Genomic DNA, 53,955 nt, shown 5'->3' on the forward strand with positions numbered 1-53,955 from the left:
GATTGGGCTTCCACACAATCATCGCCAGCGTCTGCAGCAGCAGCGACATGCCCATCGCCGTGATCAGCGGTGCCAGGCGCGGCGCGTTGCGCAGCGGGCGGTACGCGATTTTCTCGATGGTGAAGTTCAGGAAGGTGCACACGGCCACCGCGCACATCAGCGCGATCACCATCAGCGCCCAGCCCGGCAGGCCAGCATCAGCCAGCAGCGTGACGACCGTCCAGCTGGTGAGCGCACCGGCCATCAGGATCTCGCCGTGGGCGAAATTGATGAGGTTGATGATGCCGTAGACCATCGTGTAGCCCAGTGCCACGAGCGCATACATGCTCCCGAGCACCAGGCCATTGATGATCTGTTGCAGAAAAGTCTCCATAACAGGTCTTCCTTTGCTTTTTTGCCGGGCGAAACGGCCGCCCCACTGGGCACAGTTACTGCACGAGCCGTGCCACCTCTTACGGATCACGGGTAAACACCAGGATTCAAGCGTCTGAAATCCTAGTGTTTACCCTCTGTTTCGAAGACCAGTCGCAGTCCGGTGCCGCTTTGTCGGGGGTCAAGTCTTGCCCGTATAGAAAGGTGTCGTTCGTCACCCCCTCGTAACAGGGCGGAATTCCGCCCAGCGCACTGAGCCCCTGTGCGGAAATCCACACGCGGGGCGCCAGGCAGGCCTGCCTCGGCCAGAAGCGGGGGCGGCACGACGCGGGCCGCCGGCGCGACACCCCGCCAGCGATTGGGCACACTACGGCACCTGATGAGCGCGCCCACTGCCCTGTTGCAAGCCCTGCCACCTCCCGATACCCGCCCCTGGTGGCGGCGCTGGGCCGCACGCCTGCGCAAGCCCAATGCCCATGTCTGGCTGACCCTGGGCCTGGTGGCCCTGGGCATGCTGCTGGGACAGCGCCTGAGCGAGAACGCCGGCATGGCCCAACTGGCCGCCGTGGCCAGCGAACGGTTGGAGCTCTACACCGCCGCGCTGGATGCCGAGCTGGCACGCCACGACTATCTGCCCAACCTGATCGCCATCGACGAGGAGGTGCAGGCCCTCATCGCCCAGCCCCAAGACAGCACGCTGCGGCGGCGGGCCGACCTGAAGCTGGCCCGCATCACGGTGCGCGCCGGGGCCAGCGCCTCCTATCTGGTGGACGCCCAGGGCAATGTGCTGGCCAGCAGCCAGGCCAGCGACACCGGCAACAACCCCCTGAGCACCAGCGAGCAGGGCCGACTGCGCGATGCCCTTCAGGCCCAGGCCCAGCACTTCTTCGCCGTCAACGAGAGCAATGGCAGCACCGAGTACTTCATGCTGCACCTGGTTCGCCGCCAGCGGCAGCTGCAGGCGGCCGTGGTCGTGCGCCTCAACCTGGCCCCCCTGGAGGCCACCTGGGTGGACTTGGGCCTGCGCTCGCATGGCGAGAAGCTGCTGGTGGTGGACGACAACGACGTGCTGATCATGTCCTCGGTGCCCGAGTGGAAGTACCGCATCCTGGGCCATGTGACGCCGGAGGTGCGTGCTGCGCTGCAGTCCTCGGGCCGCTATCCCGGGGCCGAGCTGCAGGGCATGGGCATGGACACCGAGGGCATGGAGAAGCAGGACGCTCTGCTCGTGGCCGTGCCCGCCGCCCGGGGCCTGCGCGAGGGCGGCCTGCTGCTGGCCCAGCAGCGCGTGGCGGCGCCGCTGGGCGTGCGCCTGGTGACGTTGTCCGATCCGGCCGAGGTCTGGCGCCAGGCGCATTACGCCACCTGGGGCGGCGGCGCCTTCGGGGCCAGCGTGGGCCTGATGAGCCTGTACCTGGCCTCGCGTCGCCGCGCCCTGCGCCAGGTCTTCCAGGCGCAGACGGCCCTGCAGAAGGCCCATGGGGAGCTGGAGCGCCTGGTGGACCACAGAACCCGCGAATTGCGCGCCACCAACGAGGAGCTGAAGCGCCAGATCGCCCAGACGCTGCAAGCTGAGACCGAATTGGTGCAGGCCGGCAAGCTGGCCGTGCTGGGGCAGATGTCCGCCGGCATCTCGCATGAACTCAACCAGCCCCTGACCGCCTTGCGTGCGCTGTCAGCCAACACCCTGCGCTTCCTGGAGGCCGGCCGCACCCAGACCGTGGCCGAGAACCTCAAGGCCATCGACAGCGTGGTGGAGCGCATGGCCGCCATCACCCGCCAGCTCAAGAGCTTTGCCCGCAAGGCCGAAAACGCCGCTGAGCCGGCCGTGCTACAGACTGCCATCGCCAATGTGCTGCTGCTGCTGGAACACCGGCTGCGCAGCGCGCAGGTCGAAGTCAGGCAAGACCTGACCCTGCCCGAGCACCTGCGCGACAACCTGCGGGTCAAGGCCGACGCCAACCGGCTTGAGCAGGTGCTGGTGAACCTGGTGGGCAATGCCATCGACGCGATGGACGAGGTCTCCCCCCGCCGCCTGTTGATCAGCGCCCGCCTCGACGGCGAGCGGGTGCGCGTGCAGGTGCGCGACAACGGCAAGGGCCTGGACCCCGCCCTGGTACCTCGCCTCTTCGAGCCCTTCTTCACCACCAAGCCTGCGGGCCAGGGCCTGGGCCTGGGGCTGGTGATCTCGTCGAAGATCGTCCATGAATTCGGCGGTACGCTCAGGGCTGTACCGCCCGAGGACTTGCTGCACGCAGAGGCCGGCGGCATGTGCTTCGAGTTTGATCTGGCCTGGGAATGACATGTTTGAGGGATACAAGGTTCTCTTCGTCGAGGACGACCCGCCGGTCCGGCTGAGTCTGTCGCAATCGCTGGAGCTGGCTGGGCTGGAAGTGCAGGCCTGCTGCACGGCCGAAGAGGCGTTGCAGGAGATCGTGCCCGGCGCGCAGATCGTGGTGATGAGCGACGTCCGCCTGCCCGGCATGGACGGCATGCGCCTGCTGGAGCACGTGATGAACGTGGACCCCAGCATCCCCGTGGTGCTGATCACCGCGCACGGGGACGTGGCCATGGCGGTGCAGGCCATGCGCATCGGCGCCTATGACTTTATCGAGAAGCCCTTCGCGCCCGAGCGTTTCGTCGAAACGGCCCTGCGCGCGCTGGACAAGCGCATGCTGCGCAATGCCGTGGACGAGCTGCGCTCCCAGCTGCAGCGCGCCAACGGCATCGAGGCCGTGCTGCTGGGGCAGTCCGTCGCCATGCAGCAGGTGCGCAAGCAGATCCTTAACCTGGCCGACACTTCGGCCGACGTGATGATTCTGGGCGAGACCGGCACCGGCAAGGAGCTGGTGGCGCGCTGCCTGCACGACCAGAGCAAGCGCCGCGACCGCCATTTCGTGGCCATCAACTGCGGCGGCCTGCCCGAGAACCTTTTCGAGAGCGAGCTCTTCGGCCATGAGCCCGGCGCCTTCACCTCGGCAGCCAAGCGCCGCGTGGGCAAGCTGGAGTTCGCCAACGGCGGCACCCTGCTGCTCGACGAGATCGAGACCATGCCCGTGCCCCTGCAGATCAAGCTGCTGCGGGTGCTGCAGGAGCGCCGGCTGGAGCGGCTGGGTTCCAACGAGGAGGTGCCCATCAACGTGCGCGTGATCGCTGCCACCAAGGCCGACCTCAAGGCCATGAGCGAGGCCCAGCAGTTCCGCGGCGACCTCTACTACCGGCTCAACGTGGCGACGCTGACCCTGCCGCCCCTGCGCGAACGCCGCGAAGACATCCCCCTGCTCTTCCAGCACTTCATCGCCCAGGCCGCGGCCCGCTACGAGCGCCCCGCGCCGGAGTTGGACCCGCAGCGCCTGCGCGAGCTGATGTCACACGACTGGCCCGGCAACGTGCGCGAGATCCGCAACGCCGCCGACCGCTTCGTGCTGGGCCTGGCCGGTGGCAACGAGGCCCAGCTGATCGAGCCCGTTCCACTGACCCTGGCAAAGCAGATGGATCTGATCGAGAAAACACTCATCGAGCAGGCTCTGCGCCGTTGCAACGGCAAGATTCCTGCGGTGATGGAGCTGCTGGGCACGCCGAAGAAGACGCTCTACGACAAGCTGCACCGGCATGGCATTGATCTGGAGAAGTTTCGCAGCGGCATATGAGCCAGCCCTCCCTCCCAGGAAGCCGGCCGGTCGGTAGAGCAGCAGGACGTCCCGGCCGCGCCCTCGGCCTCAGAGCATGGCGATCACGGCTGTGCCAGTGCCCATCAGGCCGCTGAGCACGCCGAGCAGCACCACATCGCGCCTCTCGTTGCCCATGCGCCAGGCCTGGAAAGTGACCCAGACAAGGCAGGCGGTCAGGGAGCTGAAAAGGAGCGTGCTGGTGTCCATGGCGATGTCAGTCAGGGTTGTGCGAGAAATGAGGCGGTGTGGGTTACGGTGGTGGGGGACTGGCCCCTCGGACGGGCAAATCAGGCCGGCAAGTCGCGGCGATGCCACCGCGCGATGCACAGATGCAGTCCGGCGCCCAGCAGCAGGAGCATCGCGCTGCCAAGCCCCCAGAGGACCCAGGCCGCCACCGTCAGGCCGCTTGCCAGTGCCGGGGCCGCTTGAAGCAGTCCCTCAACGAACGGCCCTGGCTCGGCCAACAGGCTACCCAGCCATTGGGCAAGGTCCGTGGACACCCAGGGCTCCAGCCAGTCCGGCAGCGGCCGGGCGCTCGCAGCGGCGCCGGTGAGAGCCGCTGCATTCGAGAGCGCCCATTCAGCGACGGCATGCAGCGCCCAGGCGACCAGGGACCACAACGCGATGAGCGATGTCACAAGGAGCCAGCCTAGGACATAGAACATGAGCGAACCTTCCGAATGGCAGCGAATGCCCCGAGTGTGGGGATTCGTTCGCTTCGAACAAACCAGCTTCATACGCATCTAGACTTCGGTTTTCCCGCATAGGAGGACGCATGCTGAACTACCGCCATCTCCACTATTTCTGGGTCGTCACCAAGGAAGGCGGGTTCGCCCGCGCCGCCGAGCGGCTGGACATGGCGGTGCAGACCATCAGTGCGCAGGTGCGTGAGCTCGAGAAGTCCCTCGGGCACCAGTTGCTCAAGCCGGCAGGCCGCGGGGTGGCCCTCACTGAGGCGGGCCAGGCGGCCTTTGCTCGCGCCGAGGAGATCTTCCAGCTCGGCCAGAGCATTCCGGACGAGGTGCACGAAGCGGCCAGCGGCAAGGTGTCCCGATTGGCAGTCGGCCTTTCTGACGGAATCTCCAAGCTCGCAGCCCATGCGCTGCTGGAGCCCTTGTTGAGCATCCCCAACCTCCGTCTGGTGTGCCATGAGGGCGAAGTTGAGCAACTGCTCAGCGAATTGGCGCTGCATCAGCTGGACTTGGTGCTGGCCGGACAGGCGCCGCCGCGCAATGCGAACCTGCGCCTGACCAGCGAACGGCTCGTCGTTTCGCCGGTCGATTGGTACGGCCCGACCCGGTGGGTTGGCAAGACCGAGCGCGCTCGCTTTCCGCAATGCCTGGACGACCTACCGGTGTTGCTGCCCACGGGCCACTCGGCCCTGCGTCAGACCCTGGACCACTGGTTCGAGACGCAAGCGCTGCGCCCCCGCATCGTCGGCGAGTTCGAGGACAGTGCGCTGATGGCCGTCTTCGCCGCGCGCGGACTGGGCGTATTCCCGGTCAGCCGGCTCGGCGCCGACGATGTCGGCCTGATGCGGGGGCTGCGCCTGCTCGGCAGCAGTGACAGCGTGAAGGAGGAGATTCACGCCATCCGGTCGCGCCGCGGTCAGCATCACCCACTTGTGGCGCAGGTGCTCGCCGCCGCTCGCGCCTGATCAGCGGCTGGCCGGCCCCGGTCAGTTCGTGCAGCAGTGTGTCGCCATCGAGGAGACAGCCTCCTGGCCGTCGGACAAGCGCCAGTGACGCCGCGCGGCGTCCAGGACGATGACCTCACCATCGGCCAGGTGCCCATCCGCCTGCGCCGCGCCCAAGGACAGATGCAGGACCTTCCCTTGCAGCACTGGGTCCGATATCTCGGACATCAGTGCAGCCAGGATGCTGTCATCGACGCTGATCATGAGCGCCCCTGTGCCCGAGCCGGTGGCCAGGAGTTCTTCGCACAACGTGTGAACGACGTGCGGCAGAAGGTGCGGCTCCAGCCCGAGTTCGCGCTCCGCGCCCAACTGCTTGAGCGTGTCGAGCTCTGAGCTGCTCACATGCCCATCGGAGATGAGCATCAAGGCCACGATACGGGCCGCAGCCTCGGGGCTGTTGTGGGGGTAGCTTCGCATGACAGGAGTCCTTTGACATCTAAAGGCTGGGAACTCAGGCAGACGGCCGCATGGCTCAGCCACCATGACCCGGGCGCCGGCCCGGCTGCCTGCTCACACGGTGATCTGCCTGGATCCGGACAGGTACGAGTGCCGGAGCGCTCGGAAACGCCGGGCCTTCAAATGAGCCCCGCAGCGTCTGCAAGTGCTGCCACATTCGCACAAGCATGAGGGAAACGAGACGGAAGAGGTGCTTCATGACTGCTTGCTCCGGGTGTGTCGGGACACCGCAATGTTCCCCCTGATCCGCTTCGAACAAAGCGATTTCTGTGAGATGACAACTCAGAAAAATACGAACTGAGCACAAGCAATCTCCAGCCGGGCGCGGGAGACCCGCGGACTCGCTCACTGGACCGTCGGTTTGGAAGCAGCGCCAACCGCCAGGTGGGTGGCGTTCGGGCAGAGGCTGGCTCCGAGGGCCCTGGGCGAACTCCCTAGTCTGCGGCCTGTGCAGCGCGAAACGTTCAGGTTTTTTCGATGCTTTCATCATCGAAATGCTGCTTTTGCAGATGCAGCACCAGTCCCATATTCCGCTTGAACATCAAGCCATGGAGATCCGTCATGCAAGTGCTCTTCAAGTCCCGCCACCCCCTGGCCACCGAGCTGCGCGAGCTGGCCGAGCGCCGCGTGAGATTCGTGCTGCGGCGCGTGGGTTGGCTGGTGCCGCGCGCTGAGGTCCAGATGTCGGACGTCAACGGGCCGCGCGGCGGCATAGACAAGCGCTGCCAGGTGGAACTGCGGACCGATGGAGCCGGGCCGGTGGTCGTCGCCTGCATGGCCAGCGACTGGCGCACCGCGCTGGACAAGGCGCTGGCCCGGGCCGCGCGCTTCCTCATGCGCCTGTGGCGACGCAGCAGCGACTCACGCCGCCTGCGCCAGCGCCTCATCGGCCTCGAACGCTGAACCCCGAACGACGAAGGACTCAACACCATGAACTCCCTGACGCCCCACTCCTCGACCCCGCGCCCGGAAACCACGGATGCGCCGCGGGACTTCGCAACGGCCGATGCCGCGGGCCACTCGGCCCCTACCGAGGCCACAGCTGCGCACCGGGTGCTTCGCAACACCTACGCCCTGCTGTCGATGACGCTGCTGTTCAGTGCCGCCGTCGCCGCGGCCAGCGTGGCGTTCCAGCTGCCGGCACCCGGGCTTCTGCTGACGCTGGGGGGCTACTTCGGCCTGCTCGTGGCAATCCACAAACTCAGAAACAGTGGCTGGGCGCTGCCAGCGGTATTCGCCTTGACCGGGTTCATGGGCTACTCGCTGGGCCCTGTGCTGGCCAAGTCCCTGGCTCTGCCCGGCGGCGCGCAGGTGGTGACCATGGCACTGGCCGCCACGGGCGCCACCTTCCTGATCCTGTCGGCCTGGGTGTTGAAGAGCCGACGCGACTTCAGCTTCATGGGCGGTTTCCTGTTCGCCGGCATGGTGATCGCGCTGATCGCCGGCCTGGGCGCCGTGTTCCTTGAGCTGCCGGCGTTGGGCCTTGCCGTGGCCGCCATGGTGGCACTGCTGTCGGCCGGGCTGATCCTCTTCGAGACCAGCCGCATCGTCAACGGCGGCGAGACCAACTACGTGCTGGCCACGGTCGGTCTCTATGTCTCAGTATTCAACCTCTTCACGAGCCTGCTGAGCCTTTTCGGCTTCGGCAGTTCGGACGAGTGAGCCCGCTACCGGAGCCCATCATGAAATGCCCAGCCTGCCCCGATACCGTGCTCGTGATGAGCGAGCGCCAGGGCGTCGAGATCGACTACTGCCCGCAATGCCGCGGCGTGTGGCTCGACCGCGGCGAACTCGACAAGCTCCTCGAGCGCTCGGCCTCAATGCCGCCGGCAGCGGCACCTTCACAGCCGCATTTCGCAGACGCGGGGCGCGAGTATGCCCGGGGTCGGCACAGCGGCCGCAAGGAATCCTGGCTTGACGAGATATTCGACTGATCCGCTTCCTTCTGACACCCAAGGGGAATCCTCATGCGCAGCTATCCCGTGAACAGCCCGCAGGCCGCCGCCCGCATCGTCGCGCTGACGGTGCTCGCCGATGGCGACATCGCAGACACCGAGCTCGATCTGCTCGACCGTGTGGCCGCACACGAGCAGCTCGGCCTTGGCCGGCAGGAGCTGCATGCGCTGCTGAGCAGCCTCTGTGAAGACTTGCTGTCCAGCGGCCAGCAGCAGGGGGGCGATGCATGCCCGGTGGATGAACGCACGCTTGGGTACCTGATGAGCGAGATCCAGGATCCAGCCTTGCGGCGCAGGGTGCTGCGGCTGTGCGTACAGCTGGCGGAAGTCGATGCCCAGGTCCACGACGGCGAGTCCATCGTGCTGAGCACCGCCGTACAGCACTGGGGCCTGGCCCACGAGATGTTCCGGCCCTCCCCGCCAAACTGAGCGCTGGCCTCGTTCGCCCGCTCGGAAGTTCAGCGATAGGCCGCCGGATCCGAGGAGTCCGTCGGTTTCGCGATCACGCGCTTGAAGGCCTCCCCCATGGGCAGCTGCAGATTCAGGTTGCGTGGCGGGATTGGGCTCTGGAACCAGCGCTGGTAGATGGCATTGATTTCGCCGCTACGGTAGAGGCTGGTGATGACGCCATCGACCAGGCGCTTGAACTGCGGGTCATGGGCGGGCAGTCCGATGGCATAGGGCTCCACCGACAGCGCCTGTTCAGCAATGTAGTACTCCTGCGGATCGCGCACCTGGGCGATGAGGCTGCGCAGCAGCACATCGTCCATGGCATAGGCCACCGCACGGCCGGTCTGCAACAGGCGGAAGGATTCCTGGTCGTCCTGGCCCACGAGGATGCGGAAACCCAGGCCCTTCTGCACATTGAGCTGGTGCATGTACTGCAGGCTGGTCGTGCCAATGGTCGAGGCCACGGTCAGCCCGCGCAGGTCCTCGACAGTCCGCATCATCTGGCTGCGACGCGAGAGCAGGCGACTCTCCGCCACATAGGTGGTCGTGGAGAAGGACTGGCTGCGCGCGCGCTCCGCGGTGTGGGTGGTGATGCCGCATTCCAGGTCCAGGGTGCCGTTGGCGACCAGTGGCATGCGGGTGGCCGAGTTGACGGCGATCTGCTTGACCTCCAGGTCCGGCAACTGCAGCTGCTCACGAATGGCGTCGATCACCCGCTCGCACAACTCCACCGAGTAGCCCACGGGCTTGAGCCGCCCGTCGAGATAGGAGAACGGCAGGGATGCGGCCCGGTAGCCCATCACGATTACGCCTGTGTCGCGGATGCGGGTGAGCGTGCGCGAGGTCTCGCTGCGGGTCGAGCCGGAAGGTGCGAGCGCCGGGGATGCAGGCGTTGCCAATGGGGCAGCGCCACCGCCCGCACCCTGCGGCAAAGCCCAGGCAGAAGGCAGCCCCAGGGCCAACAGGCCGGCTGCGCCCAGCAGGCGGCGGCGGTTCGGGGCGGTATGGGAACCAGGAAGACGGAGCATGCGGCGCAGGAGAGAAACTGCCCTCCCGGCCAGCGCTGCGCTGACCTCGACGGGGACCGGCCGCATTGTGCGCGATGCGGCCTGCGCCGCAAGCGTGCAAGCCCCAGTATCTGCGGGGCTTGCCAACTTCCCTGCCCCCCTCCCAGGGCCTGGCACGCAGTGGCAGGCCGGGGGGCAGGTGAAACGCTCGCCTTCAGTGACCGGCTTCGGCCGACGCGGCCCGCATGCCGGCGTCGATGCCCTCATCGTCCAGAAAGTCTTCCGGTGCGACGCGGCTGGTATCGACCAGGCGGTCAAAGGCAGCCTGCTCGGCGCTGACGGCCTTGGGGATCAGGGGCTTGTCCAGGGGCCGGTAGATGCGGCTGCGCAGGCGATTCAGGCGGTCGGAGTGGGCAGCTTCACGAGCGTACTGCTCGGGATCCAGCAGCATGGCGAAGGGATTGGCACTGAAAGGGGTCGGGCGGGTGGACATCGGGGTCTCCTGCAGGCATGGCGCCTTGTGATGGGTCCACTGTAGGCAACGCCGCCGGGCCAGCCCAGTCGGGCGCAAGACAAAGCGTGTGTCGGAAAAAACCTGACGTGGCTGTCAGACGCCCGGCGTTTGCATGCCAGAGGCCGAGGGTTTCAGTAGGGGTAAGGCCCGCGCTGGGCAGCCAGGAGGCGCTTCACCAGCTCCGGGCGTCCGGCCTGGCGGGCGAAGTCGATGGCACTGAGGCCCTTGTCGTTGCGCAGACTGGCGTCGGCCCCGGCCTGCAGCAGGATATCCGCGCTGTCGGGCGAGCCGTAGCCGGCAGCCATCATCAGGGGCGTGCTGCCATTGGGCGAACGGGCATCAAGCTCCGCGCCTTGCGAGACCAGCCAAGCGGTGACGCCGTTGTCCGGCCCGCTGCAGGCATAGTGCAGGGCCGTGAAGCCGGCCTCGTTGATCAGCGCCCCGCGCTGCACCAGGGCCTGCACCCAGCGCAGGCGGCCGCGCAGGGCGGCAAGCATCACGGGCGTCTCACCGGCCTGATTGAGGGCATTGACGTCGGCATGGGGATGCTCGATGAGCAGCTTCACCACCCGTTCGGACTCCTCCATGATGGCCTTGTGCAGGGGCGTATTGCCCAGCGCGTCCGCTTGGTTGGGGTCCACGCCGGCCAGCAGCAGATTCATCACGAAGCTGGGCTGATCACGGGATGCGGCCAGCATCAGGTCCCGGAACTCTTCCTCGGTCGCGGCGCGGAAGATGGACACGCGCGGCGATGGCGCGGGTGGCTCGGCAGCCGCGGCAGGCCCTTGGCCAGCGACTACGGCGACCAGAGCGACCGTGAGCAGAAGGCGCCCTGCCCTGCTCATGCCGGCATGCGGAAGAGGCGGCGCGTGTTGGCCGTCGTGGCTTCGGCCACGGCCTCGACGCTCAGCCCTTTGATGGCAGCCAGCTGCGCGGCCACGTGAGGCACGTAGGCGGGGCTGTTGGTCTTGCCTCGATAGGGCACGGGCGCCAGGTAGGGGCTGTCGGTCTCGATCAGCAGATGGTCCAGCGGCAGGGCCGCGGCCACCTCGCGCAGATCGGCGGCGTTCTTGAAGGTGAGGATGCCGGAGAAGGAGATGTAGTAGCCCCTGTCCACCGCGGCCTTGGCCACGTCCAGGCTTTCGGTGAAGCAGTGGAAGACGCCGCCGGCCTGCTCGCCGCCTTCCTCGTTGAGGAGTCGAAGGGTGTCGGCTGCGCTGGAACGGGTGTGGATCACCATGGGCTTGCCCGCCCGGCGTGCCGCGCGGATATGGGTGCGAAAGCGCTCGCGCTGCCAATGCATGTCGTCCAGGCTGCGACCGTTGAGGCGGTAGTAGTCCAGGCCGGTTTCGCCGATGGCCAGCACCTTCTCGTGCTGGCTGGCGGCCACGAGCTCGTCTTCACTGGGTTCGTGGATGTCCTCATTGTCAGGGTGCACGCCCACGCTGGCGAAGAGCTGGGCATGGGTCTGCGCCAAGGCGAGCACGCTGGGGAACTCCTCCATGGTCGTGCAGATGGTCAGGGCCTGGCGGACCTGCGCCGCCTGCATGGCCGCGAGGATTTCCGGCAACTGGGCGCTGAGCTCGGGAAAGCTCAGATGGCAGTGGGAATCAATGAACATGGCATTGCGATAAATGGAGCCCGGCGCCGCGCCAGGGCCCTGCACGCCTCAGGGCGCAACGGCAAGGGGCGCGCCTTGCTGCGAGGCCGGCTCAGAGCGTCTGCGTGGGCTTGGTGGAGGAGATGGCCGTGCCCAGGATCTCCTCGATCTTCAGGCGGATCAGGCGGGTCTTCTCGTCGCTGGGGAACTTGACGCCAACCCCCTGCGTGCGGCCGCCCGAGGCATTGGCCGGCGTAATCCAGGCCACCTTGCCGGCGATGGGATAGCGCTGCGGGTCGTCGGGCAGCGTGAGGATCAGGTAGATGTCTTCGCCCAGCTTGTATTCGCGTGGTGTGGGCACGAAAAGCCCGCCGTCGGCGAAGGCAGGGATATAGGCCGCATACAGAGCGCCCTTCTCCTTGAAGACCAGCTGCATCATGCTGGGGCGGGCGCCCCCACCGGGCTGCGCTGCAGCCAGGGCCGCGGCCTGGGACTTGGCGGGGATGTCACTCATACGGACAAGTGTAACGAATGCCTCAAGCGCGGTGGCGGACCGCAGTCGATGGATCTGTGAGCAATTGAAGGGACACTGTGGTGGACACGAGGTCAGGCCAGAGGCTCAGCGGTGCGAACAGCGCCCTCAGGCCTCCTTGCGCACGGACACCCGCATCAGGCGCTGCCCCTGCCCCACCAGCGATTCCAGCAACAGCGGGGCATTGAGCGGATGCTCGGCATGACGGGCTGCGTCCTTGAGCACGCGCGCCCACTCCTGCATGGCCTCTGGGTTGCGCGGCGCCGGCAGGCTCTCGCGGGGGAAGTAGGCCGGCGGCGCGCCATGGGCCGTACGGATCAGATCGGTGGCCAGGCGCTGCATGGCCTCGATGGCGCGCGGCACCGGCCAGTCCGTCAGCGCGGCAGCCTCGTTGCGTGCGATGCGTCGTGGCAGCTCCAGCCAGCTCCTGGCCGCCACGCCATCCTCGGACCACTGCAGCGCCTGCTGCGGCCGGCCACCACAGGCGTCAAGCAGGACCTCGGGCGAGGCCACGCCGCGCTCGGCCAGCCAGGCCAAGGCCTGCTCGCGCGGAGGCAGGCCCAGCGGCACGGGCTGGCAGCGGCTGCGGATGGTGGGCAGCAGACTCTCAGGCGCCGTGCTGGCCAGCACGAATCGCAGCAGGCCAGCGGGCTCCTCCAGCGTCTTCAGCAGGGCATTGGCGGCCACGGTATTGAGGCTTTCGGCGGGGAACAGCACCACCACTTTGGCTCGCCCGCGGGCCGCCGTGACCTGGGCGAATCCGAGCATGGTACGCACGGCATCGACCTTGATCTCACGGCTGGGCTTGCTCTTGCTGGCTTTGCCTTCGCCGTCCTTGGCGCCCTCGGCCTCGTCGGCCTCCAGGCCCAGGGCATCGCGCCAGGCATCCGGCACCAACAGCATGAAGTCCGGGTGCGAGCGCGACTGGAACAGGTGGCAGCTGGCGCAGCGCCCGCAGGCGAGGCCCGTCGCGTGCGGCGACTCACACAGCCAAGACTGCGCCAGCGCCAGGGCCATCTCCAGCTGCCCCACGCCCTCAGGGCCCTGGACCAACAGAGCATGCGATCGAGCCTGCTGCAGGGCATGGCTCAGTGGGGCGCCCAGCCAGGGCAGGGGCAAGGCGCCGTCTTCCTTGACGCTCACCATCCGCGCTGCTCCAGCACGGCCACGATCTGCGTCGCCACGCTGGCCACATCGCCGCTGGCGTCGATCTGGGCAAAGCGCTGCGGCGCGTCGGCGGCGCGTGCGGCATAGGCGGCGCGCACGCGCTCGAAGAAGTCCAGATCCTGCTGCTCGAAGCGGTCGGCCTCACGGGCCGCAGCACGGCGTGCAGCGGCCATGGCAGGCGGGAGGTCGAACCAGATCGTCAGGTCGGGCTGGCGGCCGTCGGTGACCCAGGCTTCAAGCTGCGTCAGCACGGAAAGAGGCAAGCCATTGCCGCCCCCCTGGTAGGCGAAGCTGGCGTCGGTGAAGCGGTCGCAGACCACGGTGCAGCCGGCGGCCAGGGCGGGCTCGATGACCTTGCGCACGTGGTCGCGGCGCCCCGCGAAGACCAGCAGGGCCTCGGTAAGAGCGTCCATGGGCTCGTGCAGGACCAGCTCGCGCAAGCGCTCGGCCAGCGGCGTGCCACCCGGCTCACGGGTGTTGAGCACCTCGGCGCCGGCCCGGCGCAGGCGCTCGCTGACAGCAGCGATGTGGGTGGACTTGCCCGCACCGTCGATGCCTTCGAAGGAAATGAATCGGCCGCTCACGCTTGTTGGATCCTGGAGGTTGCGGGCTCAGCGGCCACGCTGGTATTGGTTGACGGCGCGATTATGCGCGGCCAGGTCGTCGGAGAAGACACTGCTGCCGTCGCCGCGCGCGACGAAATACAGGGCCTTGCTGGGTGCCGGATGCAGCGCTGCCTGCAGCGAAGCCCCACCGGGCATGGCGATGGGCGTGGGCGGCAGGCCGCTGCGGGTGTAGGTGTTGTAGGGCGTGTCGGTGAGCAGGTCGCGCTTGCGCAGATTGCCGTCGAAGGCCGCGCCGAGGCCATAGATCACCGTCGGGTCCGTCTGCAGCGGCATGCCGATGCGCAGGCGATTGACAAAAACAGAGGCCACCAAGGGACGGTCCGCCGCGGCGCCCGTTTCCTTTTCGACGATGGACGCCAGGATCAGGGCCTCCTCTGCGCTCTTGAGCGGCAGGCCCTGGGCGCGCGCGGCCCAGGCGGCCTCCAGCCGTCGCTGCATGGCCTGATGGGCACGCTTGAGCACGGTGAGGTCGCTGACGCCGCGGCTGTAGGCATAGGTATCGGGGTAGAAGCGGCCTTCGGGCGATACACCGGGCAGGCCCAGGCGGCTCATCACGGTGGCGTCGTCCTGGTCTTGCATTGTCTGTTTGAGCGCGGGAGCCCGGACCAGGGCGGCGCGGAACTGGCGCCAGGTCCAGCCCTCGATCAGGCGCACCTGCTCCAGCACTTCCTCGCCGCGAACCATCTTGTCCAGCAGGCCGCGGGGTGTGATGCCCTGGTGGATCTCATAGCTGCCGGCACGGATCTGGCGTGCCTGACCGGACCAGCGGAACCAGTGGTACAGAAGGCGCGCGTCTTCCTGCACGCCGGCCAGCACCCAGGCCCCGGCCACCTCGCGCGGCGAGGCGCCGGGCTCGATGGACAGCTCGACCGTGGGGGCATTGAGCGTCATGGGGCGCTGCAGCCACCACCAGGCGGCACCCGCCAGCGCGAGCGCCGCGAGCAGGAGCAGCAGGAACACAGTGCGAAGGAACTTGAACATGCAGGGAACAGTACCGGGCGACAGGACAATGAAGACGGCCTTGGCAAGGCTCAACCTTGCTGCGCCCAGGGGCAGGCCGGGCAAATCATAATTCGGCCATGAGCCAAGCATCGCCCAGCACCGACACCGCCCCCCTGCCCCATCCCGCACTGAACGGCCCGCTCGAAGGCGCCGTTCGCCTCGAAGACTGGGGCGTCATCGCCGCACAGGGCGAGGAATCCGCCAAGTTTCTGCACAGCCAGCTGACGCAAGACCTGGCCCTGCAGACGCCGCAGCAGGCGCGCTTGGCGGGCTACTGCTCGCCCAAGGGACGCCTGCTGGCCACGATGGTGGCCTTCAAGCCGGCGGCCGATGCCGTGCTGTTGGCCCTGCCTGCCGAGTTGCTGCCGCAGACGCAGAAGCGCCTCTCCATGTTCGTGATGCGTGCCAAGTGCAAGCTGGCCGATGCCAGCGCCAGCCAGGCCGGCGGCTGGGCCGTGTGGGGCCTGGCCGGCCACGCTGCGCAGCAATGGCTGGGTGCCGATGGCAGCGAAGCGCCCTGGTCCGCCTTCGGCAAGGCCCTGCCGGATGGTAGGCAGGCCTGGGGCACCCGCCTGCCGCAGGCCGGCACCCAGGGCGGCACCGTGGCGCGCTATCTGCTGCTGGTTCCGGCCGATGCCGCCGCACCGACGCTTCCCACCATCAGCCCCTCGGACTGGGCCGCGCTGGACATCGCCTCCGGCCTGGCCTGGGTGCGCAGCGCCACCGTCGAGCAGTTCGTGCCCCAGATGCTGAACCTGGAATTGCTGGGGGGCGTCAGTTTCCAGAAGGGCTGCTATCCAGGCCAGGAGATCGTGGCCCGAAGCCAATACCGCGGCACCATCAAGCGCCGCACCTTCGCCTTTGCCGTCGAGACTGCGGCACAGGTCGGCCAGGAGGTCTTCCACAGTGAAGACCCCGAGCAGCCGGCCGGCCTGGTCGCCAGCGTGGCGGCCCAGGGCGCGGGCAGCCTGCTGCTGGTCGAGACTAAGCTGGCGGCCCTGCAGTCAGGTAGCCTGCACTTGGGATCGGCCCAGGGCCCGGCGCTGACCCAGCAGGCCCTGCCCTATGTGATCGCGGAGCCACAATGAGCCTCAGCAGCCCAGGCGTCGAGCGCTTCGTCTACTACCGCATCCACGAGTCGGACGCCGAAGCCGCGCTGCTGGTCTTCCAGGAGGCGGTGCCCGCAGGCAGCGTTCGCCTGATGCGCCGCCTGGACGCCGGCGCGGGCGCTCTCCAGACCTGGATGGAGATCCACGCCGCCGACACCGGCGCGCAGACGGAGCCCGCCCTCGCTGCGGCCCTCGCCCCCTTCATCCAGGGGCCACGGCACCTGGAGCAGTTCGTGCCGGCCTGAGGGTCCGACCCCGGCGCGGGCTCAGAGCGCCCGCACCATCTCTACGTGCTGGATGCCCGCTTCCTCGAACAGCGGCCCGCGCTGCAGGAAGGCGGCGCGCATGTAGAAGCTGGCCGCCGAAAGCTGTGCGTGCAGCAGAACCTCGCGCTCGCCGCGCTCGCGTGCTGCCTGCATAAGGGCCTCCAGCACCTCGCGCCCGATGCGGGCGCCGCGCATGCTGCGCATCACCGCCATGCGGCCGATCTTGGCCACGCCCGGCACATGCTCCAGCAAACGGCCGGTGGCCAGGGGCACGCCCAGGCGGTTGTAGGCCACCGCATGCACGCAGCTGGCATCGGCGGCATCCCACTCCATTTCGGCCGGGATCTTTTGCTCCTGCACGAAGACCGCCTGGCGAATGGCGCCGGCATGCGGGCCGAGCTGAGCCCAATCCCCCACGCGGACGCTGACCATGGGCTCGCCGGCCTCGAACCCCAGCAGCGTGTCGCGCAGGGCCTGGGGCACGGGCAACGGGCGCTGGGTGCCGGTATCGGCAAAGACGTAGACCAGCTCTCCATGCACCAGCAGCTCGTCACCGCGGAAGACGGCACATTGCACGGTCAGCGAGGTGGTGCCCACGCGGGCGCAGCGCACGCCGACGTCCAGCAGGTCGTCGTAATGAGCCGAGCCCAGGTACTCGACAGTGGACTTGCGCACGAAGAGGTCACCGCCCAGCGCCTTCATGGTGTCGGCATAGGGCAAGGCCAGCGCTCGCCAATAGGCGCCCACGGCGGTGTCGAAGTAGCCCAGGTAGTGGGCGTTGAAGACGATCTGCTGGGCGTCGATCTCCGCCCAGCGCACGCGCAGGCGCTCGAGGCAGCGGAAATCCCGTCGGGTCATGGTCATGGCTTCAGGGCCTCCTTGAGAGCCACGGCACAGGCATCCAGGGCCTGCAGGGCTTCGGGGATGGTACGGCCCATCTTGATGAAATCGTGGGTGACGCCGCGGAACAGCTCCAGTTGCACCGCCACGCCCTGGCTGCGCAGCAGGTCGCCATAGGCCAAGCCTTCATCGACCAGGGGGTCGCACTCAGCCAGGATCAGGGCGGCGGGCGCGAGGTCGGCATGGTCTGGCGCCTCCAGGGGCGCGAAGCGCCAGTCCTTGCGGTGATGGTGCTCGATGTAATGATCGAAGAACCACTGGATAGAGGAGGCATCGAGCAGGAAGCCCTGGGAGAAGAACTTGTGCGAGGCCGTGTCCGCATGGGCCGTGGTGCCCGGCGTGATCAGCAGCTGCAGGGCCAGCGGCTGGCCCTGGTCCCGCGCGTGCAGGGCACAGACAGCAGCCAGGGTGCCGCCCGCGCTGTCGCCGCCCACCGCCAGCCGGCTGCCGTCCAGGCCGAGGGCCGAGGCCGCGCCGGGCAGCCACTGCATCACGGCCCAACAGTCGTCCACCGCCGCAGGAAACTTGTGCTCGGGTGCCAGGCGGTAGTCCAGCGCGATCACGGCACAACCACTGCGCAGGGCCAGCTGGCGGCACAGGCTGTCATGGGTCTCGAGGCTGCCGATGGTGAAGCCGCCGCCATGGAAATACAGCAATACGGGCAGGACGGCATCACTGGGCGCATAGAGCCGTGCCTGCAAGGGGCCTTGGGCACCGGGCACGGTCAGGTTCTCGACGCGGGCCAGGGGCGCACGCGGCAGGTCCAGGATCTCGGCGCCCATCAGGTAGCCGATGCGCGCCTGCTTGGGCGTCAGGCTGTGGAAGGCCGGGCGGTTGGCGCGGTGGATGCGTTCCAGCACCGCGGCCATCCGCGGTGTCAACAAGGTGCTACTCAAAGAGGACTCCTGGGCTTAGGCTGCAGCGCATCGCGCGGCGGCCAGGGCGGGCATTTTCGCAGACCGGCCGCTGCGCCCGTGATGGGACCGGAAATGAGGAAAGGCTGCCCATGGCATTGATCCGCTTCGTCAATCCCGTCTACCTTGACGCTGGCGCGCGGCTGCGCCTGGGCGAGGAGGCGCGTGCGCTGGGCTTTCGCAAGCCCCTGGTCATCACGGATCGAGGCGTGCGGGCCGCGGGCGTGCTGGACCTCGCGCTGGAAGGCCTCTGGGGCTGGCCGATGGCCATCTACGACGGCACCCCTGGCAACCCGACCGAGGCAGCGGTTCGCGAGGCCTGGCGGTGCTGGCGCGACGAGGCCTGCGATGGCTTGATAGCCATCGGCGGCGGCTCCAGCATCGACCTGGCCAAGGGCCTGGCCCTGAGGGCCACGCACGAGGGGCCGCTGCACCACTACGCCACCATCGAGGGCGGCAGCGAGCGCATCGGCCCGCAGGCCCTGGCGTTGATCGCCGTCCCGACGACGGCAGGCACAGGCAGCGAGGTGGCGCGCGGCTCCCTGCTGATCACGGACGATGGCCGCAAACTGGGCTTCCACTCCTGGCACCTGCTGCCGCGCCTGGCCTTGTGCGACCCCATGCTCACCCAGGCCCTGCCACCAGGCCTGACGGCCGCGACGGGCATGGACGCCCTCGCCCATTGCCTGGAGACCTTCATGTCGGCGGCCTTCAACCCGGTGGCTGACGGCATCGCGCTGGAGGGTCTGCGTCGGGGCTGGGCGACCATCGAGCGGGCGGTCCACGAGGGCAGCGATCTTGACGCGCGCCTGCAGATGATGTGCGCCAGCGCCATGGGCGCCATGGCCTTCCAGAAGGGGCTGGGCTGCGTTCATTCGCTGAGCCATGCCATCGGCGGGCTGCATCCGAAGGCGCACCATGGCACCCTCAACGCGATCTTCCTGCCAGCGGTGCTGCGCTTCAATGCCGGCCATCCGAGCCTGCTGGCCGACGAAAAGCTGTCACGCCTGGCCCAGGCCATGGGTTTGCCGAACGCGGCCCCCGATGCCCTGGCCGAGGCCTTGCGCCAGCGCACGCAGGACCTGGCCCTGCCCACGCGGCTGTCCGACATGGGCTTGGACTTGGCGGATGCCGATCTCATCATCGAACGGGCATTGAAGGATCACTGCCATGGGACCAATCCGAGAGCAGCAAGTGCCGAAGATTACGCGGGCCTGTTGGAAGCCTGTGCCTGACGGCGAGCCGGCGGTGTGATCGCCGGCAGTTGGCCCACGCGAGCCCCCCTGACGGCAGACCGAGCGCCCGCCTGGCCGCGGGCGAGCACGCAAGGGGTCCCCCGGCACGCGGCTCCGTCTGCTCTCGGGAAATTGAAAAGGCCTGACACCTCGCGGGGTCAGGCCTTGCCTGCTGGCGATGAAACGCCCGGGCTCGAGCCGGGCATTCCAGATCAGCCGTGCTTCTTGTCGAAGAACTGCTCGTCTTCCGTAGAGCCCTTCAGCGCGGCGGTGGAGGCTTCGGCTTCGATGGTGGTGGTCACGGCATCGAAGTAACCGGTGCCCACCTCACGCTGGTGCTTGACGGCGGTGAAGCCACGGTCGGCGGCGGCGAACTCCTTCTCCTGCAGCTCGACGAAGGCGCTCATGTTGTTGCGAGCGTAGCCATAGGCCAGGTCGAACATCGAGTAGTTCAGGCTGTGGAAGCCGGCCAGCGTGATGAACTGGAACTTGTAGCCCATAGCGCCCAGTTCGCGCTGGAACTTAGCGATGGTGGCGTCATCCAGGTTCTTCTTCCAGTTGAAGGAAGGCGAGCAGTTGTACGCCAGCAGCTTGCCGGGGAACTTGGCATGAATGGCGTCCGCGAAGGCCTTGGCGAAGGCCAGGTCGGGCTTGCCGGTCTCGCACCAGATCATGTCGGCATAGGGCGCATAGGCCAGGCCGCGGCTGATGGCCTGGTCCAGGCCGTTGCGGGTGCGGAAAAAGCCTTCCACGGTGCGCTCGCCAGTGCAGAAGGGCTTGTCGTTGTCGTCCACGTCGGTGGTGACCAGGTCACCGGCTTCGGCGTCGGTTCGGGCCAGCAGCACGGTGGGCACGCCCATGACGTCAGCGGCCAGACGGGCGGCGACCAGCTTGGCCACGGCCTCGCGGGTCGGGACCAGCACCTTGCCGCCCATGTGGCCACACTTCTTGGCAGCAGCCAGCTGGTCTTCGAAGTGCACGCCGGCAGCGCCCGCGTCGATCATGGACTTCATCAGCTCGAAGGCGTTCAGCACACCGCCGAAGCCGGCTTCGGCGTCGGCCACGATGGGGGCGAAGAAGTCGGTGTCATTCTTGCCTTCGCTCCACTGGATTTCGTCAGCGCGCTTGAAGGTGGCGTTGATGCGCTTGACGACCTTGGGCACCGAGTCCACCGAGTACAGGGACTGGTCGGGGTACATCTCGCCATTGCTGTTGGCGTCCCCAGCGACCTGCCAGCCGGACAGGTAGATGGCCTTCAGGCCGGCCTTCACCTGCTGCATGGCCTGGTTGCCGGTCAGGGCGCCCAGGGCGTTGATGAAGGGCTCGGTGTTGACCAGGTTCCACAGCTTCTCGGCACCGCGCTGGGCCAGGGTGTGCTCGATCTTCAAGGAGCCGCGCAGGCGCACCACGTCAGCGGCGGTGTAGCCGCGCTTGATGCCCTTCCAACGGGGGTTCTCGGCCCAGTCCTTCTCGAGGGCGGCGATTTGCTGTTCACGGGTCAGAGTCGTCATGCTTAGCTCCTGGTGAGATGTGAAAACGAAGAACTCGTTGGACTCAAATCTAGGGCCTGGCCAGCCCTTTGTGGTGACTTATGTCTTATATAAGACTAAAAATCTTTTCTTTCCAAATCAATGACTTAGATACAGCATTCCGTATTGCAAAACGATCTTTACCATCATGAGAAATCTTGCTGCATTGCAGCAGGTGCTCTTTTTGCGATCTGAAATGCCAATTGCGCATCGTGAAATATTGAGGCCAACACAGCAGCGTCAGCCAGCTCCATTGCACAGTGCGGGATAGCAAGGCGCAGCGGGTGCCTGCCGCGCTGCCCTTGGGCATTGCGGATTTCATATTGCGGCACCCCTATCCCTCTGAACCCCGTCGCAGGCAAGCCCACGCAACGCCGCGGCAGGAAAAAGCCCCCAGGCCGTTCGGCGTGGGGGCTGGCGTGGCCGGTCGAACGCCCGCGGGCGCAAGGGCCGACTCAGAGCTTCTGGGCCTGCATGAAGTCGTCGAAGCCTGCCTCGGCGAAGCGGAACCACAGATTCTGGTCGCGGCGGAAAGCAGACAGATCCTCGTAGACCTTCTTCCAGTTCGGGTTCTTGGCCGACAGCTCACTGTAGATGGCCATGGATTCCTTGAAAGCCAGGTCCATCACGTCGCGTGGGAACTTGAAGAGCTTGGTGCCCGAACCCACGAGACTCTTGAGGGCCTGCGGATTCTTGGCGTCGTACTTGGCCTGCATGTCGATGTGGGCCTGGGCGGCCGCGCATTCCACGATAGCCTTGTACTCGGCGCTCAGGCCGTCGTAGGCCTTGGTGTTGATGTAGAAGTCCAGCTGCGGGCCGCCTTCCCACCAGCCGGGGTAGTAGTAGTTCGGTGCGACCTTGTTGAAGCCCAGCTTCTGGTCATCATAGGGGCCGACCCACTCGGCGGCATCGATGGTGCCCTTTTCCAGCGCGGAATAGATTTCACCACCCGGAATGTTCTGCGGTACACCGCCCATGCGCTCCAGCACACGGCCGGCAAAGCCGCCGATGCGCATCTTCATGCCCTTGATGTCGGCCACGGACTTGATTTCCTTGCGATACCAGCCGCCCATCTGCGCACCGGTATTGCCACCCAGGAAATTGATGATGTTGTAGTTGCGATAGAACTCGCGCATCAGCTTCAGGCCGTTGCCTTCCACCATCCAGGCCGACATCTGGCGGCTGTTCAGGCCGAAGGGAATGGCACAACCCAGGGCGAAGGTTTCGTCCTTGCCGAAGAAATAGTAGGGCGCCGTATGCGCCATCTCTACGGTGCCGTTTTGCACACCATCCACCACGCCGAAGGGAGGCATCAGCTCGCCACCGGCGTGCACGGAGATCTGGAACTTGCCACCGGTCATCTCCGAAACCTTCTTCGCGAAGACATCGGCAGCGCCAAAAATAGTGTCCAGGGACTTGGGAAAACTGGATGCCAAGCGCCAGCGGATATTCGCTTGCGCATGCACGATGGCCGGTGCCGAAGCGGCTGCCAGAACACCTGCCAGGCCAGCCTGCTTCACGAAGGAACGACGTTCCATACACGACTCCTAGAAAAGTGGTCAAACGCGGGGAAAATCCCGGGTCGAAAATGATTCTAGGAGTGCCCCTCCTGGGTGCTGACAGGTACAAACCCGTGAAATGGCGCACGATGGAGGCACGATTTCGTGCGTGACCCGCACAGTCTGAAAACAGGCTGAAACGAGGCTTTCACGAAACTGATTTCCTGGCGCCCCGCCAGCAAAAAAACCGCACAAAGCTGTCCACATGCGGGCTGGCAGCAGTGGCCCGGACGCTCAGGCGCCCGCCAGTTTCATGCGCGAGACCAGCATCGAGCCGACGGACTTGCTGCCCAGCGTGTAGACGTCGTTGCCGATGCCGACGATGTCCTTGAACATCTGGCGCACATTGCCAGCAATGGTCACCTCATGGACAGGGAAGGCGATCTCGCCGTTCTCGACCCAGTAGCCGCTGGCGCCACGGGAGTAGTCGCCGGTGACGTAGTTGACGCCCTGCCCCATCAGCTCGGTCACGAAGAGACCGCGGCCCAGGCGGCGCAGCATGGTGGGGAGGTCGTCGCCGGGCGCGGTGTTGCGGCTGCTCATGCGCAGATTGTGCGAGCCGCCGGCATGGCCGGTGGTGCGCAGACCCAGCTTGCGGGCCGAGTAGGTCGACAGGAAGTAGCCCTGCAACACACCGGCCTCGACCACGGTGCGGGGCCGGGTGATCACGCCTTCGTCGTCGAAGGGCGTGCTGCCCTTGCCCTTGGGTTCGTGCGGGTCCTCATGCACATCGATGTGCGGAGCCAGCACCGGCGTGCCCAGACTGTCCAGCAGGAAACTGGCCTTGCGGTACAGCGCACCGCCGCTGGTAGCCTGAACCAGCGCGCCTAGCAGGCCAGCTGCCACGGTCGATTCAAACAGCACCGGCACTTCGGCAGTCTTGACACGACGGGCCTTCAGCCGAGACAGGGCCCGCTCAGCGGCATAGCGGCCGATGGCCTCGGGCGAGGCCAGATCAGCGGCCGAGCGCATGGAGCTGTACCAGGCATCGCGCTGCATGCCCGCGCCGCGGCCCGCGATGGGCGCGACAGACAGGGTGTGGCGCGAGCTGGCATAGCCGGCCATGAAGCCGCGCGTGTTGCCGGCGATGAAATGCGACTGCTGGGCGGACACGGCCGCGCCCTCGGAGTTCGTGATGCGCGGATCGGTGGCGAAGCAGGCCGCCTCGCAGCGCAGGGCCAGCTGGGCGGCGGTTTCGGCGTCCAGGTCCCAGGGGTGGAAGAGGTCCAGTTCGGGGCGCTGGCTGGCGTCGAGGGCCAGGTCTTGCTCATCCGGCAGGCCGGCGAAGGCATCCTCGGCGGTGAAGCGGGCGATGTCGAAGGCCGCGCGCACCGTGTCCTTGAGGGCTTGCGGCGAGAAGTCGGAGGTGCTGGCATTGCCGCGGCGCTGGCCCAGGTAGACCGAAATGCCCAGGGTCTTGTCGCGGTTGCGCTCGACATTCTCCAGCTCGCCCCGCCGCACCGAGACTGACAGGCCGCAGCCCTCGGAGACCTCGGCGCCGGCGTCGCTGGCGCCCAGGCGGCGCGCCTCGTTCAGGGCATCCTCCACCAGCTGGCGGAACTGATCCTGGCTGTAGGCAAAGCCGTGGACGGCATGTGCGCTGGAGGCGGGGGTCTCGGTGGTCTTGGCGGTGGTGTTGGACATGGGCGGCGATGGGGTCTGTCCGGCGGATGGCCGGGGTGGGCGACTATCATACGAGTCTTGGCGCCCCGCCGCCCGCAGTACGCGGACCCCTCGGGAATGCCCCTGCCGTATCGAGCACCCATGCACCATTCCTACGACGACACCGGCGCTGACGACGACTTCAGCCGCCCCAGCAAGAGCCAGCTCAAGCGTGACATGCACGATCTGCAGTCCCTGGGCGAGGACCTGCTGACCCTGCCCGCCAGCCGCCTGGAGCCGCTGAACCTGCCCGAGATCCTGCTGGACGCCATCAAGGCCGCCAAGAAGATCAGCAATTTCGAGGGGCGCCGCCGGCAGATGCAGTACATCGGCAAGCTGATGCGCAAGATCGATGCCGAGCCCGTTCGCCAGGCCGTGGCCGACTTCAAGCTGGGCCGAGCCCAGGACAGCCTCACCCTGCACGAAAGCGAAGCCTGGCGCGAGCGCCTGCTGGCGCAGGATGATGCCCTGCAGGACTTCATCGGCCAGCATCCGGGCGTGGATGTCCAACAGCTGCGCAGCCTCGTGCGCGCCGCACGCAAGGACGCCTCGGCCGCCCCCGAGCAGCGCAGCGGGCGCGCCTTCCGCGAGCTCTTTCAGTTCATCAAGGCCGAGGCCATGCGCATGGCGCAGGATTCCTCCGCCGAAGGGCTGGAGGGTGACGGCGATGAGTGAGGCATCCGTCTTCGAGCCGGTCCGCATCGGCATCGTCTCCATCTCGGACCGGGCCTCCACCGGCGTCTACGAGGACCAGGGGCTGCCCGCGCTGAAGGACTGGCTGGGCCAGGCCCTGCTCAATCCACTGCACTTCGAGGCGCGCCTGATCCCCGACGAGCGAGCGCAGATCGCCGCCACGCTGCGCGAGCTGGTTGATGAGGCCCGCTGCGACCTGGTGCTGACCACCGGCGGCACCGGCCCCGCCCCGCGCGACGTGACGCCCGAGGCCACGCTGGACGTGGCCGATCGCGAGATGCCCGGCTTCGGTGAGCAGATGCGCCAGATCTCCCTGCGCTTCGTGCCCACGGCCATCCTCTCGCGACAAACGGCCATCATCCGGGGCAAGGCGCTGATTCTCAACCTCCCCGGCCAGCCCAAGAGCATCGCCGAGACACTGGAAGGCTTGAAGTCACCCACGGGCGAGGTGGTGGTGAGCGGCATCTTCGCCGCCGTCCCCTATTGCATCGACCTCATCGGCGGCCCCTACCTGGAAACTCGCGAGGACCGCATCAAGGCCTTCCGGCCGAAGAACGCTGTGCGCGTGCGGCCCCAGGCCTGAACGGCGCTCCCGATGCCTGCACCTTGAAAAGGGCGCCACTTGGCGCCCTTTGTCATTGGCGTGGCCCGCCCTACTTGACCAGGCGGCTCAGCGAGGCCGCGTCAAAGCACTCGTCCTGCTGGGCGTCCTTTGGCACGCAGTCGCTGCGCTGGGTCTCGGAGAGCTTGGCGATGGCCTGCCACAGCAGCGCGATCTGGTGCTCGTGGCCGGCGGCGTTGTCGATCAGGCCCTTCATGGCCAAGGCCACGGGGTCGTCGCCCTGCGTGACCCCGTAGGCCGAGAAGCCCATGCGCGCCGCAGCGGCTTCGCGTTGGGCTTCGGCCTGGGCCTCGATGATGCGGGCCGGGTTGCCCACGGCCGTCGCGCCCGCGGGCACGGGCTTGGTCACCACCGCGCCCGAGCCGATGCGCGCGCCAGCACCCACGGTGAAGCCGCCCAGCACGCAGGCATTGGCGCCCACGATCACGCCGGGCTCCAGCGTCGGATGCCGCTTGGCGCCCTTCACCAGCGAGGTGCCGCCCAGGGTCACGCCCTGGTAGATGGTGCAGCCCTCGCCGATCTCGGCCATCTCGCCGATCACGATACCCATGCCATGATCGATGAAGACCCGGCGTGCGATGGTGGCGCCCGGGTGAATCTCAATGCCGGTCAGGAAACGCGACAGGTGCGAGATGAAGCGCCCCAGCCATTTGAAGCCATGCTTCCAGCACCAATGGGCCCGCCGGTGCAACACGAGTGCATGCAGGCCGGGATAACAAGTCAGCACCTCCCAGCTGCTGCGCGCGGCGGGGTCGCGCTCAAGAATCAGCTGAATGTCTTCACGAAGGCGCTTGAACATGGTGGCGATGCCGGGGGAGTCGTGAACAAGGGAGCGTCAGTGTAGCGGTGGGGGCTGGCGGCTGGCGGCGTGGGGAAATTGTTGTCAGTCCTCGCCCGCATCACCCCGGTGGCCTGACGGCGCCTGCAGGCGCAGCATGCTGCGGGCCATGCCGCGCAGGATGTGCACCTCCTCCTGCGTCAGTTGGGCGCGGTTGAAGAGCTGGTTGAGGCGCGGCATCAGCTTCTTGGGCGCCGCCGGGTCCAGGTAGCCAATGTGCTCCAGGGCCTCCTGCAGATGGCCCAGCAGGCCCTGCACCGCACGTCCATCGGCCAGCAGGGGATCGGCCGTGCGGGCCGCCACCTCAAAACCGCCCAGCGCCTGGCGCCACTCATAGGCCAACAGCTGCACGGCCTGGGAGAGGTTCAGCGAGCCATAGTCCGGATGGGTGGGAATGGAGAGCACGGCGTGGCAGCGGTAGACATCCTCGTTGCTCATGCCGTAGCGCTCAGAGCCAAAGACCAGGCCCAGCGTGTGCCCCGAGGCCGCCAGCTCGGCAAAGAGAGGCCGCGGCGCGGAGGTGGGCGGGCCGAAGTCCCGCGGGGTCATGGCGGTCGCGCAGGCGTAGGTGACGCCCTCCAGCGCTTCCTCCAGCGTCTCCACGATGCGGGCGCGGGCCAGGATGTCGGCGGCACCGCTGGCCATGGCGATGGTGTCCTCCTGGCAGAGCACATCGGCAAAGCGCGGGCGCACCAGCACCAGCTCGGAGAAGCCCATGACCTTCATGGCCCGCGCTGCCGCGCCCACGTTGCCGGGGTGGCTGGTCTGAATCAGGATAAATCGTGTGGATTCCACGCTGGCGGGCATGAGCTTCTCGGCTAAAATGGCGGATTATCCGCGCCGTGGATGCCACTGCCCAGCCGTGATGGCCGTGCCGCTGCTCCGCGCAGACGCCCTGCTCTTTTCCTTCGCCAGTCCACCTCTTTCGTTTGCAGGTTCACGCATGACGCAAGCTTCTCTTCATCCCATGCTCAACGTCGCCATCAAGGCGGCCCGTGCAGCGGGATCCATCATCAATCGCGCCTCCCTGGACCTCGACATCCTCAAGATCAACAGCAAGTCGCCCAACGACTTCGTGACCGAGGTGGACCAGGCTGCCGAGCAGCTCATCATCGAGACCCTGCTGCAGGCCTATCCCGAGCACGGCATCCTTGCCGAAGAATCCGGCCGCGAGCACGGCAACAAGACCTCCGAATTCCAGTGGATCATCGACCCACTCGATGGCACCACCAACTTCATTCACGGCTTCCCCGTCTATGCGGTGTCCATCGCACTGGCCCACCGCAACGTGGTCCAGCAGGCCGTGGTCTATGACCCGACCCGTAATGACCTCTTCTACGCCACCAAGGGCCGCGGCGCCTACCTGAACGACCGCCGCCTGCGCGTGTCGCGCCGCACCCGCATGAGCGATGCACTCATCGGCACGGGCTTCCCCTTCCGTCGCGGCGACAACTTCAAGCGCTACCTGAAGATGTTCGAAGCCGTGATGCAGGAATGCGCCGGCCTGCGCCGCCCGGGCGCCGCCGCACTGGACCTCTGCTACGTGGCCGCTGGCTACTACGACGCCTTCTTCGAGACCGGCCTGAACCCCTGGGACGTGGCGGCCGGTTCCCTGATCATTGCCGAGGCCGGCGGCCTGGTGGGCAACTTCACGGGCGAGGCCGACTTCCTGCACCAGCGGGAGATCGTCGCCGGCAACCCGCGCATCTACGGGCAGTTGGTCCAGATCCTCGCCCCCTACACCCGCGTGATCACGCAGGAAGCGCTGGACGAGGACGCCAGCAAGTCATCCGCCAAGCCTGCGGCTGATGCCAGCGCCGAAGTGGCCAGGAAGGTCGCCGCCGCCCCGGCCGAGCGCAAGCGCGGCCCGGTGCGCATCAAGAAGACCGACAAGAGCAGCGACGACGCCCCGATCTGACCAACGCCACCCAAGACTCAAGGGCGCCCTCGATGCTTCGTCGGGGGCGCTTTTTCATGTCCAGGTGCTGCCGATCGACGCCGCCCGGACGCCATGGTCCGGCAGGCCCGTGAGTTCCCGCTCGCGCAGGCGCTGCAGATCTTCCACGGTGTCCACGCTTTCCAGCACGCCGGGATCAGGCACCTCGATGCCCACCGCCGGGTAGCGCGCCACCAGGCGGCGTGCCCCCTCGTCCCCCTGCAGGCCGACCAGGTCTGAGTACAGCTCGGCCGAGAAGGCCAGGGGCTGGCCGCTGCGCCCCCTGTGCTGGGCAAAGGCCACGGCCTGCTCGCCCAGCCCATTGGCCACTGCACGCAGAGTGTCCGGGCAGACGCTGGGCATGTCGCCCGGCAGCAGGACCCATCCGGGCGCATCGCCGGTGGCGGAGACCCCAGCAGCGATGCTGTGCCCCATGCCCACAGGCAAGACCTGACCCTGCACGCCGCGCTCCGGCAGCACCACCAGCTGATCCAGCCGCTGGACCAGGCTCTGCACCTGGTCCTGCATGGCTTGCGTCGTGACGATCACCCATGGCAGGCCCGCGGCCCGCACCTGGGCGACGGTTCGCTGCAGCACCGTCTCCCCAGCCTTCAGCTCTTGAAGGAGCTTGTGGCCGGGGCCTTTGAAGCGGCAGCCCTGTCCAGCGGCCAGCACGACGACAACAGGCCGTCGTTCATCCATTCGAATCACCTTTTTCATCTCGCCGCCTGTTTAGCGACTGTTGCCCTGCAGCATGCCTGCACCCCCCAGGGCGCCCCATAGGGAGCTTCACTTAAGGAGTTCCCGCCTGAGTGATACTCCCGGTATGAACAAGCTTTCCGATCTGCGCAAGAGCTACGAGTTGGCTGAGCTGGATGAATCCCAGGCCTCCAACGAGCCCCTGATCCAGTTCCGCCAGTGGCTCGACGAAGCCCTGAAGGCCGAGCTGCCCGAGCCCAATGCCATGACCCTGGCCACCGTGGGCGCGGACGGTCGCCCCTCGACCCGCATCGTGCTGATCAAGGGCCTCGATGAACGCGGCATCGTCTGGTACACCAACTACGACAGCCGCAAGGGCCATGAGCTCTCCGTCCATCCCTTTGCTGCCCTGCAGTTTCATTGGGTGGAGTTGGAGCGCGTGGTGCGCATCGAGGGTCGGGTCGAGAAGGTCAGCGCAGAGGAATCTGACGCCTACTTCCACTCGCGCCCCCTGGACTCCCGCCTGGGCGCCTGGGCATCCCCGCAGAGTCAGGTGATCAGCTCCCGCGCCGTGCTGGTGGCCAATGCCGCCAAGGCCGCCGCGATGCACGGGCTGAGCCCGAGCCGCCCCCCGCATTGGGGGGGCTACCGTCTGGTGCCCGAGCGATGGGAGTTCTGGCAGGGCCGCAAGTCCCGTCTGCATGACCGCATCTCCTACAAGCTTGAGGGACAGGCCTGGACCAAGGAGCGCCTCGCGCCCTGAAGTCTTCCGGCCAGGCCAACCCTCAGAAGCGCAGCTGCACGCCCGTGGCCACGCTGCGCCCAGGCAGTGGCGCCCAGTCGCGGATGGTTGACATGCTGGACGCGCGGTAGCCCAGGGCATTGCCAAGGTTGTCGAGCTTGAGGTACCACAGCGCATCCGCCTGGCCCCAACGGAACTGCCGGCTCAATGACAGGCGAGCCAGGGTGTAGCCTGGCGTGGCCCGGTCGATTGCCGGTACGCGGTTCTGCACCGCGGCCTGCTGGATCTCCAGACGCAGGCCCCAGGCCCCGCCCTGCCCGTCCAGGCTCAGCGTGCTGCGCTGGGGAGCAATGCGCGGCAGCGGCTCACCGTGACTCAGGTCATTGCCTTGCACCCAATCGAGCTGCAAGCCGGCCTGCCACTGCCAAGCAGACAGCGCGCCCGGCAGCCAGGGCAGGCGCAAATCCTGCTGCAGGCTCAGCTCCAGGCCCTGCAGGCGCGCCCCGACGGCCTGGTAGGCGTAGACCGGCAACGACTCTCCACCGTCGCCTGGCACCGAGGCACCGGTCGCTCGCAGAGCGATGTAGTCCTTGAAGCGGGTCCGGTAGGCATTGACTTCCACGCTGCCGCTGGCGTGCTTCCAGTGCAGGCCCAGGTCCAGACCGCTGGCATGCTCCAGGCCCAGGGTCGCATCGCCCTGCTCGAAGGCGCCGGTGGCCACATGCACGCCGCTGGCAAAAAGTTCACCCGCCGATGGCGCGCGCTCGGAGTGGTTGATATTGAGGCTCAGGCCCAGGGCCGGCACCGGATGCCAGCTGAGGCTGGCCGAGGCGCTGGCTGGTGCATAACGTCGCTCTGTGGCGGGTCCGAAGCGTGCGTCCGTTGCGTCTGGGGCATCGCCGTCGGAATGCACGCGCACCTGGTCGCGGCGTGCACCCAGGCCCAGCTGCCAGGGGCCGTCGCTCCATTGCTCCAGAATGAAGAGCCCCTGGGCGCGGTTGCGATTGCTGGGCATCAGGGCCTCCTCGCCCTGGACCTCGAAGCGGCTCTGCTCCAATTGCCAGCCCAACACGCCGCGAGCGCCGGCCAGCGGCGCATGCTCGGCCTGCAGGCGCAGCTCAGAGCCGCGCTGGGCAAAACGTGTCCCCAGGGCGCCATCGCCCTCGATCTCGTCATGCTGGTAGCGGGCACGACTGAATTGCCACTGCAGCTTGCGCAGCGGACCTTCGTTCCAGCGCCATTCGCCGGCGCCAGCCACGCGCTGGCGCTGCATGGCGATCTTCACATCGGGCTCCACCGTCACGCCGTAGTCGTTGCGGTAGTCGTCGAAGCTCAGGCCCGCATAGCCGTCCCGACCCAGCCATGAGCCGCCCAGGGCAGCGCTTCGCGCGGCGCTGGCTGAGTTGCGCACATGGTCCATCGGCTGGCCGTCCGGGGCGGTGAACCCGGGCGTCCTCTGGTCATCGGCCAGGCGGCGGGACACGTCGGCATGCCAGGCCCAGGCACCCTGCCCACCGTCCAGCACGGCGGCCAGGGCGCGCTCGTTCGAGGCGCCGCCCAGCCTGAACTCCGCGGCACCGGACAGCCCCTGGGCCGGGCTGCGCGGGATGCGGTTGTCGATGGTGTTGACCACGCCACCGATCGCATTGCCACCGTACAGCAGGGCCGCCGCGCCACGCAGCACCTCGATGCGATCAACGACCAGTGGATCGACGGGCACCGCATGGTCGTAGCTGAGGCTGGAGACGTCCAGCGAGCCGCCCGCGTTGTTGAGCATGCGCACGCGCTCGCCGTCCAGGCCACGGATGGTGGGTCGGCTGGCATTGGGCCCGAAAGATGTGGCCGCGATGCCGGGCAGTCCTTCGACGGTCTCGCCCACGCTGGCGCCGCGGCGCAGCAACAGGGCATCGCCGGCCAGGGCCTGGCCCGGCTGGGCCAGTTCCTTGTTGCCCAGAGGATTGCCGGTCACTTGAACGGCGTCCAGGGTCTGCCTGTCCGCGGGATTGCCTTCAGCATGTACCCATTGCACGGTGAGCAATCCCAGCAGCAGCGCGGTGCGTGGCCACGCCGGGGCGGCAGGGGACGAGGAGGTGATGCCCTGGCGCGCAACGCGCCGGGCTTGGTGTCGAGACTTGTCTTGCATGGATGCTGGGCCTGCTGGATGAGGCCCCCTGGCATTGGCGAGCGCCGATGGCCTCGCCGGGTCTGAGTGGCGGGCGCTATGGCGCCCGCACGCCCGCAGCGCGCATGCGCCACCGGACGAGCTTCATGCCCCTGGACGGGGCGGACTCTCAGGCAAGAAAAGGCGGACCGCGCGCCCGCGGGATGGCCGGCGACGCTTCGGCGGACACCGGTTCGGGGCCTGGGGCGGTCACCGTGGCCAGCGTCAGCAGGACGGTGTGCGGTGATGCACCACTGACCTGATCGCCGTGGGCGAGCTGGTCGAAAAGCTGGCAGTCTGTGGAGCCCAGCGCATGGCCCCAGGCGTCCGAGGATCCCTGCTCGACGGCCGCAGCCGCCAGCCTGAAGCCCTGGTGAGCCGCGCGGTGGCCCTGACCCAGGCCCTGGGCCAGCAGCAGGCACAGGGCCAGCCAGGCGTGCAGCGCCACGGCCGGCCAGAGGCGGGTGCGACGCGGCAAGCTCACCACAGACACTCCCGGCACAAGGAATGCCTGGCTTCGCAGCCCAGCCCGCGCACAGGCGCCGCCTTGCCCACCCGGCCATCAAGGGCAGGAAGCAGCGTGCAAGCGGGGTAGCTGGGGTGGACCAAAGCAGGGACCGGAAGGTTCAAAGACAGCGGCATTGTGCACAGCCCCCGCCACCGTGCCATCAGGCATGCCCCGGATATCGTCAGGCCTTGAGAGGATCACTCCCCCGGCTGCAACATTCGCGAGACCTGCAAATGCCAAGCGCACCAGGCAGGCCAGGCGGCACCGGCCAGGGCCAGCAGGGCAGCCAGCAGTACCAGGAGCAACCCATGCTGCAGGCCATGGCCCTGGGTGCCCAGCCAATGCAGCTGTTCAGGGGCCGCCAGGTGCCGCAGGCTCGTCCAGGCCAGTTCGCTGAGCCCCCAAGCCAGCACCAGGGCCAGCGCTGCCAGCCACAACCACTCCAGCAGGGGCAGCAGCGCCACGCGGCTCGCCGGCGCGCCCAGTACCCGCAGCAGGACCAGGTCCTGGCGGCGCTGCTCCTGGGCCTGCAGCATCAGCGCGAAGGCCGCCAGCCAGGCGCACACCAGCAGCAGGACCAGCAAGGTCTTGAGCAGCATCGGCAGCCAGCCCAGGGCCGCAGCCATGCGCCCGATTTCCTCGCGAGGCACGGCGGCCTGGAGCTGAGCCTGGGCATTGAGCCAGGGCAGCAGCACGCTCAGGGCCTCAGGGCTGGCCGGGCTGACGAGCACATGACTGATATCGCCCAGGCTCTCCTCGCCAGCGTCGGACCCTGGCTGCCCGCCCATCCCGTTCAGGCCTACGGACAGTGAGGGTGCCCGGGTGGCGGCCGGCTGCCGCAGGGCCCACAGGGAGCTCAGGTCGGTCAGGATAAGGCCGTCCAGTGCCGAACCCTGGCGCGCCAGGATGCCGACGACAACGAAAGGCCGAGGCGGCGCCCCGGCGAGGTTTCGCCCCGGCTGCTCAAGGCCGTTGAACTCGGCGCCCACGGCCAGGCCCAGGCCTTGTGCAGCGTCCGCGCCCAGCACCACCTCCATCACATGCTCAAAGCCGCGCCCCTTGGCCAGGCGCGCCTGGCGCAAGGCCAGGAAAGGCGCTTCGGTCCCCAGCACAGCAAAGCCCCGGTGGCGTCCACCCAGCAGCACGGGCACAGCCTGCTGCACTTGCGGCAAGCCTCGCAGCAGCGGCACGGACTCATATGGCAGCGTCCCGCCGGGCTCACTAAGCAGCTGGATGGCGGACAGGGTCTGCCGCCAGGGATCGCCCTTGGGCCCGACCAGGAGCTCCATGCCCCGAAGTTCACGCTCCAGCCGCTGGGGAATGCGCTGGCTCAGCTGCATCAGCAGCCCCGCAGCCGTCAGCGCCAGGCTCAGCAGCAGAAGGCTCATGCCGGCGTACTGCGGCCTGGCCCACAGATGGCGCCAGGCCAGCCATGGCAGCGTCGGCCCCACACCTGATCCCCATCGCCTCATCCCGGCTGCCCTCCCAGCACCGTGCTGAGTCCTGCCGTCAGGCCTGAAGCAAGCCAGCCCAGGTTGCGCAAACGGTGCAACTGCACGGGAAGCAGGGTCTGGAAGCGCTGGACCACGCGCGCGTCATGCGTGGTCACTACAAGGGTGACGTGATGTTCGGCAGCCGCCTGGCACAGCAGGCCGATCATGCGCTCGCTGGCCTCCTCGTCCAGGTTGGCGGTGGGCTCGTCGGCCAGCAGGAGGCGCGGCCCGCGCAGCAGCGCACGCGCCAGGATCACCCGCTGAAGCTGGCCCTGGTTGAGCTGGCCCGCGCGACGCTTGGCCAGCCCCTCCAGGCCCAGGCTGGTCACCACGAGGCCGATGCGTTCTTTGTCCACGGGAAGGCCGGCGGCCAGGAAGGGCAGGCGCAGGTTCTCCAGCACATTGAGCGAGGGACTCAGGTGCAGACGCGGCGAGACCAGGCCCAATTGGCTGCCCCGCCAGCGGTCCACGGCCGAGCCCTGGAGTTGCCCCAGCTCCACGCCTGCCAGGCGCAATTGCCCGTCGGACGGGCGCAGCAGGCCGGCCATCAGATTCAGCAGGGTGGACTTGCCGGCACCAGAAGAGCCATGCACCAGCAGGTGATGGCGCGGCGCCAGCACGAAATCGTCAAAGTACAGCAAGGCGCCACCGGGATAGGCATGACGCAGGCTGTGCCAGGCGATCATGGGTTCGCTGAGCACGGTCATGCGCCACCCCCCCACTGCCGAGGGCACGGCATGGAAGAACGCCTCGCGCGGATGGTCTCAGTCCGTCCCTGCATCGTCACGCATCAAATGTCCGAAGGTCTTCATGAACTTGTCGACCTTGCCGGCGACCACGAACACACAGTAGCCCTGGTCCGGGTTGCGGGCGAAATACTGGTGATGATAGGGCTCGGCGCTGCTGTAAAGGCGCAGCGGCTGAAGCTCGGTCACCACTCGCCCGCCCAGGACCGTGTCGGCTGCAGCCAGGAAGGCGCGGGCCAGAGCCTCGTCGTCCGGGTGCTCATGGTAGATGCCCGAACGGTACTGCGTGCCGACGTCCGCCCCTTGCCGGTTCAGGCTGGTCGGGTCGTGGATGCAGAAGAACACCTCCAGCAACTGGCTCAGGCTCACGTGGCTGGGGTCGTAGTCGATGCGCACCACCTCGGCGTGGCCGGTCCGGCCGGTGCAAACCTGCTCGTAGCTGGGATTGGGCAGCTCGCCGTTGCAGTAGCCGGGCTCCACGGCCCGCACGCCGCGGACTCGGGCGAACACCGCCTCGGTGCACCAGAAGCAGCCGCCTCCCAGCGTGATGCGGCCCGTACCAGCATGGCTCATCGTTTGTTTCTCCAATGACGCAGTCCCGCGTCGACAGCCTGCATTGTGCAGCGGACACCACGCCGCATGCTCAAATCGCGGCCTGACTGAGCGCCGGCAGCCGTCCCGGCATCCTCCCGTGCACGGACGCATCGCCACACCATGGATCTCTACACCCCCTTCAAGGCCCTGTGCCTGGCCTTGCTGGCGCCCCCCGGCCTGCTGCTGCCGCCCCTAATGGCGGGCGCGCTGCTGTGGCGGCGTGCCGGCCGCTGGCGTTGGGCGCTTCCGGCGGTCTTCGCGCTGATGTGGCTGTCGCTGTGCGAAGCGCCGGCCCTGCTGCTGCAGCATGCCCTGCTCCGCCCCTCGCCCCCGCTGCACCTGGAGGCCCGGGACTGCCAGGCGCCTTCCCCGACTCTGGTGCTGGTGCTGGGGGGCGGCATCCACCAGTGGACGGCCGAGCGGGAAGGCCCCGACCTCAAGCTGGGCACATTGGAGCGGCTGCGCCATGGCGTCCGGCTGGCCCGGCGCTGCGACTGGCCTTTGGGCTTCACCGGCGGCCTGCCCACGCCTGCGAAGCCAGGCGACGTTCCGGAGAGCCTGGTGGCGGAACAGGTGGCCCGCGAGGAGTTCGGCATGCCCCTGTCATTGGCCGAGCCTGCCGCCCGCGACACCCGCGAGAACGCCCGCCTGAGCCTGCCCCTGCTGCGCGAGCGGGGCATACAGCGCCTGGTGCTGGTCACGCATGCCGAGCACATGCCCCGCAGCCTGCGGGCCTTCGAGACCGCGGCGCAGGCCGCGCACTATCCGCTGGCGCTCCTGCCCGCACCCGTGGGCGGGCGGCCGCTGGAGGAGCTGTCACCCTACGATTGGACGCCGTCGGACGCCGGGTACCGCCGCATGCGCTACGTCTTCTACGAGTTCCTGGGGCAGCTGGCCGGGCATTGAACCGCAGACATTGACCGCCGCAGGCTTTGCCCCCAGAAAGAGGAACCCCCCCGGGCTTTCGCACGGAGGGGTGGGTGGCTGGCGCCACCGGTGGAGCTCAGCGGTGAACGACCGAAGGGCTCCTGGCGCGCAGAGACTGCGCCAGTTGGAATGCCTATCGTTAGGCTCCCCAAACTTAGACGGCGGCCTTTGGGACTTCAAGCAGCGCCGGCTGTGCATTGGATCCTGATTTACCCCAAGCGATCCCGCCTGGACTTCGCCAGGCACCACGCCTATGGCCGGGCGCCAAAGAGCTTGTCGAACAGAACCTGGCTGGACTGCAGCACCGCGTCCGGCATGGTGATGGTCCGCCCCCATTCCCGGCTGGTTTCGCCGGGCCACTTGTTGGTGGCGTCCATGCCCATCTTGCCGCCCAGGCCGCTGACGGGGGAGGCAAAGTCCAGGTAGTCGATGGGCGTGTTCTCCACCAGGGTGGTGTCGCGCACCGGGTCCATGCGGGTGGTGATGGCCCAGACCACTTCCTTCCAGTCCCGCACATCGACGTCGTCGTCCACGATGACAATGAACTTGGTGTACATGAATTGCCGCAGGAAGCTCCACAGACCAAACATGAGGCGCTTGGCATGGCCCGGGTAGCTCTTGCGGATAGAGATCACCGCCATGCGGTAGCTGCAGCCTTCCGGCGGCAGGTAAAAGTCGATGATCTCCGGGAACTGCTTCTGGAGGATGGGCACGAAGACCTCGTTGAGCGCCACGCCCAACACCGCCGGCTCGTCAGGTGGCTTGCCGGTATAGGTGCTGTGGTAGATGGGGTTGTCGCGGTGCGTCAGGCGTTGGACCTCAAAGACGGGGAACCAGTCCTGTTCGTTGTAGTAGCCGGTGTGGTCGCCATAGGGGCCTTCCAGGGCATGGAGGTAGCCCTTGATCTCCTTCAGCGGCACGCCGTGCTCACTGCGGCCCTCGAAGCCGGGAGCAGCCGTCGGGATGTGGCCCTCCAGGATGATCTCGGCGGTCGCCGGCACCTGAAGCATGCGGTCGCCCTCGCCGACCGCCGTGTCCGCCAGCTCGGTGCGTGAGCCCCGAAGCAGGCCGGCGAACTGGTACTCGGACAAGCTGTCCGGCACCGGCGTTACCGCGCCCAGGGTGGTGGCAGGATCGGCCCCCAGGGCCACGGCAATGGGGAAAGCCTGGCCCGGGTTGGACAGCGCGAAGTCACGGAAGTCGAGCGCGCCGCCCCGGTGAGCCAGCCAGCGCATGATCAGTTGCCGCGGGCCGATCAGCTGCTGGCGGTAGATGCCTAGGTTCTGGCGCAGGCGCGGCTTGGGAATGGATTGCGGCCCACGGGTGATGACCAGCCCCCAGGTCACCAGGGGTGCAGCGTCGCCGGGCCAGCAGTATTGAATAGGGAGCCGCCCCAAATCGAGCGCGTCACCCTCCACGATATTGGCCTGGCAGGCCGGCCGGGACACCAGGCTGGGCTTCATGTCCCACAGGGCCTTGCCCATCTGCAGCAGCTTGCCGGCATCCTTCAGTCCCTTGGGCGGCTCGGGTTCCTTCAGATTGGCCAGCAAATGGCCCACATCGCGAAGCTCGGCCAGGCTGTCCGCCCCCATGCCCAACGCCACCCGGCGCGGTGTTCCGAAGAGGTTGCCCAGGACCGGCATAGGCTGCCCCCCCACGCCTTGGGGGGTGACCGGCTGCTCAAACAGCAGGGCCGGTCCTTCGGCACGCAGCACCCGGTCGCACAAGGCGGTCATCTCCAGGTGCGTACTGACGGGATCCTTCACGCGGCGCAGCTCACCCTGGGCTTCCAGGCCGGCCATGAAGGCCCGCAGATCTCGGTATTTCATAACTATTAGCTATTAAGACAAGCACTTATAGGCTTGACCGGTTATTTTTCATCCTTAGAATCCGGCCAGCCTTGCATCAGCAAGGGTTAACCCGTGCGCCGTTCCAGGGTTCAAGCGCACGACCGCTGCCAATGGACGCCGCCTGTGGCCGGGCTTCACGCCCGTCCGCAAACCAGGCGGCCCATTATCACCGTCGGTCCTGGTCCCGCGTCCTGCGCGGGGTCGGGGTCGGGCGGAGAAGAAAGGAGTCACATGACAGCGCAAGCTAACCTGTTGAGCCTCGGACGCCATGCCCGCATCGCGACCGAGGTGTTCCTCAAAGACATCGGCCAGGGACTGCTGGTCGTCAGCCACAACACCTTGGCCCTGCTCGGGCTCACCGTCGTCGCCCTGCTGGCCACCTTCGCCAGCCAGGCGGACCTGCGTCATCAACTCGAAAGCCAGACCCTGGGCTGGCTCAGCGCCCGCCAGGAAGCCCGTGCGGAAGCCAGTGGTGATGTCCTCAACACCCTGAGCGACCCCACCGCCATCCAGCGCGCCACCGCCACCAACCCCAAGGAGCTGAGCCGTCCGCAGGCCGCCGTGGCCCAGTGGCTGGCGCGGCGCTACAAGGTCGCGCCCGAACCGGTCGCCCGCCTGGTCCAGGAAGCCTGGGTCGTCGGCCAGAAGGCCAAGGTCGAACCCACCCTGATCCTGGCCATCATGGCGGTGGAGTCCGGCTTCAACCCTTTTGCGCAGAGCAATGTGGGCGCCCAGGGCCTCATGCAGGTGATGACCCGCGTCCACGATGACAAGTACGAGGCCTTCGGCGGCACCCATGCCGCCTTTGACCCGGTCACCAATCTGCGGGTCGGCGTGCAGGTGCTGAAGGAATGCATCCAGCGAGGCGGCAGCCTGGAGGACGGCCTGAAGTACTACGTCGGCGCCGCCAATCTGAGTGATGACGCCGGCTATGCAGGCCGCGTGCTCAACGAGCATGAGCAGCTCAAGGCCGTGGCCGCGGGCCGTGCCCCGACGCCGCGCCCCGCGGCCGAGCCCCAGGCACCCATGGCCTCCTCGGCACCGCAGCAGGTGGCGCTGTTGCACTGATTCATTGGCCTCGCCGGCAAGCTCGAGTCAGCCCAATCAAGCCCCGGCGGCCTGCGCCCCGGGGCTTTTCCTTTTGCGCTAGCCCTGCGCAGGTCAAAGGAGACCGACCCTCCAGGTGTGGAATGGTCCTCCAGCCTGGCAGCCGGACCCGCTACACTCCACGGGCCGCGCAACTGGCGATGATGCCCCTGCTGCAGTGAGGGGCCAAGGTGGGTGACCACCGGGGAGCGCGGCTGCCAGCGCACCCTCGGTGGCCGGCAGATCCGCCGTTCGCCTGGGCAGCCGAGCAAGGAGCATCAAGGATGCTTTCCTGCGATCCGGGCCCGGCTACAACCCTAGATTCCCACTGACACCATGTTCGACCGCACCCAATCCACCCTGGCCGCCATCGATCCCGACCTCTGGACCGCCATCCAGAACGAGAACCGCCGCCAGGAAGAGCACATCGAGCTGATCGCCTCCGAGAACTACACCTCGCCGGCCGTCATGCAGGCCCAGGGCAGCCAGCTGACCAACAAGTACGCCGAGGGCTACCCCGGCAAGCGCTACTACGGTGGCTGCGAGTATGTCGATGTCGTCGAGCAACTGGCCATCGACCGCCTGAAGCAACTCTTCGGCGCCCAGTTCGCCAATGTGCAGCCCAACTCCGGCTCGCAAGCCAACCAGGGTGTGTTCTTCGGCCTGCTGCAGCCCGGCGACACCATCATGGGCATGAGCCTGGCAGAAGGCGGCCACCTGACCCACGGCATGCCGCTGAACATGTCGGGCAAGTGGTTCAAGGTCGTGTCCTACGGTCTCGACGCCAACGAGGCCATCGACTACGACGCCATGGAGCGCATCGCCCGCGAGCACAAGCCCAAGCTCATCATCGCCGGCGCCTCCGCCTACTCCCTGCGCATCGACTTCGAGCGCTTCGGCAAGATCGCCAAGGAGATCGGCGCCTACTTCATGGTGGACATGGCCCATTACGCCGGCCTGATCGCCGCGGGCGTCTATCCCAACCCTCTGCCGCATGCCGACGTCGTGACCTCCACGACGCACAAGAGCTTGCGCGGCCCGCGCGGCGGCATCATCCTGACCAACAGCGAAGAGATCAGCAAGAAGATCAATTCGGCCATCTTCCCCGGCATTCAGGGCGGCCCGCTGATGCACGTCATCGCCGGCAAGGCCGTGGCCTTCAAGGAAGCGCTGAGCCCCGAGTTCAAGGCCTACCAGGAACAGGTGGTCAAAAACGCCAAGGTGCTGGCGGAGACCCTGATTGAGCGCGGCCTGCGCATCGTGTCCGGCGGCACTGAAAGCCACGTCATGCTGGTGGACCTGCGTCCCAAGGGCCTGACCGGCAAGGAGGCCGAGGCCATCCTGGGTGCCGCCCACATGACCTGCAACAAGAACGGCATCCCCAACGACCCGCAGAAGCCCATGGTCACCAGCGGCATCCGCCTTGGCACGCCGGCCATGACGACGCGCGGCTTCAAGGAGGATCAGGTGCGCGCCACCGCCCACCTGATTGCCGACGTGCTGGACAAGCCTCACGACGAAGCCAACCTGGCCACGGTGCGCGAGAAGGTCGCTGCCCTGACCCGCCAGTTCCCCGTCTACCGCTAAGCCGGTCCGCCGCCGATGCGCTGCCCTTTTTGTTCCCATCACGAAACCCAGGTCGCCGAGACCCGCGAGTCGGATGAGGGCGATGTGGTGCGCCGTCGGCGGCGCTGCCTGAGCTGCGACAAGCGCTTCACCACCTACGAACGGGCCGAGATCGCCCTGCCCGCGGTGGTCAAGAAGGACGGCACCCGCGCCGACTTCGACCCCGCCAAGCTGCGAGCATCCATGCAACTGGCCCTGCGCAAGCGGCCGGTGAGCATTGAGCAGATCGACGCGGCCCTGGAGCGCATCCAGGACAAGCTGCTGACCAGTGGCGCCCGAGAAATCCCCTCCACCAAGCTCGGCGAGCTGGTCATGCGCGAGCTCAAGCGCATCGACAAGGTGGCCTACGTCCGCTTCGCCTCGGTCTACCGCAGCTTCGAAGACGTGGACGAATTCCGGCAGCTGATCCGGGACATCTGAACACGCCGCCCCACCCGCACTAACGCGAAAAGTCCGCAGCCTTGCGGACCGGCTCCTCCAGCTCTCACGCGCCCTGTGGATGCAGGCCGGCATCGCCGGCCCTACCCTGCAGGCCTTCACCAACGAAGGCCTGCCGTGCGACTCCTCCCTGCTCAAATTCCGACCCAGCGCCAGCCTCAGCCGCCGGCTCGACGCTCGGCTTGCGCTCCAGCGCCGCTCCCCCCCCTTACCCGCCAGCAAGGCTTCGGCCTGGTCAGCGCCCTGATGACTCTTGCGGTGCTTGGTGTGCTGAGCCAGCTCGCCTTGCCGGCCCTGCAGAGTGCCGTCATCAAGCGGCGCCTGGAAACGCTGGCCGCCGAATTCGCCCATGACCTCCAACTGGCGCGCAGCCTCGCACTCAGCGGCGAGCAGGCCCTACGCCTCAGCGTGATACGCCTGCCCGGCGGCACCTGCTACGTATTGCATCTGGCCCCTCATGATCGCTGCCACTGCGGCGCCACCGGCGCCCATTGCGAGTCTGACGCAGCGCCCGTCAAGTACCGCTGGATCGCGGGCGCCAGTGGTACCCGGCTCACGGCCAATGTCTCTGGGGTCACCCTGCATCCCGGCGAAGGTTTCGTCACCAGCGCCGGTACCTTTCGCGTCGAGCAGTCCGCCACGGGTCGCGGCATCTGGTACCTCCTGAGCCCTGCCGGACGTGTCCGGGCTTGCGCCCGCGACTGGGGGCCCAGCGCCCTGCCACCTTGCCCTCGTCCCCTGGCCTGATCCCCGGCCAGCTGCAGATCAAAGAGAGCCCTTCATGTACCGCTTACAACCTTTGCACTCGCCGTGCTTCCGGCCGCCCCGGGAGCTCGGCCAGGACTGCCCCTCGAACCTGTCGCCAGAGAACGCGCCCCTCGTCACCCACCCGGCGCGCAGGTGCCAGAGTGGGCTGAGCCTCATCGAAGTGCTGGTCGCCCTGTGCATCACCGCCACCCTGGCCGCCCTCGCCTGGCCGCGCTTCGAGGGGGTCCTGCACCGGGCCCGCCGCAGCGAAGCGCAGACAGCCTTGTCCGAGGTGCTGAACGCCCAGTCCCGCTACCGCAGCAGCCATGGGCGCTATGCCGGCAGCCTCGCCGAATTGGGACTTGCCGCCAGCCCCCTTCAGCACTACCAGTTGCGCCTGCTCGATTTGCCTAAATCCGACGCAGACCCCGATGCCGAGCCCTTCAGCAAAGGCTTCGTCGCCCAGGCCACCCCGCAGCTCACCAGCCCCCAGGCGCATGACCGCGCCTGCGCCGTGCTGCGCCTGACCCTGGAAGGCCGACAGCTCACCCATAGCGCTTCAGATGCAGCGGGCCGCCCGAGCACCCCCTGCTGGCCCCGATGAGCCGCGCGCTGCAGCTCGCAGTCGTCCGGCCGGACAGTTGCCGCCCTGGCCAGGGCCCTGCTCGCCCCTTGTCCAGCCAAAGTGGATGGACGCTGGTGGACCTGATGATCGGCATGGCCGTGGGCCTCTTCCTGTGCGCGGTGGCCGGCACCCTCGTGCTCAGCCAGTGGCGTGAGCATCGGCACCTGCTGGCCGAAACCCTTCTCCAGCAGGAGCTGCGCAACGCCATTGCCTTGATGCGCCATGAAGTCCATCGCAGCGGCGCCGACCCGGCGGCTCATGAGCTGGTTCCCGAGCGGGGCCAGGCCACTGCACCTCCCCCGGAAGCCCCGCGCCTCCAACTGCTGCTTGAGGGCGCCCCCATACCCGACGATCGTGCCGGTGCCGGTGACGGCGTGAGCCTGACCTATATCCGATCAGAACCGGGCGAGCCTCGCCGACGCATCGAACGCGGCTTCCGTCTGCAGGGCACACAGCTGCAGTACCTGCTGGAGCGCAGCTGGCAGCCCTGGACCGACAGCAACGCCGTCCGTTTCATCCGGATGGAAGTGCGCCTGAACCGGTCCAAGGACGCACTGCCTGAGTCCTGCACCTGTGCCAGCGCCCGTCGCACCCCGCGATCCTGCGAGGCCCTGCTGCAGGCGCAGGTACTCCACGTGCTGCTGGTCGGCCAGTCCCGCCTGGAGCCCCGCACGGTGCGCAGCATCAGCAGCAGCATTCACGTTCGCAACCAGCGCCTGGAATGGCCCCCTTCGCCATGCTGAGCTTCTCCACAGAAGTCGATGACGGATGCATCTGCAGCAGCTGCAGCGCCACCGCCCCCGACGCCCCACGCTCCGTCCCAATCCGTCGTCCGCCCCACCCTCGATCTCCCCCGCCGCACCGGCCCCGCCGTGCCTGCGCCCCCATCCGACGGCTTGACCGGCGCCGTGACCGCATGCCTGTGTCCCCGCCCGGTGGTCCCGGCCACTCCATCGCAGGCATGGCTACGCTCGCCACGCTCATGGTCCTGATGCTGCTGATGAGCATGGTGGCCCTCCTGAGCGCCCGAGTGGTCCAGGGCGAGCAAATGGGCAGCGAAGCGCTGGTGCAGGGCCATCAGCGCCAAAGCCTGCAGGAAAGCGGCCTGGACTGGGGCCTGCAGCTGCTGAACAGCCCTCATCTCGACGCCGACTGCCGGCCAGGCACCGGCACCGGGCCTGCCTTCGGCGACAGCTTGACCCACATGGACGAGCGGGGGCATCGGCTGGTACGTGCCCCCTGGCAGGGACTCCCCTTTCCTTGCGCGGTCGATGACGGCACCTGGCGATGCCAATGCCCTCCCGGAGTCCCGCCCGCCTCATCCCCCACCCCCGGGCCCTCCCACGCGAGGACCTTCACCGACCGGCTGGCTCGCTTCAGCCTGGAGTTCCAAGGAAAGGAACGCCCAGAGGCCTCAGCTTGGCACCGCCGGACCCTACGCCTCCTGGTGCAATCCTGCGCCGAGGGCCAGAGCCCCTGCGAGTTGCCAGGCACGGCGGCCTCCAGCCCTCTGCCGCCCACGGGGCAGGCTCAGCTCGTGGTGCTCGCCTCGGCTCTGGCACAAGCTCCCGGGAGTGCATTGACCAGCGCCTCCACGGTGGATCTTCGTGGCCTGTCAGGCACGCAAGCGGGCCTGGCCTTGCCCCCCGATCCGGACAGCGCCTGGGTGCTCCAGGCTGGCGCCGACGTGCTTGGTGCCGAGGCCCACATCCAGGGGCCGCCGGGCGGTACGCCCGGTACCCTGGTCCGTCGCAAGGAGGCGGAGCTCGCCCTGGCGCCGAATGCCTTCTTCCGGCGCTACTTCGGCCTGCTGCCCTCGCAGTACCACGAACGCAGCGGGCTGTCCGTGCTCGATTGCCGCGGTGTGGCGGACTGCAGCCCGGCGCTCGGTGCCCGTATCCGTTCCGGCCAGTCCTGGCTATGGGTGCTCGGGCCTCTTCAGCTGCGCAGCCCCCTGGTGCTGGGCAGCCGCGACAGCCCGCTGCTGATCCTGTGCGACAGCGCGCTGGACATCGACACCCCACTGCAGTTGCACGGCCTGATCTACAGCCACGGGGCCGCCCGCATGCATGCCTCGGGCGGGGTTCTGCGCATTGATGGCGCCCTCCTCAGCGCTGGGGCCGTCACCCTGGCGGGGCAGGTGCAAATCGTCCATGACGCTCCCCTGATACGTCGGCTGAGCGACCTGAGAGGCAGCTGGGTGCGGCTGCCTGGAGGATGGATCCCATGAGCAAGCAGTTGCCAGCAAGGCATGTCATCCGCCTGAAGCCGTGCGCCTGGGGGCCTGGCCGTTCGTGGGCTTGTTCGTGGGCTTGTTCGTGGCACCGTCGGTGGACCCGACCACGGCGCCGCATAGAGCGCCCAGCGCAGCGCGCACCCGGGGGCCGGCCCTGGCAGCGAGGGGCGTACATGGCTGGTTGGAGCCTGGTGGAGGCCATGCTGGCAAGCCTGCTCCTGTGTGTCGGCATGGTGCTCCTGCTCAAGGGGCAGACCAACGCCCGGGCCTACAGCGACTTCGCCCGGGAGCGCGCCGCGGCGGCGGTGTTGGCAGAAGCCCAGATCGAGCGCCTGCGAAGCGGCGTGGCCGAAGGCGGCATGGTTGATGCTGAGGCCGCGTCCGACCGCTCTCCGACGTTCAGCGTCCGGCCTCCGGAAGGCCCGGAGGATGCTGACGGCGACGCTGACGAGACTGCCTGGCACAGAGACCTCGACAGCAGCCGCTACGCCTTTCGCCAACGGGTGCTCGCCGGAGCGATGCGCCCCTTGCAGGATGTCAACCTCCAGTTGCGCTGGCAGGACCGGTTCGGCGTGTGGCAGAGCCTTCGTTGGCCGGCCAGGTTGGCACCTGCCCAGCCAGCCACCGCGCTGCTGGCTTTCAGTCCCCAAGCCAGCGGGGATGTAGCCCTGACCCGCGCGCGCCATGCGGCCATTCCAGAGGCAGCCCGCACGCTGGGCCCCGGATGGCTGGCTTTTCAGCCGGCGGGCGACAGCGCAGAGGCCTGGCTGGTGGATGCCCGCAGCGGCTGGGTCTTGGGCCGGTGCGAGCTCGGTGGGCGCGGCATCGACGAGCTTCGGACGGCCGATGTGGCCGACTGCCGATCGCGCATGGTCGGTGGCGGCGCGCTGCTGCTCAGTGGCGAAATCCACTTTGACCTGGAGGACAGCCCCTCAGCCGACAAGCCCCGATCCAGCGCACTGCCCCTGAGCCTGGTGCTGAGTCTCAGCGACGCCGTGGCCTCGCCCGCGCCGCCGCTTTGCCGCAGCAATGCGGTTCGGGCGGTGGCAGACAGAAGGAAGGTGGTCAGCTACCACTGCCTTGTCTATCCCCGAGGCACAGATCAACGATGGAGCGGGCGCAGCGAACTGAGCGGCGCTGCCGCCGACCTGAAGCGCTTCCGTGTCTGCCGCTACAGCGCTGACCATGACCACGACGGGCACATCGCCAACCCCGAGCACCCTGCGGACTACACCGACGTCGATGGCCCGCTCACCCAGCAGAACTTCCTCGTGATTCGCGCCGGTCTACTCTGCCCCGGCGGCCTGCCGCCCGACCCGGCAGCAGGCCGGCTGCTGGACCTGGGCACGCTGCCACATCAACCGCCGGAGTAGTTCAGCCCTCGACCGCAGGGCGTCACCAAGCACCACACCAGGCCACACCATGCAACGCTTGCCACGCCACACGGCAGCGCAAAGAACCACACAGCGCAGCAATGCAACACCATGAACCACGACGAACGATGCCATCCTTGCCGCCACAACCCTGCCGCGCAATGCAAACCATCGCCAGCCCCTGCCTCGCCTCACCCCGGCACCCCGGCACCCCGGCACCCCGGCACCCCGGCGCCCCGGCACCCGGCACCCGGCACCCGGCACCCGGCACCCGGCACCCGGCACCAGGCACCAGGCACCAGGCACCAGGCACAGCACAGCACAGGTCGAACTGGCCCGGCTTGACGGTGCTCTGCCGCTCGTCGAATCATGCACAGGCTCCGTCATGCTGTACTTGGCTGCCCGGGCCATGCCCAACTGCGCCGACACTCCCGTTTCCGAGCGCCATGAACGGCGCTACCCTGTTTGCGGGCTGGACCCTGCTTGGAAGGCCGGGGCCATTCCCTGCGGAGCACGCTATTCTTCGCCCCGTTCCATCGGGCGAACGCTGGCCGCAACGCCAGGGCCCGCCACCACACCGACACGCCATCGTGAACACTGCCAGCCCTGACGACCGCCCGCTATCGCCCCAGGAAGCCATGGAGCTGGCCCTGACGCTGTCGCGACGCGCCATCGGCCTCAGCGAACCCAATCCCCGCGTCGGTTGTGTGATCACGGACCCGGCGGGGCGCCTGCTGGGCGCCGGCCACACGCAGCAGGCGGGTGGCCCCCACGCCGAAGTGATGGCCTTGCGCGACGCCCGGGCCCGGGGGCATGGAGAGGCTGCGTTGGCTGGCGCCCATGTCTACGTGACGCTGGAGCCTTGTGCCCACCACGGTCGTACGCCGCCGTGCTGCGAGGCCCTGGCGGCAGCGCGCGTGGGCCGGGTGCACCTCGCTTTACTGGACCCCAACCCACTCGTGGCCGGCAAGGGTCGGGCGCACCTGGAAGCGGCAGGCATCACTTGCGAGCAGGGTCTCGGCGCCGTCGAGGCGCGTGAGATCAACATCGGCTTTCTGAGCCGCATGGTGCGAAGCCGGCCCTATGTGCGGATGAAGATCGCCGCCAGCCTGGACGGCCGCACCGCCCTGCCAGATGGCCGCAGCCAATGGATCACCGGCCCTGGTGCCCGCCAGGACGGCCAATGGTGGCGACAGCGGGCCAGCGCCATCCTCACCGGCCTGGGCACGGTCCGGGACGACGACCCCCGGCTGGACCTGCGCCTGCCCGGCACGGAGGCGCCGCCACTTCAACCTCTGCGCGTGATCGTAGACTCCCGGCTGCAGACGCCCGCCAACGCCCGCATCCTCCAGCCCCCCGGCAGGGTGCTGCTGGTGCATGCGGGCCACCCCTCCACCACGCCATGGCCGGAGGGCGTCGAGACCCTGGCGTTGCCCGCAGGGCTGAAGGCCGGCCTGCCCGCGGGGCAGTCGCTCAACGCGCCTACCGTGGCGCAGGTCGAGCTGTCCAACGGGCCGCAGGTCGATCTGCCGGCCCTGCTGGCTGAGCTGGGCCGGCGCGGGGTCAACGAGCTCCATGTGGAAGCAGGAGCCACGCTCAACGGCGCTCTGCTGCGGGCCGGCCTGGTGGACGAGCTGCTGCTCTACCTGGCCCCCACGCTTCTGGGCGAGGGCCGGGGAATGGCCGCCCTGGGCCTGCTTCCAGAGCTGGCCGCCGCGCCCCGCTTCGACTGGCTGGAGACCCGTCCGGTGGACGGTGACCTCCGTCTGCGATTGCGTCGGCCCGGCCTGGGCTTCTGAGTCCCGTGCCGGGCACCACCGCCCTCTTTCCCGCTTGGCCGGCGCCCTGAGCCCACTGCCGGGTCTCAAGGAACTGTGCATCTCCATCCCCGGGAAACACCGGATGGTCGCCTCGCCCCTCTACAATCCGCCCCTATGCCTATCTCTCCTGTCCCCGAGCTGGTCGCCGAGCTGGCCGCCGGCCGCATGGTCATCCTGGTTGACGAAGAAGACCGCGAGAACGAGGGTGACCTCGTCCTGGCCGCGGACCACGTCACGCCCGAAGCCATCAACTTCATGGCCAAGTTCGGCCGCGGCCTGATCTGCCTCACGCTCACGCGCGAGCGCTGTGAGCGCCTGCAACTGCCGCCCATGGCCACGCGCAACGGCACCCAGCATGGCACGGCCTTCACGGTGTCCATCGAGGCGGCCACCGGCGTCACCACCGGCATCTCCGCCGCAGATCGCGCCCGCACCGTGCAGGCCGCCGTGGCCCGCAATGCCGAGGCACGCGACCTGGTCCAGCCCGGCCACATCTTCCCCCTGCAGGCCCAGGACGGCGGCGTGCTGATGCGCGCCGGCCATACCGAAGCTGGCTGCGACCTCTCCCGCATGGCCGGCCTGACGCCCGCCGCCGTGATCTGCGAGATCATGAAGGACGACGGCACCATGGCCCGCCTGCCGGACCTGGAGGTCTTCGCCCAGGAGCACGGCATCAAGATCGGCACCATTGCCGACCTGATCGAATACCGCAGCCGCAACGAATCCCTGGTCCAACTGGTCAGTCGCCGCGCGCTGCAGACGCACCAGGGCAGCTTCGATTGCGCCGTCTTCAAGGACCGCACCGGCGCAGTGCACCTGGCCCTCAGCCATGGCCAGTGGCAGCCGTCTGACGAGGTGCTGGTGCGCGTGCACGAGCCCTTCTCTGCCCTGGACCTGCTGGACGCCGGCCAGTGCGGCCACTCATGGCCGCTGCCCCAGGCCCTGGCGGCGCTGAAGCAGTCGCCCGCCGGCGTGGCCGTGCTGCTGAACTGCGGCGAGTCGGCCGAGGCTCTGCTGGGCCGTTTCGAGTCGGGTGACGCAACGGCGCCGCGCGCCATGGCCATGGACCTGCGCACCTACGGCGTCGGTGCCCAGATCCTTCGAGAACTGGGCGTGCACAGGATGAAGCTGCTGGGCAGCCCACGCCGCATGCCCAGCATGACGGGCTACGGCCTGGAGGTCACCGGTTTCCAGAGCGCTCAACCCAGTGCTCTGTCGAGCACCCACAAGGAGTAAGAAGCCCATGCAAGGAGCAGACAAGGGACAACAGGCCGCCCTGACCGGCCAGGACCTGCGCATTGGCATCGTGCAGGCGCGCTTCAACGAGACGCTCACCAACACCCTGGCGCAGAGCTGCCTGGAAGCGCTGGACGCCATGGGCGTGCCCAGCCACCAGATCCGCCATGTGACGGTGCCCGGCGCCCTGGAAGTGCCGGTCGCCCTGCAGACCATGGCGGACAGCGAACGCTTCGACGCCCTCATCGCTCTGGGCTGCATCATCCGCGGCGAAACCTACCACTTCGAGTTGGTGGCCAACGAAAGCGGCGCGGGCGTGACCCGTGTCTCGCTGGACGCCAATCTGCCCGTTGCCAACGCCATCCTCACCGTCGAGAACGAGCCCCAGGCCTGGGCCCGCGCCGCCGAAAAGGGCGCCGACGCCGCACGCGTGGCCGTCGAGATGGCCCATCTTCTGAAAGCCCTGCAGTGAGCATGAACGACAAGACCCCCACCCCCGCTGCAGCCAAGCCCACCGCCAAGTCCGGTTCCGGCGCCGCCGGCAAGCCAGGGCTCAAGCGTGCCGGCGCCAAGTCCGCCCGCCGCCGCTCGCGCGAATTCGCACTGCAGGCGCTGTACCAATGGCTGGTCACGGGTGATGAGCCTGGCGCCATCGAGGCCCACATGCGCGAGCAGCAGGGCTTCGACAAGTGCGACAAAGCCCACTTCGACGCCCTGTTCAACGGCAGCGTGCACGAGGCCGCCGACCTGGACGGCGTGCTGGGCCGCCATGTAGACCGCAAGACCACCGAGCTCTCGCCCATCGAGCACGGCATCCTGATGATCGGCGCCTACGAGCTCAAGCACTGCATCGACATCCCTTACAAGGTCGCGATCAACGAGGCCGTGGAGCTGGCCAAATCCTTCGGCGGCACCGATGGCCACAAGTACGTCAACGGCGTGCTGGACCGCGCGGCCGAGGACCTGCGCCCCGTGGAAGTGCAGGCCCAGCGCAAGCCGGCCCGCTGAACGGATCCCTGCAAGCCCACCCTCGCAGTCCCGGATGAAGCTGGCCCAGCGACTGGATCGCATCGATCCCTTCTACGTCATGGAATGCGCCAAGGCGGCCGATGAACTGGCCCGCACGGCGCTGTGCGACCCTGCCCAGGGCGGTCGCCGCATGATCTATCTGAATATCGGCGAGCCCGACTTCGGCGCCAGTCCGGGCGTGGCCGAGGCGGCCGCGCGCTGCATTGCCGAAGGCCGCACGCAGTACACCGCGGCGGCCGGCCTGCCGGCCCTGCGCGAGGCCATCAGCCGCTGGTACGGCCGGCATTTTGGGCTGAACGTGCCGGCCTCGCGCATCGTGGTGACGGCAGGTGCCTCGGCCGCCCTGCAGCTGGTGAGCCTGGCCTTGTTCGAGCGCGGGGACCAGGTCCTGATGCCCGACCCGAGCTACCCCTGCAACCGCCATTTCGTGGCCGCTGCGGACGCTGAAGCCGTGCTGCTGCCCGCCGGTGCCGGGCAACGCTTCCAGCCGAGCTGTCCCCAGGTCGAGGCGGCCTGGACCGAGCGTACCCGCGCCGTGCTGCTGGCCTCGCCCAGCAATCCCACCGGCACGTCCATCGAGCCCGCCGAGTTGGCCCGCATCGTCGCCGCCGTGCGCCAGCGCGGCGGCCTGACCCTCATCGACGAGATCTATCTGGGCCTGTCTTACGAGGAAGCCTTCGGCCACAGCGCCCTGGCCCTGGGCGAGGACATCGTCTCGATCAACAGCTTCTCCAAGTACTTCGGCATGACAGGCTGGCGCCTGGGCTGGCTGGTGCTGCCGCCGGCCCTGGTAAGCCCCGTCGAGAAGCTGGCGCAGAACCTCTTCATCTGCCCCTCCAGCATTGCCCAGCATGCGGCGCTGGCTTGCTTCGAGGAGGCCTCGCTGGCCGAGTACGAACGCCGCCGTGCCGTGCTCAAGGACCGCCGCGACCGCATCGTTCCCGCGCTGCAGGCCCTGGGCCTGGAGGTGCCGGTGATGCCGGACGGCGCCTTCTACGTCTGGATGGACGTCTCCGCCTTCACCGACAACGCCTGGGACTTCAGTTTCGAGCTGATGCACCGCGCCCAGATCGCCCTGACGCCCGGCCGCGACTTCGGCCCTGCCCTGGCCTCGCGCTTCCTGCGCCTGTCCTTCGCCAGCAGCGACCAGGACCTGGACGAGGCCGTCCGGCGCCTGGCCGCGCTGCTGCCCAGTCTGCGCCGCGCATGAGCCAGAGCCGTGCCCACGAGGCGGACTACCGCCATGGCCTGCGCGTCTATTGGGAAGACACCGACGCCGGCGGCGTGGTCTTCTACGCCAACTATCTGAAGTTCTTCGAGCGCGCTCGCACCGAGTGGCTGCGCGAGCTGGGCTTCAGCCAGGAGCTGATGCGCCAGTCGCAGGGCCGCATGTTCGTGGTCAGCCGCACGGCGGTGAGCTACCTGGCACCGGCCCGGCTGGATGACTGGGTCAGCGTCACCGTCGAGCTGCGCGAGCAGGGTCGGGCGAGCATGACCTTGTTCCAGCAGGCCTGGCGTGACGGACAGTTACTCGCCGAAGGCGAAATCCGCATAGGCTGTGTGGATGTGGCCAGCTTCCGGCCGGCTCGCATGCCTGAGGACCTGCTGGCCCGCCTGTCCACCCTGATCCTTCCCTCGTCCTGAAGCCACGGCTCCCTGCCACGCCCAGCCCCCTTCCTGCTTCTTCCCCGCTGACAAGCGAACCGAGATGAACCAAGACCTCTCCATCTTCACCCTCATCGCCAATGCCAGCTTCGTGGTCAAGCTGGTGATCGGTGCCCTGCTGACGGTCTCTCTAGCCAGTTGGAGCGTGATCTTCTCGAAGTTCATCGCCTTGGGCCGGGTGAAGTCCAGCAACGAGTCCTTCGAGCAGGAGTTCTGGTCGGGCAAAAACCTCAACGAGCTCTACAACGCCGTCTCCGGCAAGAGCGACGGCGCCCCGCTGGAGCGCATCTTCGCCTCCGGCATGCGCGAGTTCCTGAAGCTGCGCGAGCGCCGGGTGGCCGAGCCCACGGCCCTGCTGGACGGCGCCCGCCGTGCCATGCGGGCCAGCTTCCAACGTGAGCTGGACGCCATGGAATCGCACCTGTCCTTTCTGGCCTCGGTCGGTTCGGTCTCTCCCTATGTGGGCCTGTTCGGCACCATCTGGGGCATCATGCATGCCTTCGTGGGCCTGTCCAATCTGCAGCAGGTGACCCTGGCCACGGTGGCCCCCGGCATTGCAGAAGCCCTGGTGGCCACGGCCATCGGCCTGTTCGCGGCCATCCCCGCAGTGCTGGCCTACAACCGTTTTGCGCGCCAGATCGACCGCAGCGCCATCACGCTGGAGACCTTCATCGAGGAGTTCTCCAACATCCTGCAGCGCAATGCTGGCACGCCTGCCGCAGCGCCCACCGCCCGCTGATCCGCCATGGCTGCCCTTGCTTCCCGCGGCCGTGGACGCCGCCGCACCATCAACGAGATCAACATGGTGCCCTTCATCGACGTGATGCTGGTGCTGCTGATCATCTTCATGGTCAGCGCGCCGCTGATCACCACGGGCCTGGTGGACCTCCCCAGCGTGGGCAAGAGCCGCCAGCAGCCCGAGCACGTCATCCATGTGGTCGTGGGGCCTGACGAGAAGCTCAAGTTCAAGCTCGACAAGTCCGAGCCCGAGCCCACCACGCTCAAGGACCTGCCACGCCAGGTCAAGCAGGCCCAGGGCGGGGATGCCAGCACGCCGGTGGTCATCTCGGCCGACAAGAACGTCAAGTACGAGGCAGTGGTCAAGGTCATGGACAGCCTGCAGAGCGCCGGCATCCAGCGCGTGGGCCTGGCCGTGAAGAGCGGCGCTGCCGCCGAGGCCAGCCGCTGATCGCCATGAGCATGTGCACGCCGGCCGCCTGCAGGGCCATGTCTATAAAGCATCCCGCCGGGAGGCCCCGCCCATGAGCGCCCTGCCCGCCGACCCCCTGCGCCCGCCGCAGGCCCCGGCCATGGGCCGCGGTTTCGGCCTGGCCGTGCTGGCGCACGCCCTGCTGGTGCTGGGCCTGAGCCTGGGCGTGCAGTGGCACACCCAGACCGAGCCCGCCTTCGAGGCCGAGCTGTGGTCCCTGGTGCCCCAGGCAGCCGCGCCGCGCCTGCAGGAGCCCGAACCCCAGCCCGAACCCGAGCAGCCCAGAGCCAAGAACCCGCCCCCCGTGCCTGAAGCCCAACCCGATCAGCGCGAGGCCGAGATCGCCATCGCCAAGGAAAAGAAGCGCAAGGACGATGAGCGCCGCCAGGCCGAGCTCGAACTCCAGCGCAAGAAGGAGCTTGAAAAGCAGAAGGAACTCGAAAAGGAGAGGGAGCGCGACAAGCTCAAGGAGCAGGAGCGCCTGAAGAAGGAAGAGCTGGCCAAGCAGGAGAAGCTCGAGAAACAGAAGCAGGAGAAGGCCGCCAAGGACGCACAGGCCAAGCTCGACGCCCTGCGCAAGCAGAACCTGGAGCGCATGATGGGCCTGGCCGGTGCCACCGGTTCGCCGGGCAGCACGGGCAGCGCCAAGCAGAGCGCTGGACCCTCGGCCACCTACGCCGGGCGCATCAAGGCGGCGATCCGACCCAACATCATCTACACGGCCAGCAGCGGCGCCAATCCGCAGGCGGAGGTCGAGGTGCGCTGCGCGCCGGACGGCAAGATCATCAGCAGCCGCCTGAGCAAGTCCAGCGGCGACCCCGACTGGGACCGCG

At 67.9% G+C, this 53,955-nt stretch carries 58 protein-coding genes and 1 riboswitch (1 of these 59 only partly in view); of the genes, 32 read left to right on the forward strand and 26 right to left on the reverse strand.

Translation table 11 applies throughout. The features are described 5' to 3' along the window. A partial coding sequence (locus H5407_RS14100) for a branched-chain amino acid ABC transporter permease (protein WP_183105196.1) occupies positions 1 to 373 on the reverse strand: 373 nt, incomplete at its 3' end. A 378-nt stretch (positions 374 to 751) separates the two neighbouring features. On the opposite strand from H5407_RS14100, the gene H5407_RS14105 reads away from it, so the two are divergent. Together H5407_RS14105 and H5407_RS14110 are read left to right on the forward strand one after the other, a co-directional pair. After that, positions 752 to 2,674, forward strand: a complete 1,923-nt coding sequence (locus tag H5407_RS14105; RefSeq protein WP_183105097.1) for an ATP-binding protein — start codon at positions 752 to 754, stop codon at positions 2,672 to 2,674. 1 nt (position 2,675) lies between these two features. After that, on the forward strand, positions 2,676 to 4,022 hold the full coding sequence (locus tag H5407_RS14110) for a sigma-54 dependent transcriptional regulator (protein ID WP_183105098.1): 1,347 nt from the start codon (positions 2,676 to 2,678) through the stop codon (positions 4,020 to 4,022). 69 nt (positions 4,023 to 4,091) lie between these two features. Here H5407_RS14110 and H5407_RS14115 read toward each other — a convergent pair whose 3' ends face one another. Then, the gene (locus H5407_RS14115) at positions 4,092 to 4,250 is read right to left on the reverse strand and encodes a hypothetical protein (protein ID WP_183105099.1); all 159 of its coding nucleotides are present in this window, start codon (positions 4,248 to 4,250) and stop codon (positions 4,092 to 4,094) included. An 80-nt stretch (positions 4,251 to 4,330) separates the two neighbouring features. Further along, positions 4,331 to 4,786, reverse strand: a complete 456-nt coding sequence (locus tag H5407_RS14120) for a hypothetical protein (RefSeq protein WP_255501247.1) — start codon at positions 4,784 to 4,786, stop codon at positions 4,331 to 4,333. A gap of 32 nt (positions 4,787 to 4,818) precedes the next feature. Between H5407_RS14120 and H5407_RS14125 the strand changes: the two genes are divergently transcribed. After that, positions 4,819 to 5,700: a LysR family transcriptional regulator gene (locus H5407_RS14125; protein WP_183105100.1), complete on the forward strand. Its 882-nt coding sequence runs from the start codon at positions 4,819 to 4,821 to the stop codon at positions 5,698 to 5,700. Positions 5,701 to 5,721: 21 nt separating this feature from the next. Here H5407_RS14125 and H5407_RS14130 read toward each other — a convergent pair whose 3' ends face one another. Further along, positions 5,722 to 6,156 carry a TerB family tellurite resistance protein gene (locus H5407_RS14130; RefSeq protein WP_183105101.1) on the reverse strand — a complete coding sequence of 145 codons (435 nt, stop codon included), beginning with the start codon at positions 6,154 to 6,156 and terminating at the stop codon, positions 5,722 to 5,724. A gap of 600 nt (positions 6,157 to 6,756) precedes the next feature. Here H5407_RS14130 and H5407_RS14135 point away from each other — a divergent pair. Genes H5407_RS14135 through H5407_RS14150 form a run of 4 tightly spaced genes read left to right on the forward strand, consistent with a single transcriptional unit; the run spans position 6,757 to position 8,579 of the window. Then, a complete protein-coding gene (locus H5407_RS14135) occupies positions 6,757 to 7,098 on the forward strand; it encodes an HPF/RaiA family ribosome-associated protein (RefSeq protein WP_183105102.1) in 342 nt (113 codons plus the stop codon). A 27-nt stretch (positions 7,099 to 7,125) separates the two neighbouring features. Further along, positions 7,126 to 7,857 carry a Bax inhibitor-1/YccA family protein gene (locus H5407_RS14140; protein ID WP_183105103.1) on the forward strand — a complete coding sequence of 244 codons (732 nt, stop codon included), beginning with the start codon at positions 7,126 to 7,128 and terminating at the stop codon, positions 7,855 to 7,857. Between the two features lie 20 nt (positions 7,858 to 7,877). Next, complete coding sequence (locus H5407_RS14145; protein WP_183105104.1) at positions 7,878 to 8,129, forward strand: zf-TFIIB domain-containing protein; 252 nt, start codon at positions 7,878 to 7,880, stop codon at positions 8,127 to 8,129. Positions 8,130 to 8,162: 33 nt separating this feature from the next. Beyond that, complete coding sequence (locus tag H5407_RS14150; protein WP_183105105.1) at positions 8,163 to 8,579, forward strand: TerB family tellurite resistance protein; 417 nt, start codon at positions 8,163 to 8,165, stop codon at positions 8,577 to 8,579. A gap of 29 nt (positions 8,580 to 8,608) precedes the next feature. Here H5407_RS14150 and H5407_RS14155 read toward each other — a convergent pair whose 3' ends face one another. From H5407_RS14155 to mltG, 8 genes are all read right to left on the reverse strand, one after another. Beyond that, positions 8,609 to 9,628, reverse strand: a complete 1,020-nt coding sequence (locus H5407_RS14155) for an amino acid ABC transporter substrate-binding protein (protein WP_183105106.1) — start codon at positions 9,626 to 9,628, stop codon at positions 8,609 to 8,611. Between the two features lie 193 nt (positions 9,629 to 9,821). Beyond that, positions 9,822 to 10,100, reverse strand: a complete 279-nt coding sequence (locus H5407_RS14160) for a hypothetical protein (protein WP_183105107.1) — start codon at positions 10,098 to 10,100, stop codon at positions 9,822 to 9,824. Between the two features lie 152 nt (positions 10,101 to 10,252). Further along, positions 10,253 to 10,864, reverse strand: a complete 612-nt coding sequence (locus tag H5407_RS14165; protein ID WP_183105108.1) for an ankyrin repeat domain-containing protein — start codon at positions 10,862 to 10,864, stop codon at positions 10,253 to 10,255. 98 nt (positions 10,865 to 10,962) lie between these two features. Next, positions 10,963 to 11,742 (reverse strand): TatD family hydrolase, encoded by a 780-nt coding sequence (locus H5407_RS14170; protein ID WP_183105109.1) that lies wholly within the window; start codon positions 11,740 to 11,742, stop codon positions 10,963 to 10,965. Positions 11,743 to 11,833: 91 nt separating this feature from the next. Continuing rightward, on the reverse strand, positions 11,834 to 12,157 hold the full coding sequence (locus H5407_RS14175) for a PilZ domain-containing protein (protein WP_255501252.1): 324 nt from the start codon (positions 12,155 to 12,157) through the stop codon (positions 11,834 to 11,836). A 204-nt stretch (positions 12,158 to 12,361) separates the two neighbouring features. Next, a complete protein-coding gene (locus H5407_RS14180; RefSeq protein WP_183105111.1) occupies positions 12,362 to 13,399 on the reverse strand; it encodes a DNA polymerase III subunit delta' in 1,038 nt (345 codons plus the stop codon). Next, positions 13,393 to 14,004 carry a dTMP kinase gene (gene tmk / locus H5407_RS14185; protein WP_183105112.1) on the reverse strand — a complete coding sequence of 204 codons (612 nt, stop codon included), beginning with the start codon at positions 14,002 to 14,004 and terminating at the stop codon, positions 13,393 to 13,395. Before tmk ends, H5407_RS14180 begins: the two co-directional genes overlap by 7 nt. A 27-nt stretch (positions 14,005 to 14,031) precedes the next feature. Beyond that, the gene (mltG, locus tag H5407_RS14190) at positions 14,032 to 15,027 is read right to left on the reverse strand and encodes an endolytic transglycosylase MltG (protein ID WP_183105113.1); all 996 of its coding nucleotides are present in this window, start codon (positions 15,025 to 15,027) and stop codon (positions 14,032 to 14,034) included. Positions 15,028 to 15,125: 98 nt separating this feature from the next. On the opposite strand from mltG, the gene H5407_RS14195 reads away from it, so the two are divergent. After that, positions 15,126 to 16,136: a folate-binding protein YgfZ gene (locus tag H5407_RS14195; protein ID WP_183105114.1), complete on the forward strand. Its 1,011-nt coding sequence runs from the start codon at positions 15,126 to 15,128 to the stop codon at positions 16,134 to 16,136. Continuing rightward, a complete protein-coding gene (locus H5407_RS14200) occupies positions 16,133 to 16,402 on the forward strand; it encodes a DUF4936 family protein (RefSeq protein WP_183105115.1) in 270 nt (89 codons plus the stop codon). Before H5407_RS14195 ends, H5407_RS14200 begins: the two co-directional genes overlap by 4 nt. A 21-nt stretch (positions 16,403 to 16,423) precedes the next feature. On the opposite strand, the gene H5407_RS14205 is transcribed toward H5407_RS14200, so the two are convergent. Both H5407_RS14205 and H5407_RS14210 read right to left on the reverse strand, forming a co-directional pair. Next, a complete protein-coding gene (locus tag H5407_RS14205) occupies positions 16,424 to 17,281 on the reverse strand; it encodes a YbgC/FadM family acyl-CoA thioesterase (protein WP_183105198.1) in 858 nt (285 codons plus the stop codon). Positions 17,282 to 17,283: 2 nt separating this feature from the next. Continuing rightward, the gene (locus tag H5407_RS14210) at positions 17,284 to 18,192 is read right to left on the reverse strand and encodes an alpha/beta hydrolase (protein ID WP_183105199.1); all 909 of its coding nucleotides are present in this window, start codon (positions 18,190 to 18,192) and stop codon (positions 17,284 to 17,286) included. 137 nt (positions 18,193 to 18,329) lie between these two features. On the opposite strand from H5407_RS14210, the gene H5407_RS14215 reads away from it, so the two are divergent. Continuing rightward, on the forward strand, positions 18,330 to 19,472 hold the full coding sequence (locus H5407_RS14215; RefSeq protein WP_183105116.1) for an iron-containing alcohol dehydrogenase: 1,143 nt from the start codon (positions 18,330 to 18,332) through the stop codon (positions 19,470 to 19,472). Between the two features lie 212 nt (positions 19,473 to 19,684). Here the strand turns inward: H5407_RS14215 and aceA are convergent, their stop codons facing one another. From aceA to pmbA, 3 genes are all read right to left on the reverse strand, one after another. Then, the gene (gene aceA / locus H5407_RS14220) at positions 19,685 to 20,983 is read right to left on the reverse strand and encodes an isocitrate lyase (protein ID WP_404935635.1); all 1,299 of its coding nucleotides are present in this window, start codon (positions 20,981 to 20,983) and stop codon (positions 19,685 to 19,687) included. 473 nt (positions 20,984 to 21,456) lie between these two features. After that, complete coding sequence (locus tag H5407_RS14225) at positions 21,457 to 22,539, reverse strand: TRAP transporter substrate-binding protein (RefSeq protein ID WP_183105117.1); 1,083 nt, start codon at positions 22,537 to 22,539, stop codon at positions 21,457 to 21,459. A gap of 255 nt (positions 22,540 to 22,794) precedes the next feature. Further along, on the reverse strand, positions 22,795 to 24,204 hold the full coding sequence (pmbA, locus tag H5407_RS14230) for a metalloprotease PmbA (RefSeq protein ID WP_183105118.1): 1,410 nt from the start codon (positions 24,202 to 24,204) through the stop codon (positions 22,795 to 22,797). A 120-nt stretch (positions 24,205 to 24,324) separates the two neighbouring features. Here pmbA and yjgA point away from each other — a divergent pair, with 120 nt between their 5' ends. After that, on the forward strand, positions 24,325 to 24,897 hold the full coding sequence (gene yjgA, locus H5407_RS14235; protein ID WP_183105119.1) for a ribosome biogenesis factor YjgA: 573 nt from the start codon (positions 24,325 to 24,327) through the stop codon (positions 24,895 to 24,897). Next, positions 24,890 to 25,498 (forward strand): molybdopterin adenylyltransferase, encoded by a 609-nt coding sequence (gene mog / locus H5407_RS14240; protein WP_183105120.1) that lies wholly within the window; start codon positions 24,890 to 24,892, stop codon positions 25,496 to 25,498. Before yjgA ends, mog begins: the two co-directional genes overlap by 8 nt. A 70-nt stretch (positions 25,499 to 25,568) precedes the next feature. Here the strand turns inward: mog and cysE are convergent, their stop codons facing one another. Then, the gene (gene cysE, locus H5407_RS14245; protein ID WP_183105121.1) at positions 25,569 to 26,336 is read right to left on the reverse strand and encodes a serine O-acetyltransferase; all 768 of its coding nucleotides are present in this window, start codon (positions 26,334 to 26,336) and stop codon (positions 25,569 to 25,571) included. An 84-nt stretch (positions 26,337 to 26,420) separates the two neighbouring features. After that, entirely contained in the window at positions 26,421 to 27,182 is a 762-nt protein-coding gene (locus tag H5407_RS14250; protein ID WP_183105122.1) for an RNA methyltransferase, read from the reverse strand. Between the two features lie 136 nt (positions 27,183 to 27,318). Between H5407_RS14250 and H5407_RS14255 the strand changes: the two genes are divergently transcribed. Further along, positions 27,319 to 28,293, forward strand: a complete 975-nt coding sequence (locus tag H5407_RS14255) for an inositol monophosphatase family protein (protein ID WP_183105123.1) — start codon at positions 27,319 to 27,321, stop codon at positions 28,291 to 28,293. Between the two features lie 54 nt (positions 28,294 to 28,347). On the opposite strand, the gene H5407_RS14260 is transcribed toward H5407_RS14255, so the two are convergent. Beyond that, entirely contained in the window at positions 28,348 to 29,013 is a 666-nt protein-coding gene (locus H5407_RS14260) for an NTP transferase domain-containing protein (protein WP_183105124.1), read from the reverse strand. A gap of 124 nt (positions 29,014 to 29,137) precedes the next feature. On the opposite strand from H5407_RS14260, the gene pdxH reads away from it, so the two are divergent. Beyond that, complete coding sequence (pdxH, locus tag H5407_RS14265; protein WP_183105125.1) at positions 29,138 to 29,773, forward strand: pyridoxamine 5'-phosphate oxidase; 636 nt, start codon at positions 29,138 to 29,140, stop codon at positions 29,771 to 29,773. A 22-nt stretch (positions 29,774 to 29,795) separates the two neighbouring features. Here pdxH and H5407_RS14270 read toward each other — a convergent pair whose 3' ends face one another. The 5 genes from H5407_RS14270 to msrA all read right to left on the reverse strand — a co-directional run bounded on the left by H5407_RS14270 (position 29,796) and on the right by msrA (position 35,233). Further along, the gene (locus H5407_RS14270) at positions 29,796 to 31,895 is read right to left on the reverse strand and encodes a TonB-dependent receptor (RefSeq protein ID WP_183105126.1); all 2,100 of its coding nucleotides are present in this window, start codon (positions 31,893 to 31,895) and stop codon (positions 29,796 to 29,798) included. A gap of 148 nt (positions 31,896 to 32,043) precedes the next feature. Beyond that, entirely contained in the window at positions 32,044 to 32,397 is a 354-nt protein-coding gene (locus H5407_RS14275) for a hypothetical protein (RefSeq protein WP_183105127.1), read from the reverse strand. Positions 32,398 to 32,618: 221 nt separating this feature from the next. After that, positions 32,619 to 33,809 carry an ABC transporter permease gene (locus H5407_RS14280; protein WP_183105128.1) on the reverse strand — a complete coding sequence of 397 codons (1,191 nt, stop codon included), beginning with the start codon at positions 33,807 to 33,809 and terminating at the stop codon, positions 32,619 to 32,621. An 80-nt stretch (positions 33,810 to 33,889) separates the two neighbouring features. Next, positions 33,890 to 34,621 (reverse strand): ABC transporter ATP-binding protein, encoded by a 732-nt coding sequence (locus H5407_RS14285; protein ID WP_255501248.1) that lies wholly within the window; start codon positions 34,619 to 34,621, stop codon positions 33,890 to 33,892. A 57-nt stretch (positions 34,622 to 34,678) separates the two neighbouring features. Next, positions 34,679 to 35,233, reverse strand: a complete 555-nt coding sequence (gene msrA, locus H5407_RS14290) for a peptide-methionine (S)-S-oxide reductase MsrA (RefSeq protein ID WP_183105129.1) — start codon at positions 35,231 to 35,233, stop codon at positions 34,679 to 34,681. 141 nt (positions 35,234 to 35,374) lie between these two features. On the opposite strand from msrA, the gene H5407_RS14295 reads away from it, so the two are divergent. Next, positions 35,375 to 36,160, forward strand: a complete 786-nt coding sequence (locus tag H5407_RS14295) for a YdcF family protein (RefSeq protein WP_183105130.1) — start codon at positions 35,375 to 35,377, stop codon at positions 36,158 to 36,160. Positions 36,161 to 36,432: 272 nt separating this feature from the next. Here the strand turns inward: H5407_RS14295 and H5407_RS14300 are convergent, their stop codons facing one another. Continuing rightward, the gene (locus H5407_RS14300) at positions 36,433 to 38,010 is read right to left on the reverse strand and encodes a UbiD family decarboxylase (protein WP_183105131.1); all 1,578 of its coding nucleotides are present in this window, start codon (positions 38,008 to 38,010) and stop codon (positions 36,433 to 36,435) included. A 252-nt stretch (positions 38,011 to 38,262) separates the two neighbouring features. Here H5407_RS14300 and H5407_RS14305 point away from each other — a divergent pair, with 252 nt between their 5' ends. The 17 genes from H5407_RS14305 to tolA form a co-directional block, all read left to right on the forward strand. Further along, positions 38,263 to 39,099, forward strand: coding sequence for a lytic transglycosylase domain-containing protein (locus H5407_RS14305; protein WP_183105132.1), 837 nt, complete (start codon positions 38,263 to 38,265; stop codon positions 39,097 to 39,099). 159 nt (positions 39,100 to 39,258) lie between these two features. Further along, positions 39,259 to 39,386, forward strand: a riboswitch (ZMP/ZTP riboswitch). Between the two features lie 67 nt (positions 39,387 to 39,453). Beyond that, positions 39,454 to 40,704, forward strand: a complete 1,251-nt coding sequence (gene glyA / locus H5407_RS14310) for a serine hydroxymethyltransferase (RefSeq protein WP_183105133.1) — start codon at positions 39,454 to 39,456, stop codon at positions 40,702 to 40,704. A 15-nt stretch (positions 40,705 to 40,719) separates the two neighbouring features. Continuing rightward, positions 40,720 to 41,163 (forward strand): transcriptional regulator NrdR, encoded by a 444-nt coding sequence (nrdR, locus tag H5407_RS14315; RefSeq protein WP_183105134.1) that lies wholly within the window; start codon positions 40,720 to 40,722, stop codon positions 41,161 to 41,163. A 264-nt stretch (positions 41,164 to 41,427) separates the two neighbouring features. Next, positions 41,428 to 41,928, forward strand: coding sequence for a Tfp pilus assembly protein FimT/FimU (locus H5407_RS14320; RefSeq protein ID WP_183105135.1), 501 nt, complete (start codon positions 41,428 to 41,430; stop codon positions 41,926 to 41,928). Positions 41,929 to 41,962: 34 nt separating this feature from the next. After that, on the forward strand, positions 41,963 to 42,532 hold the full coding sequence (locus tag H5407_RS14325) for a type IV pilin protein (protein WP_183105136.1): 570 nt from the start codon (positions 41,963 to 41,965) through the stop codon (positions 42,530 to 42,532). Positions 42,533 to 42,600: 68 nt separating this feature from the next. Next, positions 42,601 to 43,296: a PilW family protein gene (locus H5407_RS14330; protein WP_183105137.1), complete on the forward strand. Its 696-nt coding sequence runs from the start codon at positions 42,601 to 42,603 to the stop codon at positions 43,294 to 43,296. 218 nt (positions 43,297 to 43,514) lie between these two features. Continuing rightward, positions 43,515 to 44,783, forward strand: coding sequence for a hypothetical protein (locus H5407_RS14335; RefSeq protein WP_183105138.1), 1,269 nt, complete (start codon positions 43,515 to 43,517; stop codon positions 44,781 to 44,783). A gap of 179 nt (positions 44,784 to 44,962) precedes the next feature. After that, on the forward strand, positions 44,963 to 46,162 hold the full coding sequence (locus tag H5407_RS14340; RefSeq protein ID WP_183105139.1) for a hypothetical protein: 1,200 nt from the start codon (positions 44,963 to 44,965) through the stop codon (positions 46,160 to 46,162). Between the two features lie 590 nt (positions 46,163 to 46,752). Further along, the gene (gene ribD, locus H5407_RS14345; protein ID WP_310737651.1) at positions 46,753 to 47,961 is read left to right on the forward strand and encodes a bifunctional diaminohydroxyphosphoribosylaminopyrimidine deaminase/5-amino-6-(5-phosphoribosylamino)uracil reductase RibD; all 1,209 of its coding nucleotides are present in this window, start codon (positions 46,753 to 46,755) and stop codon (positions 47,959 to 47,961) included. Between the two features lie 135 nt (positions 47,962 to 48,096). Further along, positions 48,097 to 49,218 carry a bifunctional 3,4-dihydroxy-2-butanone-4-phosphate synthase/GTP cyclohydrolase II gene (ribBA, locus tag H5407_RS14350; protein ID WP_183105140.1) on the forward strand — a complete coding sequence of 374 codons (1,122 nt, stop codon included), beginning with the start codon at positions 48,097 to 48,099 and terminating at the stop codon, positions 49,216 to 49,218. A gap of 7 nt (positions 49,219 to 49,225) precedes the next feature. Beyond that, positions 49,226 to 49,690, forward strand: coding sequence for a 6,7-dimethyl-8-ribityllumazine synthase (ribH, locus tag H5407_RS14355; protein WP_183105141.1), 465 nt, complete (start codon positions 49,226 to 49,228; stop codon positions 49,688 to 49,690). 2 nt (positions 49,691 to 49,692) lie between these two features. After that, positions 49,693 to 50,226, forward strand: coding sequence for a transcription antitermination factor NusB (gene nusB, locus H5407_RS14360; RefSeq protein WP_183105142.1), 534 nt, complete (start codon positions 49,693 to 49,695; stop codon positions 50,224 to 50,226). 34 nt (positions 50,227 to 50,260) lie between these two features. Continuing rightward, complete coding sequence (locus H5407_RS14365; RefSeq protein WP_183105143.1) at positions 50,261 to 51,457, forward strand: pyridoxal phosphate-dependent aminotransferase; 1,197 nt, start codon at positions 50,261 to 50,263, stop codon at positions 51,455 to 51,457. Next, positions 51,454 to 51,891 (forward strand): tol-pal system-associated acyl-CoA thioesterase, encoded by a 438-nt coding sequence (gene ybgC, locus H5407_RS14370; RefSeq protein ID WP_183105144.1) that lies wholly within the window; start codon positions 51,454 to 51,456, stop codon positions 51,889 to 51,891. The genes H5407_RS14365 and ybgC overlap by 4 nt, the downstream gene beginning before the upstream one ends. 64 nt (positions 51,892 to 51,955) lie before the next feature. Further along, a complete protein-coding gene (gene tolQ, locus H5407_RS14375) occupies positions 51,956 to 52,651 on the forward strand; it encodes a protein TolQ (protein ID WP_183105145.1) in 696 nt (231 codons plus the stop codon). Positions 52,652 to 52,657: 6 nt separating this feature from the next. Then, positions 52,658 to 53,101: a protein TolR gene (gene tolR / locus H5407_RS14380; RefSeq protein ID WP_183105146.1), complete on the forward strand. Its 444-nt coding sequence runs from the start codon at positions 52,658 to 52,660 to the stop codon at positions 53,099 to 53,101. Between the two features lie 73 nt (positions 53,102 to 53,174). Next, positions 53,175 to 53,955, forward strand: the 5' portion of a protein-coding gene (tolA, locus tag H5407_RS14385; RefSeq protein ID WP_183105147.1) for a cell envelope integrity protein TolA. Its footprint extends 98 nt past the window's final position; only the first 781 of its 879 coding nucleotides appear in the window; the start codon lies at positions 53,175 to 53,177; its stop codon lies off the right edge, out of view.

The sequence above is a fragment of the Mitsuaria sp. WAJ17 genome (genome assembly GCF_014174515.1).
Classification (GTDB): domain Bacteria; phylum Pseudomonadota; class Gammaproteobacteria; order Burkholderiales; family Burkholderiaceae_C; genus Roseateles_B.

Coding starts and splice junctions, on each gene's coding strand:
- H5407_RS14105 (WP_183105097.1), top strand. CDS start 752: ATGAGCGCGCCCACTGCCCTGTTGCAAGCCCTGCCACCTCCCGATACC.
- H5407_RS14110 (WP_183105098.1), top strand. CDS start 2,676: ATGTTTGAGGGATACAAGGTTCTCTTCGTCGAGGACGACCCGCCGGTC.
- H5407_RS14115 (WP_183105099.1), bottom strand. CDS start 4,250: ATGGACACCAGCACGCTCCTTTTCAGCTCCCTGACCGCCTGCCTTGTC.
- H5407_RS14120 (WP_255501247.1), bottom strand. CDS start 4,786: ATGCGTATGAAGCTGGTTTGTTCGAAGCGAACGAATCCCCACACTCGG.
- H5407_RS14125 (WP_183105100.1), top strand. CDS start 4,819: ATGCTGAACTACCGCCATCTCCACTATTTCTGGGTCGTCACCAAGGAA.
- H5407_RS14130 (WP_183105101.1), bottom strand. CDS start 6,156: ATGCGAAGCTACCCCCACAACAGCCCCGAGGCTGCGGCCCGTATCGTG.
- H5407_RS14135 (WP_183105102.1), top strand. CDS start 6,757: ATGCAAGTGCTCTTCAAGTCCCGCCACCCCCTGGCCACCGAGCTGCGC.
- H5407_RS14140 (WP_183105103.1), top strand. CDS start 7,126: ATGAACTCCCTGACGCCCCACTCCTCGACCCCGCGCCCGGAAACCACG.
- H5407_RS14145 (WP_183105104.1), top strand. CDS start 7,878: ATGAAATGCCCAGCCTGCCCCGATACCGTGCTCGTGATGAGCGAGCGC.
- H5407_RS14150 (WP_183105105.1), top strand. CDS start 8,163: ATGCGCAGCTATCCCGTGAACAGCCCGCAGGCCGCCGCCCGCATCGTC.
- H5407_RS14155 (WP_183105106.1), bottom strand. CDS start 9,628: ATGCTCCGTCTTCCTGGTTCCCATACCGCCCCGAACCGCCGCCGCCTG.
- H5407_RS14160 (WP_183105107.1), bottom strand. CDS start 10,100: ATGTCCACCCGCCCGACCCCTTTCAGTGCCAATCCCTTCGCCATGCTG.
- H5407_RS14170 (WP_183105109.1), bottom strand. CDS start 11,742: ATGTTCATTGATTCCCACTGCCATCTGAGCTTTCCCGAGCTCAGCGCC.
- H5407_RS14175 (WP_255501252.1), bottom strand. CDS start 12,157: ATGCAGCTGGTCTTCAAGGAGAAGGGCGCTCTGTATGCGGCCTATATC.
- H5407_RS14180 (WP_183105111.1), bottom strand. CDS start 13,399: ATGGTGAGCGTCAAGGAAGACGGCGCCTTGCCCCTGCCCTGGCTGGGC.
- mltG (WP_183105113.1), bottom strand. CDS start 15,027: ATGTTCAAGTTCCTTCGCACTGTGTTCCTGCTGCTCCTGCTCGCGGCG.
- H5407_RS14195 (WP_183105114.1), top strand. CDS start 15,126: ATGAGCCAAGCATCGCCCAGCACCGACACCGCCCCCCTGCCCCATCCC.
- H5407_RS14200 (WP_183105115.1), top strand. CDS start 16,133: ATGAGCCTCAGCAGCCCAGGCGTCGAGCGCTTCGTCTACTACCGCATC.
- H5407_RS14205 (WP_183105198.1), bottom strand. CDS start 17,281: ATGACCCGACGGGATTTCCGCTGCCTCGAGCGCCTGCGCGTGCGCTGG.
- H5407_RS14210 (WP_183105199.1), bottom strand. CDS start 18,192: ATGGCCGCGGTGCTGGAACGCATCCACCGCGCCAACCGCCCGGCCTTC.
- H5407_RS14215 (WP_183105116.1), top strand. CDS start 18,330: ATGGCATTGATCCGCTTCGTCAATCCCGTCTACCTTGACGCTGGCGCG.
- aceA (WP_404935635.1), bottom strand. CDS start 20,983: ATGACGACTCTGACCCGTGAACAGCAAATCGCCGCCCTCGAGAAGGAC.
- H5407_RS14225 (WP_183105117.1), bottom strand. CDS start 22,539: ATGGAACGTCGTTCCTTCGTGAAGCAGGCTGGCCTGGCAGGTGTTCTG.
- pmbA (WP_183105118.1), bottom strand. CDS start 24,204: ATGTCCAACACCACCGCCAAGACCACCGAGACCCCCGCCTCCAGCGCA.
- yjgA (WP_183105119.1), top strand. CDS start 24,325: ATGCACCATTCCTACGACGACACCGGCGCTGACGACGACTTCAGCCGC.
- mog (WP_183105120.1), top strand. CDS start 24,890: ATGAGTGAGGCATCCGTCTTCGAGCCGGTCCGCATCGGCATCGTCTCC.
- cysE (WP_183105121.1), bottom strand. CDS start 26,336: ATGTTCAAGCGCCTTCGTGAAGACATTCAGCTGATTCTTGAGCGCGAC.
- H5407_RS14250 (WP_183105122.1), bottom strand. CDS start 27,182: ATGCCCGCCAGCGTGGAATCCACACGATTTATCCTGATTCAGACCAGC.
- H5407_RS14255 (WP_183105123.1), top strand. CDS start 27,319: ATGACGCAAGCTTCTCTTCATCCCATGCTCAACGTCGCCATCAAGGCG.
- H5407_RS14260 (WP_183105124.1), bottom strand. CDS start 29,013: ATGGATGAACGACGGCCTGTTGTCGTCGTGCTGGCCGCTGGACAGGGC.
- pdxH (WP_183105125.1), top strand. CDS start 29,138: ATGAACAAGCTTTCCGATCTGCGCAAGAGCTACGAGTTGGCTGAGCTG.
- H5407_RS14270 (WP_183105126.1), bottom strand. CDS start 31,895: ATGCAAGACAAGTCTCGACACCAAGCCCGGCGCGTTGCGCGCCAGGGC.
- H5407_RS14280 (WP_183105128.1), bottom strand. CDS start 33,809: ATGAGCCTTCTGCTGCTGAGCCTGGCGCTGACGGCTGCGGGGCTGCTG.
- H5407_RS14285 (WP_255501248.1), bottom strand. CDS start 34,621: ATGACCGTGCTCAGCGAACCCATGATCGCCTGGCACAGCCTGCGTCAT.
- msrA (WP_183105129.1), bottom strand. CDS start 35,233: ATGAGCCATGCTGGTACGGGCCGCATCACGCTGGGAGGCGGCTGCTTC.
- H5407_RS14295 (WP_183105130.1), top strand. CDS start 35,375: ATGGATCTCTACACCCCCTTCAAGGCCCTGTGCCTGGCCTTGCTGGCG.
- H5407_RS14300 (WP_183105131.1), bottom strand. CDS start 38,010: ATGAAATACCGAGATCTGCGGGCCTTCATGGCCGGCCTGGAAGCCCAG.
- H5407_RS14305 (WP_183105132.1), top strand. CDS start 38,263: ATGACAGCGCAAGCTAACCTGTTGAGCCTCGGACGCCATGCCCGCATC.
- glyA (WP_183105133.1), top strand. CDS start 39,454: ATGTTCGACCGCACCCAATCCACCCTGGCCGCCATCGATCCCGACCTC.
- nrdR (WP_183105134.1), top strand. CDS start 40,720: ATGCGCTGCCCTTTTTGTTCCCATCACGAAACCCAGGTCGCCGAGACC.
- H5407_RS14320 (WP_183105135.1), top strand. CDS start 41,428: ATGACTCTTGCGGTGCTTGGTGTGCTGAGCCAGCTCGCCTTGCCGGCC.
- H5407_RS14325 (WP_183105136.1), top strand. CDS start 41,963: ATGTACCGCTTACAACCTTTGCACTCGCCGTGCTTCCGGCCGCCCCGG.
- H5407_RS14335 (WP_183105138.1), top strand. CDS start 43,515: ATGGCTACGCTCGCCACGCTCATGGTCCTGATGCTGCTGATGAGCATG.
- H5407_RS14340 (WP_183105139.1), top strand. CDS start 44,963: ATGGCTGGTTGGAGCCTGGTGGAGGCCATGCTGGCAAGCCTGCTCCTG.
- ribBA (WP_183105140.1), top strand. CDS start 48,097: ATGCCTATCTCTCCTGTCCCCGAGCTGGTCGCCGAGCTGGCCGCCGGC.
- ribH (WP_183105141.1), top strand. CDS start 49,226: ATGCAAGGAGCAGACAAGGGACAACAGGCCGCCCTGACCGGCCAGGAC.
- nusB (WP_183105142.1), top strand. CDS start 49,693: ATGAACGACAAGACCCCCACCCCCGCTGCAGCCAAGCCCACCGCCAAG.
- H5407_RS14365 (WP_183105143.1), top strand. CDS start 50,261: ATGAAGCTGGCCCAGCGACTGGATCGCATCGATCCCTTCTACGTCATG.
- ybgC (WP_183105144.1), top strand. CDS start 51,454: ATGAGCCAGAGCCGTGCCCACGAGGCGGACTACCGCCATGGCCTGCGC.
- tolQ (WP_183105145.1), top strand. CDS start 51,956: ATGAACCAAGACCTCTCCATCTTCACCCTCATCGCCAATGCCAGCTTC.
- tolR (WP_183105146.1), top strand. CDS start 52,658: ATGGCTGCCCTTGCTTCCCGCGGCCGTGGACGCCGCCGCACCATCAAC.